We start from the raw sequence: 55,397 nt of genomic DNA, 5'->3' as shown, positions 1-55,397 counted from the left end.
TGGTGGTCCACGTGGGTAATAACGTGCGTCTTGATGCGTTCGGGCTGAAAGCCAGGCTGACGGGCGATCTGAAAGTGGCGCAGGATAAACAGGGGCTGGGCCTGAACGGGCAAATTAATATTCCGGAAGGGCGCTTCCACGCGTACGGTCAGGATTTGATTGTGCGTAAAGGTGAATTGCTGTTCTCTGGCCCGCCGGATCAGCCGCTACTGAATATCGAAGCCATTCGTAACCCCGAATCGACCGAGAACGACGTGATTGCCGGCGTTCGCGTCACCGGCACCGCAGACGAACCGAAAGCGGAAGTGTTCTCGGACCCGGCAATGTCGCAGCAGGAAGCGCTTTCCTATCTGCTTCGCGGTCAGGGGCTGGACAGCGAACAGAGCGACAGCGACGCAATGACCTCAATGTTAGTCGGTCTGGGGGTTGCACAAAGTGGGCAGGTTGTGGGTAAAATCGGGGAGACATTTGGCGTAAGCAATCTGGCGCTGGACACCCAGGGAGTCGGTGACTCCTCTCAGGTGGTGGTCAGCGGTTACGTGCTGCCGGGTCTACAGGTGAAATATGGTGTAGGTATTTTTGACTCGTTGGCGACTCTCACGTTACGCTATCGACTGATGCCTAAGCTATATCTTGAAGCGGTGTCTGGCATAGACCAGGCACTGGACCTGCTCTATCAGTTTGAGTTTTAGCAATGCGAATATTTGTCTACGGCAGTTTACGAAGTAAGCAAGGCAATAGCCACTGGATGACTAACGCTCAGTGGCTGGGCGATCACAGCATCGAAAATTACCAGTTGTATAGCCTGGGCCACTATCCAGGCGCAGTGCCCGGCGAAGGCACGGTACTTGGGGAAGTTTATCGAATCGATGCTGCAACCCTTGCTGAGCTTGATGCGCTACGCACTAAGGGCGGCGAGTACGCACGCCAGTTGATCCAGACCCCGTACGGGAGTGCATGGATGTATGTTTATCAGCGGCCTACGGAAGGCTTAACGCTGATAGATAGCGGTGACTGGTTAGACAGACACCAGGACTAAACCACACGCCACCTTCGGGTGGCGTTATTTTTATCCTTCCGCCTACCGACTCCACATTTTTTAACCAGACTTCAACCTGTTGCCCAAAATTCGGTATGATTGAGCGATGCTGGGGTGAAGGAACCTTTTATGAAACAAATCCGTTTACTGGCGCAGTACTACGTCGACCTGATGATGAAACTGGGGCTGGTACGTTTTTCTCTGCTACTGGCGCTGGCGCTGGTGGTACTGGCTATCGCCGTGCAGATGGCGGTGACTATGGTGCTGCGTGGGCATGTTGAGGAAATCGACATCATTCGTTCGATTTTTTTCGGCATTCTGATCACACCGTGGGCGGTCTATTTTTTATCGGTGGTCGTTGAACAACTGGAAGAATCGCGACAGCGATTGTCCCGGCTGGTCGAAAAGCTGGAGGTGATGCGCGAGCGCGATCTCAAACTGAATGTCCAGATGAAGGACAACATTGCTCAACTTAATCAGGAAATTGCCGATCGCGAAAAGGCAGAAGCCGAGCGCCAGGCGACCTTCGAGCAACTTAAAGTCGAGATGAAAGAGCGTGAAGAGACACAAATCCAACTTGAGCAGCAGTCTACCTTCCTGCGCTCCTTTCTGGATGCTTCTCCCGATCTGGTCTTCTATCGAAACGAAGATAAAGAATTTTCCGGCTGTAACCGGGCGATGGAGTTGCTCACCGGCAAAAGTGAAAAACAGCTAATCAACCTTAAGCCGCAGGATGTTTACACCGCTGAAACAGCAGAGAAAGTGATTGAGACTGACGAAAAAGTGTTTCGCCATAACGTCTCGCTGACCTACGAACAGTGGCTGGATTACCCCGACGGACGCAAAGCCTGCTTCGAAATCCGCAAAGTACCCTATTATGACCGGGTGGGTAAACGCCACGGGTTGATGGGCTTTGGTCGTGATATTACCGAACGTAAGCGTTATCAGGATGCGCTGGAGCGCGCCAGCCGCGATAAGACCACGTTTATCTCCACGATCAGCCATGAACTGCGCACGCCGCTTAACGGCATCGTAGGGCTAAGCCGCATCCTGCTGGATACCGAGCTGACGAATGAACAGGAAAAATACCTGAAAACTATCCATGTTTCGGCGGTCACGCTGGGTAATATTTTTAACGATATTATCGACATGGATAAAATTGAGCGGCGTAATGTGAAGCTTGATATTCAGCCGGTGGACTTTACCAGTTTCCTGGCCGATCTGGAGAACCTCTCGGGCCTGCAGGCGCATCAAAAAGGGCTGCGTTTTGTGATGGAGCCAACCCTGCCGCTGCCGCATAAAGTCATTACGGATGGCACACGTCTGCGTCAGATCCTGTGGAACCTGATCAGCAACGCCGTGAAGTTTACCCAGCAGGGCCAGGTGACGGTACGCGTTCGCTACGATGCGGGCAAGATGCTGCATTTTGAAGTGGAAGATTCCGGCATCGGTATTCCCCAGGATGAGCAGGACAAAATCTTCGCCATGTATTATCAGGTGAAAGACAGCAACGGCGGTAAGCCTGCTACCGGAACCGGCATCGGGCTGGCGGTCTCGCGGCGGCTGGCAAAAAACATGGGAGGTGATATCACCGTCACCAGCCAGGCCGGAAAAGGCTCCGTGTTTACCCTGACGGTAAACGCGCCAGCAGTGGCGGAAGAGGTGGAAGATGCGTTTGACGATGATGATATGCCGCTGCCCGCTCTGCACGTGCTGCTGGTGGAGGACATTGAACTGAATGTGATTGTGGCGCGTTCGGTACTGGAAAAACTGGGCAATAGCGTCGATGTCGCGATGACGGGCGCGGCGGCGCTGGAGATGTTTACCCCGGGTGAATACGATCTCGTCCTGCTGGATATTCAGTTGCCTGACATGACCGGGCTGGATATCTCCCGCCAGCTCACTCAGCGTTATCCACGTGAAGACCTGCCGCCGCTGGTGGCCTTAACGGCTAATGTCCTGAAAGATAAACAGGAATATTTTGACGCCGGGATGGATGACGTGCTGAGTAAGCCGCTGGCAGTTCCGGCATTAACTGCCATGATTAAGAAGTTCTGGGACACTGCTGACCACGAGGAGAAAAGAGTGACTTCTGCGGATAATGGTAAAACGCAAGACCTGCTGGATACCGCGATGCTGGAACAATACATCGAACTGGTTGGGCCGAAGCTCATCACCGATGGCCTCGCTGTTTTTGAAAAAATGATGCCGGGTTATCTGAGCGTACTGGAATCGAACCTGACCGCGCGCGATCAAAAAGGCATTGCCGAAGAGGGGCATAAAATTAAAGGTGCGGCTGGCTCTATTGGCCTGCGCCACTTGCAGCAACTGGGGCAGCAAATCCAGTCTTCCGATCTTCCGGCCTGGTGGGATAACGTAGGTGAATGGATAGAAGAGATGAAGCAGGACTGGCAGCATGACGTCGCCGTATTGAAACGCTGGGTCGCCGAGCGGCAATAAAAAATGACCCCGGCCTGGCCGGGGTGCGCTAATACTGCGCCAACACCAGGGAAATCATGGCTGCGCCTGTTTAATTAGCGTTCTAACAGCAGGCACAGCAGACAAACTTGGGCCGCACGTCCATTAAGATAGCAAATATTAAATTATTTGTTACATGAATCAGTTAAATATGTGAAGCACAGCGGTTAAATTATATTTTCTAATGAGAACTAATCGTTTGCGAAAAGGAATAGCACGATGAAAAAAATTGGCGTAGTCCTGAGCGGATGCGGCGTTTATGACGGAACTGAAATCCATGAAGCGGTAATTACCCTGCTGGCGATTGCCCGTAACGGCGCGCAGGCGGTGTGCTTTGCGCCGGATAAAATTCAGTCTGAGGTGATTAATCATCTTACCGGCGAAGCGATGGCGGAACGCCGCAACGTGCTGCTCGAAGCGGCACGCATCACCAGGGGCGAGGTTCGGCCGCTGGCACAGGCGCAGGCGGCGGAGCTGGATGCCCTGATCGTACCCGGTGGTTTTGGCGCGGCCAAAAACCTGAGCAATTTTGCTAATGAGGGCGCGGCTTGTGAGGTAGATGGCGACCTGAGTGCGCTGGCGCTGGCGATGCATCAGGCCGGCAAACCGCTGGGCTTTATCTGTATTGCGCCCGCCATGCTGCCAAAGATTTTTGCCATCCCTTTGCGTATCACAATTGGCACTGATATCGACACGGCTGAAATACTCGAAGAAATGGGGGCAGAGCATGTGCCGTGTCCGGTGGATGACATTGTGGTTGATGAAGAAAATAAGGTGGTGACAACACCCGCGTATATGCTGGCGCAGAATATTGCTGAGGCGGCGGCGGGGATTGAAAAGCTGGTATCGCGCGTGCTGGTTCTGACCGAATGAGGAAAGGACGCTCCTCACTGTGGATTTCGCTGCGTCGCATACTGGTCCGCATGATACTGGCGCTCGTCATTTTCTGGGGAGGAGGGATTGCCCTGTTCAGCATCGTACCGGTGCCGTTTTCTGCCGTGATGGTTGAGCGCCAGATGAGTGCCTGGTTAACTGGCGATTTCGGCTATGTGCCGCACTCCGACTGGGTGGATATGGATGACATCTCGCCTTATATGGGGCTGGCGGTCATTGCGGCGGAAGACCAGAAATTCCCCCAGCACTGGGGTTTTGATGTTGCCGCGATTGAAAAAGCGCTAACCCACAATCAGCGCCATGAAACGCGAATTCGCGGTGCATCCACGCTCTCGCAGCAGACGGCGAAAAACCTGTTTCTGTGGGACGGCCGAAGCTGGCTGCGTAAGGGACTGGAAGCCGGGCTGACGGTGGGCATTGAGACGGTGTGGAGTAAGAAGAGAATACTCACGGTATATCTCAACATTGCTGAATTCGGCGACGGTGTCTTCGGCGTTGAAGCGGCGGCACAGCGCTATTTTCATAAGCCTGCCAGCAAATTGACCATGTCCGAGGCAGCGCTGCTGGCGGCGGTATTACCAAATCCGATCCGCTTTAAAGCTGGTACGCCCTCCGGCTACGTGCGTAACCGTCAGGCGTGGATCGTGCGCCAGATGCACCAGTTGGGTGGCGAAACGTTTATGGCGCAGAACGCGCTACACTAAACCTTGTGTGACGTCAGCGTCATTGAGGGACTGCCTTTCTGGCTGCCTTCACTCATTCCCAGTGCAGCGACCAGCGCGGGTTGCTGCATAAAACGTGCCCACAACCGGGCCTGTTTACGGCGGCATAACCAGACTGACCAACTGGCCAGCGGAATCAACGTGCTTTCGCCAATATTGTCGCATACCACAGGCACGACTTCTGATTCGCTAATCCGACGACAGAGAATATTTTGCGGTTTCAGAGTCATGGTCACAATATGATTATCGTGCAGATAGCGTCTGAGCGTTTTTAAGGCCTCGCGTAGCATAGCCACATCCTGCTCATAGCGGCACTGGTCAGCAAATTCTTTCAACGTGACGGAAGGCTTGCCGTCAAAATCTGTAATGATGTCATAAACATAACCGGTACCCAGATCGGTTTCTACCGTTCCGTAATATTGAGGAATACCGCTCCAGTCTTTAAGATAACGCGCAAGATGCGCGTAATAGCGCAGCTCGCGTTTGATTTCTTTGAGTCCGCTCTCATCAGCGTTATAGATAATTTTTATGCAGCGTTGAGCGTTTTCCGGATGGGTATAACACTGGCGATGCCGTCCGGTTCCCAGTGGAGTTTGGTTAGATAAGTGAATCATAAAGCCGTCCTGAAAATATTTGCTCACACGTCATTAGTATGGATGAGGGACTTAAATGAAACCTCAACGGGTTAGTTAAGGTTTTCTTAAGGTTCACCCTACAGGCGAAAAGAGCACGGAATGTACAAATCATGGTTAACATGGCTCAATGAGCGGTTAACAATGATTGGCGTTCATATCGTCGATCAAACCTGAAAAGTGTCTCATCAGATTCCGGAAGTCCTTTTCCGCAGGGGATTGTGCTAATTTCCGGTAAACCGGAGACTTCGCTTGCAACGCTTCCGGATAAGCGTCGCTGCGGGAGAAATAGTGCTTTTCGTCATCTTTCATGCTTTTCACCATGCGACGAGATGACGCGACAAACATGGCAATATTCATGGTACATGTATTACTACGTACCGTTTTAACGTTGTCGTATTTTTTCATTAACCCGGCGAGGGTAGCCGTATTCGTGTCAATTTTTGCAAGTGTTGCGCTGTCAAATTTATTCAGTTGATTTTCAAAGTCGTAAATAATTATTTTTTCATAGTAAATAATGCCATTGCGAAAATACTCAACGGTATCTTTTGGCGCGGATTTAAATTGTTCTTTCACCAGTTCATTATCGTGTTGCGTCATCTTATCTTCAAATTCATTTTGCGCTTTAATTACCGCCTCTAATTGTGAAATAAGTTGTGGTCCTTTGCTTTTGAAAAATTCACCTTTGTCTTCGAGATATTCTTTAGAACTGGCATATAACGATAATTCATTATTCAATGATTGCAGCGTTTTTAAATGCTGTAAGTACTTCGCCGCAGTGTCATCAAGGTCGGGCAGGCTGGCATTCACAGCGAGGGCCTTTCCCAGACGCTCTATTTTTCCTGAGATAGGGGATTCACGAAGGTTATAATAGTTATCTAAAGGTTCTTTATTTTTGCTAAGGTCAGCCATAAATTGTTTTTGCTTAGCTAATTCATCCTCAATATCTTCACCGATCGGCAGTCTGGCGTAAGGCTGAAAATTAGTAACATCTACATAAGCATTATACTTCAGGATTTCCTGAGCCTTTTTATTTTGTTCTGTCAGATTAGCCGACGTTTCGGCGCTGGTCTCGCGGCTGCTTTTTTTATCGTCACAGCCTGCTATCAATGTCAGACCTGACAGAATAGCAAAAAAGAAAAGCTTTTTATAATTCATCTGTATACATCCCTGTATATTAATACAATTAATTAATAAGTTAATCTTATTATGGTAAGGGAATTACCTGGGAATATCTACTGGCGCAGGAATGAAACAGGATAAGTCAGGAGTAAAAGTCCGGAAAAAGAATATGAATAATAAACTATTATCTATAATGCCAGGAAATAATTTACCCGTCCCGAACGGGACAGGCAATTATTCTTCATCAAACCCCGAATGAAATAACGCTATCACCGCCGCCAGCGCTTCCACTTCCTGTGGACCGGTGGCTTCAATCTCAATCTGGCGGCCTTTCGCGGAATCAAGCATTAATAGCGCAATGACGCTATTGGCTTCCGCTTCAGCGCCTTCATCGTTGCGCAGCAGAACTTCTGCATCAAAACCCTGCATCAATTCAAACAGCTTCATCGCCGGGCGGGCATGCATGCCCAGCTTGTTGGTTACTTCAACAGTTTGCCTGACCGTCATTTGCGTTTTTCCAGGGTACGATGACGGGACTGGACGTTCTTGCCGCGCGAACGAAAATAGTCAGCCAACTGCTCGGCAATGTATACGGAACGATGCTTACCGCCGGTACAGCCAATCGCCACCGTCAGATAGCTACGGTTATTGGTTTCCAGCATCGGTAGCCACAGCTCGAGGTAGCTTCGCGTCTGGTAGATAAAGTTATGCACTTCGGTGTGTCGGTCGAGGAACGCCGCGACGGGTTTATCAAGCCCGGTCATCGGGCGCAGTTTCGGGTCCCAGTGCGGGTTTGGCAGAAAGCGCACGTCAAACACGTAGTCTGCATCTATCGGGATACCGTGCTTAAAGCCGAAAGACTCAAACACCATCGTCAGTTCACGCTCGCGCTTGCCGAGCAGCCTGGTACGTAGCATTTCAGCCAGTTCATGCACGGACATTTCGGAAGTATCGACGATAAGATCCGCGCGCGCGCGCAGCGGCTCCAGCAGGTCGCTCTCCTGGTCAATAGCGCTTTCCAGCGACAGATTTTTGCTGGAAAGCGGGTGCAGACGACGGGTGTCGCTGTAGCGGCGGATCAGCGTATTGCGGTCGGCATCAAGGAACAGAAGCTGCGGCGAGAACGCATCCGGCAGATTCTGCATCGCCTGCTCAAAAATTTCCGGCGATTCCGGCATATTACGCACGTCGATGCTGACCGCGGCAGACGTTTGACGGTCTACCAGACTTTTCGCCAGTTCAGGCAACAGCACTACGGGCAAATTATCAACGCAGTAAAAGCCCATATCTTCCAGCGCCCGCAGGGCAACGGATTTTCCCGAGCCGGAACGGCCGCTGACGATCATCAGTACCATGTACCGTTTCTCCTCAGTACAGCGAAGGGTAAAGCATTATCCCTGCTACGCATCATCACTGTGTTCAGTTTCAGTGATGATTTGATACAGCTCTTCATCACTTTGCGCCGCGCGCAGGCGACGACAAATAGTTTTATCCGCCAGCCGTTTTGCCACCAGCGAAAGGGTATGTAAATGCGTTTTTGTCTGATCGGCAGGGACCAGCAGGGCAAACAGCAAATCCACTGGTTGGTTATCGATGGCGTCAAACGCAATCGGCGTTTCCAGTTGTACAAAGACACCGACTGCGCGTAGCGTGTCCTCTTCCAGTTTGCCATGAGGAATGGCGAGACCGTTACCAATACCGGTACTTCCCATCTTCTCACGAGTGAGGATCGCCTCGAAGACCACCTGTGGTGGCAAACTAAGCTGCTTTGCCGCCAGCTCACTGATAATTTCCAGCGCGCGTTTTTTGCTCTGGCAGTGAACGTTACTGCGGGTACATTCCTGGTTAAGGACCGTGCTCAGTTGTAGAGCTGCATCATTATTTATCATAATTTCACCTAAGCTTCGCCTGACATTACAGATAACGTCAGGCGAACGCCCGGACAATCAGTGTTGTTTCAGTTTATCTTTATGTTTGGTTAGCTGTCGCGCAAGTTTATCAATTAAACCGTCGATAGCCGCGTACATATCTTGCCCTTCCGCGCTGGCATGAATTTCGCCCCCGTTAACGTGCAGGGTAGCATCCGAAATATGAGTCACTTTCTCCACTTTTAACACAACGTAGACCTGATTGATCCGGTCAAAATACTGCTCCAGCTTAGCAAATTTTGTGCTGACAAAATCGCGGAGTGCGTCAGTAATCTCGACATTGTGTCCAGTGATGTTGAGCTGCATAGTGTCTTCCTTATCGGTTGGGTCACACCAGCTGTTTACGCTGGTTAGACGGCGGAATGGATAAAGACTCTCGATACTTCGCAACGGTGCGGCGTGCCACCATAATCCCCTGGTCGGACAGCATTGAGGTTAATTTGCTGTCGCTTAGCGGCTTGGCAGGATTTTCCGCAGCGATTAACTTTTTCACCAGCGCACGGATGGCGGTGGAGGAGGCTTCGCCTCCGCCTTCGGTATTCACATGGCTGGAGAAAAAATATTTCAGTTCAAAAATGCCTCGCGGACTGTGCAGATACTTCTGGGTGGTCACGCGGGAAATGGTGGATTCGTGCATCTCGACGGCCTGGGCAATGTCCGCCAGCACCATCGGTCTCATATACTCTTCACCCTGCTCAAAAAACGCCTGCTGTTGTTCAACGATACAGCGGCTGACGCGCAGCAGGGTGTCGTTACGGCTCTCCAGGCTCTTAATCAACCATTTTGCTTCCTGAAGATTGCTACGGATGTACTGGTTATCCGCATCGTTACGAGTGCTACCACCCATGGCGGCATAGTGCTGATTGATTTGCAGCCGCGGGATACTGTCGGAATTTAGCTCAACCGTCCAGTGACCGCTGATTTTGCGTACCAGCACGTCAGGGATAACATATTCCGGTTCGCCCGTCTGGATCGACTGCCCCGGGCGTGGATCGAGCGACTGAATCAGGTTTACCGCCTCTTTCAATACCTCTTCTTTCAGGCGCGTCACACGCATCAGGGTACGGAAATCGTGGTTAGCAAGAAGATCAAGATGGTTGCTGATGATGAGCTGGGCTTCGGCAAGCCAGGGCGTCGTTTTCGCAAACTGTGAGAGCTGGATCAGCAGGCAGTCGCGTAAATCTCTGGCCGCAACACCTACCGGATCGAAACGCTGTACGCGCTTCAGGACCGCTTCTATCTCATCAAGCCCGATATCCTCGTTACCCATACTTTCAAGAATATCTTCCACCGGAATAGTCAGATAGCCGGTCTCGTCTACAGCATCCACAATCGAAGTCGCAATTGCGCGATCGGTATCGGAGAAGGGGGTCAGTTCGACCTGCCACATCAGATAGTCCTGGAGTGACTGGGTGGTTTCGCCCTGGTAAACAGGCAGTTCGTCATCCTGATAATCCACACCGTTACCGGAAGGAGTGCCTGCGGTATAGATCTCGTCCCAGCTGGCATCCAGCGGCAGCTCCTCCGGCATATCTTTTTGTTCAAGCGCATCAACGCTATCCAGAGATTCATTGTCCGGGGATTCTTTCGTGTCTATCTCATCGTGAAGATCGGTTTGCTCAAGCAGTGGATTACTTTCCAGTGCCTGTTGGAGTTCCTGCTGTAATTCCAGCGTCGACAGTTGCAGCAGGCGGATGGCCTGTTGCAGTTGCGGCGTCATGGCAAGCTGTTGACTAAACCTTAATTGCAAACCTTGCTTCATATTCAGAGCGATTCTCTCCCGAGTTTACATCACTGACTTCGTACACTTGTGCATTCAGGCGGGCCCTTTGCAGACCGTGCCACTAATGAGTCTGTGGATACACCCTATCAGAGTCTGAAGTCTTCCCCAAGATACACGCGCTTAACTTGTTCGTCTTTAAGGATTTCGTCTGGCGTACCGTGGGCAATGAGGTGTCCCTGGCTGACGATATAGGCGCGCTCACAGACGGCCAGTGTTTCACGCACGTTATGATCGGTGATCAGAACGCCAAGGCCACTGTCGCGCAGATGTTCAATAATACGTTTGATATCAATAACGGAAATCGGATCGACGCCGGCAAAGGGTTCATCTAACAGGATAAATTTGGGGTTAGCTGCCAGCGCTCGGGCAATTTCCACCCGGCGGCGTTCGCCACCCGACAGCGCCTGGCCAAGGCTGTCGCGCAGATGCTCAATATGGAACTCTTCCATCAGCTCGTTGGCACGGTCTTCACGCTGCTCAGAGGTCAGATCGTCGCGGATCTGCAGGACGGCCATCAGGTTATCAAAAACACTGAGACGGCGGAAAATAGAGGCTTCCTGCGGCAGGTAGCCAATGCCCCGGCGCGCCCGCGCGTGTAGCGGCAGCAGGCTGATGTCTTCATCATCAATGATAATGTTACCCGCATCGCGCGATACGATGCCCACGACCATATAAAACGTGGTGGTTTTACCCGCACCGTTCGGGCCAAGTAGCCCAACAATCTCACCGGATTTTACGGTCAGACTTACGTCTTCCACCACCCGGCGGCCTTTATAGGCTTTCGCAAGGTTCTTTGCAGTTAATGTTGCCATATTGAATTAGTTACTCTTTTTCTGAGCCGGGGCCTGGTTGTTGCTTTTATCCTGCAACTGCGACGGAACCAGAACGGTGGTCACGCGTTTGCCTTTTTCACTGAACGCCTGCATTTTCTGCTCTTTCACCAGATAGGTGATTTTGTCGCCCTGGATATTGCTGTCTACCTGTTCCAGGAACGCGTTGCCGGTGAGCACGACAAAATCATTTTGCAGCTCGTAATGCATCTGTGACGCATGGCCTTTAACCGGTTTGCCGTTATCCTGCATCTGGTAGAAGGTAGCCGGTTTACCGTAGCCGTCGATCACCTCTTTGCCTTCTTCACCACCTAGACGAGTGACAACGACTTTATCAGCATTAATTTTGATCGTGCCCTGAGTCACGACGACATTACCAGAAAAGGTCACGACGTTGCCCTGCATATCCAGCGACTGCTGATCGGACTCAATATGAATAGGCTGATCGGTATCGCCCGTTTTCGCCAGCGCGGGCAGGCTGGCAGCCAGAAGCGTACTGGCCAGTACCAGCTTAAGGCTGAGTTTGTTTGTTTTGAATTTCATATGAGGTTCTAACCTTTTCAATCAGCTCGGCGGTTTTATTGCGTAGGTTTCCGCGCATTTTCAGGCCGCTGGAATTAAATGTCGTACCGTATAACGTTACCAGATCGTCAGAGGTGACATCCTGCGTGATCAGGTTGATTTTGGCGTTATCCGTTGTAATTTTGCGCAGTTGGGCGTCCGCTGTCAGCGCGTTAACCTCAACATGGCCGTAAAGATACAGCATCCGGTCATTAGTTAGCTTTGCTTTATCCGCTTTAATTGACCAGGTTTCGGTTTTGGTCGTGTCATACGTCGTCAGTAAAGGCTGCGTAAACCAGGTAATGGCCTGGTCCGAAAAATATTCTACGTGCTGTGCCACCAAATGATAATTAAGCGCACCTTCCGGGCTGTATACAACGGTATCCGTATGCTCGCTGCGGTAGGTTGGGTCACTTGAGGACACGACACTTGTTCCGGTGTCGTCTTTACTCACCAGGTTTATGCCGATCAAAACCAGTGCGACCAGCGACAGCAAAATGATAACCCAACGTCTGGTTTTACTCATATTGATTGCCCTTTGGCCTCATCAAGCTTGCCCTGCGCCAGTAGTAACAAATCGCAGACTTCACGGACCGCGCCGCGTCCGCCATTAATGCGGGTGACGTAATCCGCCCGCGGGATCAGCAGCGGATGGGCGTCCGCTACCGCGACGCTCAGCCCGACGTTCGCCATTACCGGCCAGTCGATCAAATCGTCACCCACGTAGGCAACCTGTTCCGGTGATAGCGCCAGCTTTTCCAGTAATTGGCGATAGGCCTGGAGTTTATCCGACTGGCCCTGATAAAGATGCGTGATGCCAAGTGTGGCGCAACGGTCTTCAGTTAGTTTAGCTTTTCGTCCGGTAATGATAGCGACTTCAATCCCGGAGGTGAGGGCACAGCGGATGCCATAGCCATCACGAACGTTAAATGCCTTTAACTCTTCGCCATTATTGCCCATATAGATGAGACCGTCGGAAAGCACGCCATCAACATCCAGGATTAGCAGACGGATTTTTTCTGCCTGCTCCAGCATCTGCGAACTCACTGGCCCATAGCAGGTTGCCACAGAGGCACCAGCATTACTCATTCTTTTATCCTTTCTTACACTACGCCTGCGCGCAGTAAATCATGCATATGTATCACACCCAGCAACTGGTCGCCATCGGCAACCATGACGCAGGTGATGTGGCGGGACTGCATCAGGTTCAGCGCATCGACTGCCAGCGTACCGGGGCGAATGCGAATGCCGCCTGGCGTCATCACGTCGGCAATATTCAGGCTGCGTAAATCCGCTCCATTATCAAAAATGCGGCGCAGGTCGCCATCGGTAAAGATACCTTCGATTTTCATATCATCGCCACAAATCACCGTCATGCCGAGATTTTTGCGCGTAATCTCCAGCAGCGCGTCACGCAGAGAGGCGTTTTTCGCCACTTTCGGGATCTCACTGCCGGTGTGCATAATATCGTTCACTCGCAGCAGCAATTTGCGACCCAGCGCGCCGCCCGGGTGAGAAAGCGCAAAATCTTCGGCGGTAAAACCGCGTGCTTTCAGTAACGCAACGGCCAGCGCATCGCCCATGACTAACGCGGCGGTAGTGCTACTCGTCGGCGCAAGCCCCAGCGGGCAGGCTTCGCGCGGCACTTTGACGCACAAATGGATATCGGCGGCACGCCCCATGCTGCTTTCCGGACGGCTGGTCATGCAGATTAACGGCACGCGCAGGCGTTTAAGCACCGGAATAAGCGCCAGAATTTCGTTAGACTCGCCGGAGTTCGACAGGGCAATCACGATATCCTGCGGCGTTACCATCCCCAGGTCACCGTGAGCGGCTTCCCCTGGATGAACAAAGAACGATGAGGTGCCAGTGCTGGCGAAGGTTGCTGCCATCTTCCTGCCGATATGGCCGGATTTGCCCATGCCCATCACGACAACTTTGCCCGCACAGTGAAAAATGCGCTCACAGGCCTGACTGAAATCCTGATTGATGAAACGATCAAGTTCAGTCAATCCTTCGCGTTCAATCTCCAGCACCTCTTTACCGGCCTGCTGAAAGTCAAAATCCGGCGATAACTCTAATTGCGACATAGTACGTGTCCGTTTTAATCCATAAAAATCGGTGGCAGCCGTACAGCACACCTGCCATGCAGAAAAATACGCCCGTTAAAAGGCTTGTTTGTCTGCCATTTTCCCCGGCAGACCAGCGATTTTAACAATGAATAGCCGGGTACAGCCAGCCCCGACATGAAAATGCCGTCTATTCTGAAGGGATTGGTATCGTCGTTTGCCAGCTTTGTCTGCGAACATACTATTAACAGTAGCGGCAATTTGCGTCGCAGGATATCAGAATGCGCGGTAAATAGGTGCAGTAAAGCCCCCGCTATCGGGATGGTTAATGCCTGAGGCTAAACTGATTATTAACAGAGACGACGCGAAAAGCATCATAACGCTTTTCTTCAGGTATAATCCCCGGCTTGCTGCCTTAAATCGAAGCGGCATGAAAGAAACGAAGCGGTTTAACCGTTTTGACGTTATGTGCTGTAAACGTAAAACGCGTGCCTGTTTTCACTCACTTAGCAGGTAAGATTCTGTAAAAATGCTGGGATTGCGGCGTTTTTAAGCTTCATGCTTCCTCTTAAGAGGTCTAATGAAAGGAATTATCGATGAGTCAGACTATGGCGAATCTGGTCGATATTAAGGGCGTTAGCTTTTCGCGCGGCAACCGCCTGATTTTCGACAATATCTCGCTGTCGGTGCCTCGCGGGAAGATCACTGCGATCATGGGACCGTCAGGGATCGGGAAGACGACACTGCTGCGCTTGATCGGCGGTCAGATCCCACCTGATGCCGGACAGATCCTTTTTGATGGCGAAAATGTGCCTGATATGTCACGTTCGCGTCTTTACACCGTGCGAAAACGCATGAGCATGCTGTTTCAGTCTGGCGCACTGTTTACTGACATGAACGTCTTCGATAATGTCGCCTATCCATTGCGTGAACACACGCACTTACCTGCCTCATTGCTGAAAAGTACAGTAATGATGAAGCTTGAAGCCGTCGGTTTACGCGGCGCGGCAAAATTGATGCCGTCAGAGCTTTCAGGAGGGATGGCGCGGCGTGCGGCGCTGGCGCGTGCCATTGCGCTGGAGCCCGATTTAATCATGTTCGACGAGCCATTTGTCGGCCAGGACCCTATCACAATGGGCGTGCTGGTGAAATTAATTTCAGAACTGAATAGTGCGCTTGGCATTACCTGTATTGTGGTCTCACACGACGTACCGGAAGTGTTGAGCATCGCTGACGATGCCTGGATTGTGGCGGACAAAAAAATTGTCGCCCATGGCAGTCCGCAGGCGCTACAGGATAACGCTGACCCCAGAGTACGACAATTTCTGGACGGTATTGCCGACGGCCCGGTGCCGTTTCGCTATCCCGCAGGCGATTATCACCACGATTTATTCGGCACAGGGAGTTAAGCGCTCATGCTGTTAAATACACTGGCAGCGCTCGGACATCGCGGTATCAAGACGATATCCACCTTCGGGCGCGCAGGGTTAATGTTATTCAACGCCCTGGTTGGCAAGCCAGAATTCCGCAAACATGCACCGCTGCTGGTACGTCAGCTTTATAACGTTGGCGTGTTATCCATGGTTATCATTATAGTCTCCGGCGTTTTCATCGGTATGGTGCTGGGACTACAAGGGTACCTGGTGCTTACCACCTATGGTGCTGAGACCAGCCTTGGGATGCTGGTGGCGCTGTCGCTGCTGCGTGAGCTGGGGCCGGTGGTGGCTGCACTGTTGTTTGCCGGGCGAGCAGGTTCCGCGTTAACGGCGGAAATTGGCCTGATGCGTGCCACCGAGCAGCTCTCCAGTCTTGAAATGATGGCGGTGGACCCGCTACGTCGGGTTATCTCACCGCGCTTCTGGGCCGGGGTGATCTCACTGCCGCTGTTGACGATCATTTTTGTCGCTGTTGGCATCTGGGGAGGATCGCTTGTCGGTGTGAGCTGGAAAGGCATTGATGCGGGCTTCTTCTGGTCTGCAATGCACGATGCCGTCGACCTGCGTCTCGATCTAATCAACTGTCTTATTAAAAGCGTAGTGTTCGCCATTACGGTTACTTGGATTGCGTTATTCAACGGTTATGACGCAATCCCTACTTCCGCCGGAATAAGCCGGGCAACAACGCGTACGGTTGTTCACGCTTCGCTGGCTGTCCTTGGTCTGGATTTTGTGCTGACTGCACTGATGTTTGGGAATTGAGTTCATGCAAACGAAAAAAAGTGAAATCTGGGTGGGTATCTTTTTGCTGGTTGCGCTGCTGGCGGGATTGTTTATTTGCCTGAAGGCGGCGAATGTCACCTCGCTGCGTACCGAGCCCACTTATCGCGTCTACGCTACCTTCGATAACATCGGTGGGCTAAAAGCCAGTTCACCGGTGCGCATTGGCGGCGTGGTGATTGGGCGCGTGGCAGACATCAGCCTCGATCCGAAAACCTATTTGCCGCGCGTAGCGCTGGATATTGAAGATCGTTATAGCCAGATCCCGGATACCAGTTCGCTGGCAATCCGTACCTCTGGCCTGCTGGGAGAACAGTATCTGGCGTTGAACGTGGGTTTTGAAGACCCGGAGCTGGGAACGTCTATGCTTAAAGAAGGAAGCACGATTCAGGATACGAAGTCCGCGATGGTGCTGGAAGATCTGATCGGACAATTCCTTTACAACAGCAAAGGTGGCGATAATCAGAACTCAACGGATGCACCGTCAGCGGCTGACGGCCATACTGATACCGCCACTCCCGCAGGTACGACGAATTAATTTCAGGAGAAACAAGATATGTTCAAACGTTTACTTATGGTCGCAATGCTGGTTATTGCACCGCTGACGGCAGCCACCGCCGCCGATCAGTCTAATCCCTACAAGCTGATGGACCAGGCTGCGAAGAAAACTTTTGACCGCCTGAAAAACGAGCAGCCTAAAATCCGCTCGAATCCGGACTACCTGCGCGATGTCGTCGATCAGGAACTGCTGCCTTACGTACAAATTAAATACGCCGGTGCGCTGGTGCTGGGGCGTTACTACAAAGACGCCACGCCTGCCCAGCGTGAGGCCTATTTCGCCGCCTTCCGCGAATATCTGAAGCAGGCTTATGGTCAGGCGCTGGCCATGTATCACGGCCAGTCTTACCAAATCGCGCCTGAACAGCCGCTGGGCGATGCGACGATCGTGCCTATCCGCGTGACGATTGTCGATCCGAATGGCCGTCCGCCGGTACGTCTGGATTTCCAGTGGCGTAAAAACTCCCAGACCGGTAACTGGCAGGCGTATGACATGATTGCCGAAGGCGTCAGTATGATCACCACTAAACAGAACGAGTGGAGCGATTTGCTGCGCACCAAAGGTATCGACGGCCTGACCGCTCAGTTGCAGTCGATTTCACGGCAGAAAATTACCCTGGACGAGAAGAAATAATGACCCAGGTACTCAGCTGGACACGGGAAGGCGACAGGCTGGTGTTAACAGGAGAACTGGACCAGGACGTGCTTACCCCGTTGTGGGAGGCGCGTGACAAAGTAATGCAAGGCGTTACTTGTATCGACCTGAGCCAGATTTCCCGCGTTGACACCGGAGGCCTGGCGCTGCTGGTCCATCTGGTTGCTCTGTCCAGGCGTCAGGGCAATGGGGTTTCACTCGACGGCGTTAACGAGAAGGTCTATGCCCTGGCGCAGCTGTATAATCTGCCGGACGATGTCCTTCCTCGTTAATATTATCAATCCGTTAAATCCGCCAGCCTCGCCTGTTTTACTCGCGAGGCTTTTTGCTTATTTAAGACAGCGCCACTTTGCTCTAAGATGTTGGGCTGTTTTACTACCAGATGATACTAGAGCCCATGGAAAATCATGAAATTCAGACCGTGCTGATGAATGCACTCTCTCTTACGGAAGTCCACGTTTCCGGCGATGGCAGCCACTTTCAGGTGATTGCCGTGGGTGAGCTTTTTGACGGCATGAGCCGGGTTAAGAAGCAGCAAACCATTTACGCGCCGCTGATGGAATACATCGCGGACAACCGCATTCATGCGCTGTCGATCAAAGCCTATACCCCGCAGGAGTGGGCGCGCGATCGCAAACTTAACGGTTTCTGAACCGCAGGCGAACGCCAGCAGTGACGCCAATTGCTGACAACGCCTGGGCGCATGCGTATCGGGCTTACACTGTTTGTTGTGGTGTAGGCCGGCTAAGCGCAGCACCACCCGTAAAAAGGGCATCGCGTTGTTATCAGCCTTATAAACGACTTAAAAGAGACACGATCAATGGATAAATTTCGAGTTCAGGGGCCAACCCGGCTTCAGGGCGAGGTCACCATTTCCGGTGCTAAAAATGCGGCGTTGCCGATCCTTTTCGCTGCGTTGCTGGCGGAAGATCCGGTTGAGATACAGAACGTACCTAAGCTTAAAGACGTCGATACCTCCATGAAACTGCTCAGCCAGCTGGGCGCAAAGGTAGAGCGTAACGGCTCTGTTCATATTGATGCAAGCGACGTAAATGTATTCTGCGCACCTTACGATCTGGTGAAAACCATGCGTGCCTCTATCTGGGCGCTGGGGCCGCTGGTGGCGCGCTTTGGGCAGGGCCAGGTCTCGCTTCCGGGCGGCTGCACCATCGGTGCGCGTCCGGTGGATCTGCACATTACCGGCCTGGAGCAGCTCGGTGCGACCATCAAGCTGGAAGAAGGGTACGTAAAAGCGTCCGTTGATGGCCGTCTGAAAGGCGCGCACATCGTGATGGATAAGGTCAGTGTCGGTGCGACGGTAACCATCATGTCAGCCGCTACGCTGGCTGAAGGCACCACGATTATCGAGAACGCAGCGCGCGAGCCGGAAATTGTCGATACCGCCAATTTCCTGAATACGCTGGGCGCAAAAATCAGCGGCCAGGGTAGCGATCGCATTACCATCGAAGGCGTTGCCCGTCTTGGCGGCGGCGTATATCGCGTTCTGCCAGACCGTATTGAAACCGGGACTTTCCTGGTGGCGGCGGCGATTTCCGGTGGCAAAATCGTTTGCCGTGGCGCGCAGCCTGCAACGCTTGACGCGGTGCTGGCCAAGCTGCGTGAAGCGGGCGCGGATATCGAAACCGGTGAAGACTGGATTAGCCTGGACATGCACGGTCAGCGTCCAAAAGGCGTTAATGTGCGTACCGCGCCGCATCCGGGCTTCCCGACCGATATGCAGGCTCAGTTTACCCTGCTGAACCTGGTGGCCGAAGGCACCGGTGTGATCACTGAAACCGTCTTCGAAAACCGCTTTATGCACATCCCGGAATTGATCCGTATGGGTGCCCGGGCAGAAATCGAAAGTAATACGGCAATCTGTCATGGTGTGGCACAGCTTTCCGGGGCGCAGGTTATGGCGACCGATCTACGTGCTTCCGCAAGTCTGGTCCTGGCAGGTTGTATTGCTGAAGGAACGACGGTAGTCGATCGCATTTATCATATCGATCGTGGCTACGAGTGTATTGAAGACAAACTGCGCGCGCTGGGCGCAAAGATTGAACGGGTGAAAGGCGAGTAACACACCCTGCGCCGCCCCGCGGGGCTGCGCCAAGGATTATTTTTTCGCTCGTGGCTGACGCATTAGGGTACTTCTGTCAATAAACTCATGCGTGACAGGATCATGATAGCGGGAAGGCCATATTGCCCAGGGTTCAGTGCCCAGCGCCTTAGCGATGATCAATTCCCCTTTTGGCCATGGTCTGGCTAACGTGTTGGCAAGCGTCGAAGAACTCAGTCCGTTCTCACGCGATACCGCTGCCATCGATGTCCCTTTTTTATGCAGTCCGGCGATGATATCGGCCGGATGCCAGTCAATGAACTTTTCCATAATATCTCCCTGTATATGTCGGCTGAATATTAACGTCATCAGCGACAGCGTTACTATAACGTCAGGTAAGGCTTAGTTCTAAAAAGTTCGAGTAAATGGAATTAAATTCAGAATATATTTAGATTACGGGCTATTAATCAGCGATCTTAGGATTTTATTGGAATTTTCCCGCGCTTTTTAGCGCGAGAAATAAGATTAATGGTCACGTTGTACGGCGATGTGCGCCAGGGCAATCAGCGCTTCGCGCCAGGGATTAGCGGGGAGAACTTGTAGGGCAGTAATGGCTTTGTCCGCTTCTTCTTCCGCGCGCTGGCGCGTCCACGCCAGCGAACCACAGGCGGCCATTGTTTCCAGCACCGGTTCAAGCAGGTGCCGGCCGTTACCCTGTTCAATGGCGGAGCGGATCATCGCGGCCTGCTCAGCGTTACCATGTTGCATGGCGTGCAGCAGCGGTAGCGTCGGTTTACCTTCGTTAAGGTCATCACCAACGTTTTTACCCAGCGTTTCACCATCTGCGCTGTAATCCAGGAGATCGTCAATCAGCTGGAAAGCGGTGCCGAGATAGCGGCCATAATCCTGCAACGCACGTTCTTCTTGCGGCGTGCAACCGGCGAGGATGCCGGAACACTGCGATGCGGCTTCAAATAAACGCGCGGTTTTGCTGTAGATAACGCGCATATAATTTTCTTCAGTGATATCTGGATCGTTCACGTTCATCAGTTGCAGAACTTCACCTTCCGCAATAACGTTGACCGCTTCAGACATGATATCCAGCACTTTCAGCGATCCGAGACGGGTCATCATCTGAAAGGCGCGAGTATAGATAAAATCGCCAACCAGCACGCTGGCAGCGTTGCCGAAGGCGGCGTTAGCGGTCGCTTTACCGCGGCGCATGTCGGATTCGTCCACAACATCGTCATGAAGCAGGGTCGCCGTGTGGATAAATTCGATCAATGCCGCTACGGTAATGTGCGCATTGCCTTCATAACCCACCGCGCGTGCAGCCAGTACAGCAATCATCGGACGGATGCGTTTTCCGCCGCCGCTGACAATGTAATGCCCTAACTGGTTAATCAGCAGTACGTCCGACGTGAGCTGTTCAAGAATGACTGCATTGACACCCGCCATATCCTGCGCGGTTAACTCATTGATTTTATCTAAATTCATCGCAAAAGCCGGGCTTAATGTCCTGTTTACCACATCTCAAAATGGGATAACATAGGTTTAATGATGGAATAGTAGTGTGGATTGTACTGTAAAAATGCGCCAGATAAACGTTGTCGTGATTGTTGTGTTTTTTTTCTGCGTGGATTGATGATCGTACTTGTCAAAGGCTCGCGTTTTGCGTAATATTCGCGCCCTATTGTGAATATTTATAGCGCACTCTGTATCACACAAAGATGTGCGCGGAAGCGGAGTTTTTTATGTACGCGGTTTTCCAAAGTGGTGGTAAACAACACCGAGTAAGCGAAGGTCAGACCGTTCGCCTGGAAAAGCTGGACATCGCAACTGGCGAAGCTGTTGAGTTCGCTGAAGTTCTGATGATCGCAAACGGTGAAGATGTTAAAATCGGCGTTCCTTTCGTCGATGGCGGCGTAATCAAAGCTGAAGTGGTTGCTCACGGTCGTGGCGAGAAAGTTAAAATCGTTAAGTTTCGTCGTCGTAAACACTACCGTAAGCAGCAGGGCCATCGTCAGTGGTTCACTGACGTGAAAATTACTGGCATCAGCGCCTAAGACCTGAGGAGAGATTTAAATGGCACATAAAAAGGCTGGCGGCTCGACTCGTAACGGTCGCGATTCAGAAGCTAAACGTCTGGGCGTAAAACGCTTTGGCGGCGAAGCAGTTCTGGCAGGTAGCATCATCGTTCGTCAACGTGGTACTAAATTCCACGCTGGCACCAACGTAGGTTGCGGCCGTGACCACACTCTGTTTGCAAAAGCTGACGGTAAAGTGAAATTCGAAGTTAAAGGCCCGAAAAACCGTAAATATATCAGCATCGTTGCTGAGTAAGTTTTTCGTGGTCCGGTAACGGATTGAAGCCCCGCACCTGTTGCGGGGCTTTTTACATTCGACGACCGGTAAATATGCTTGTGAAGCCGTCATCAGCGGTTAACGAGCCATTGCAGGGAAAACGGGCATGAAGCAACAGGCTGGCATTGGTATTGTTCTGGCGCTCACCACGGCGATGTGCTGGGGAGCATTACCAATCGCCATGAAGCAGGTGCTGGAAGTGATGGAGCCGCCCACCGTGGTGTTCTATCGCTTTTTGATGGCGGCAATAGGGTTGGGTATCATTCTGGCCTGCAAAGGAAGGCTGCCCTCGCTGCGTTTGTTCCGCAAACCGCGCTGGCTGCTACTGCTGATCGTCGCAACCTGCGGGTTAGCAGGTAATTTCATCCTGTTCAGCTCATCCCTGCAATACTTAAGCCCGACAGCCTCACAGGTTATCGGCCAGCTTTCTCCCGTCGGCATGATGGTCGCCAGCGTCGTTATCCTCAAAGAGAAAATGCGTGGCACGCAGATTTTCGGCGCGGTAATGCTGCTCAGCGGTCTGGGGATGTTTTTTAATACCAGTCTGATCGAGATTTTCACCCGCCTGACGGATTACACCTGGGGCGTTATTTTCGGCGTGGGCGCGGCGTCGGTGTGGGTGAGTTATGGCGTTGCGCAGAAAGTATTATTGCGCCGCCTGGCGTCACCGCAGATCCTGCTTTTGTTGTACACTTTATGTACGATGGTATTATTGCCGCTGGCCAAGCCCGGCGTGATAACCCAATTAAACCACTGGCAACTGCTTTGTCTGCTGTTTTGCGGGCTAAATACGCTGGTTGGTTATGGCGCGCTTGCGGAGGCCATGGCGCGCTGGCAGGCGGCGCAGGTAAGCGCATTGATAACCCTGACACCGCTGTTTACGTTGTTATTTTCGGATTTATTATCACTGGCCTGGCCCGATTTCTTCGCCAGACCGATGTTAAACCTTTTAGGTTATCTCGGTGCGTTTGTCGTGGTTGCGGGCGCGATGTATTCCGCCATTGGTCATCGTCTCTGGGGGCGGTGGCGTAAGCGTGATTATCCCGCTCAGGCGAATGATTTACGGAGAGTAAAATGAAGTTTGTTGATGAAGCATCCATCCTGGTAGTAGCAGGTGACGGCGGCAATGGTTGCGTGAGCTTCCGTCGCGAAAAATATATTCCCAAAGGTGGCCCGGACGGCGGCGATGGCGGGGACGGCGGCGATGTCTGGCTGGAAGCAGATGAAAACCTGAATACGTTGATCGACTACCGCTTTGAAAAATCGTTCCGCGCCGAGCGTGGTGAGAACGGTCAGAGCCGTGACTGTACCGGTAAGCGTGGCAAGGACGTGTCGATTAAAGTTCCGGTGGGAACACGCGTTATCGATCAGGGCACCGGTGAGACCATGGGCGATATGACCAAACACGGTCAGCGTCTGATGGTCGCTAAAGGCGGCTGGCACGGTCTCGGTAATACCCGGTTTAAATCCTCGGTGAACCGTACTCCGCGTCAGAAAACGATGGGGACACCGGGCGACAAGCGTGATTTACAGCTGGAACTGATGCTGCTGGCCGATGTGGGCATGCTCGGTATGCCAAATGCCGGTAAATCCACCTTTATTCGCGCAGTATCGGCAGCGAAGCCAAAAGTAGCCGATTATCCGTTTACCACTCTGGTCCCGAGCCTTGGCGTGGTCCGCATGGACACCGAGAAGAGCTTTGTGGTGGCTGATATCCCCGGACTTATCGAAGGTGCGGCAGAAGGTGCCGGGCTGGGTATTCGCTTCCTGAAGCACCTTGAACGCTGCCGCGTGCTGTTACACCTCATTGATATCGATCCGATTGACGGTTCCGATCCGGTAGAAAACGCCCGCATTATTATCGGCGAGCTGGAAAAATACAGCGAAAGCCTGGCTTCAAAACCGCGCTGGCTGGTATTTAACAAGATTGACCTGATGGATAAAGCGGAAGCAGAAGAGAAAGCCAAAGCGATCGCCGATGCGCTGGGCTGGGAAGATCAATTCTACCTTATCTCTGCTGCCAGTCAGACCGGCGTGAAAGATCTCTGCTGGGATGTGATGACCTTTATCATCGACAACCCGGTTGTTCAGGCGCAGGAAGAGAAACAGCCGGAAAAAGTCGAGTTCATGTGGGATGACTACCACCGTCAGCAGCTTGAAGAAGCCGCCGTTGAAGACGATGACGAAGAGTGGGATGACGACTGGGACGAAGACGACGAAGAAGGCGTTGAGTTCATCTATAAACGCTAAGATCGCAATCCCCGGTGGCGCTTCGTTTCCCGGGGCTACGGTCTGATTCTGATGATGTATCATCCATGCCTGATGGCGCAGCGCCATCAGGCATGCGTCCATTCAGGCTTAATTATTCTGGTAAATATCCTTATACAGCCGGCTTTCAAACCGCACCAGCGGAATGCGACGATTGCGCTGATCCGCAGGCTCTACCGCATACCCCGAAAGATACTGTACGAAAGCCATCCGTTGCCCGCTGGCCGTGGTAATAAAGCCTGCCAGGTTATATACCCCCTGTAACGACCCCGTTTTTGCCGAGACCTTACCATCAACCCCCGCCTGATGCAGGCCGGCACGATATTGTAGCGAGCCGTCATAGCCTGCCAGAGGCAGCATTGAGATATAATTCAGTTCGCTATCATGCTGGGCGATATACTGCAGCACCTGAATCATGGTTGCCGGTGCAATCAGGTTATGACGCGACAGACCTGAACCGTCAGCAATGATGGTATTGCCAATATCGACGCCCACCTGCTGACGCAGGATCTGCCTTACCGCATCGGAACCCGCACGCCACGTGCCTGGCACATTAAAGCGTGAATGGCCTACCATACGGAACACGGTATCCGCGATCATGTTGTCGGACTTTTTCAGCATAATCTTAAGCAAATCGTGCAGTGGAGCCGACTGTTTACTGGCAATGACGGTACCCGGCTCATTAACCTGCGTCTGGCGAAGCAGATTCCCGCTGTAAGTGATCCCGGCCTGTTTAAGCTCATCTTTAAGGATCGCACCCGCATAACTTGCCCCATCCTGAATGGCGAACGCCAGCGGTAGTGGCTCGGCACGCTGAGGCAGACAACCGGTAAGCGTAAAGCGGTTAAGCTCGCCCGGCACCACATCCAGCTCACAATACTGTGCATCCGCAGAGCCGCGAGCCAGGGTACGCACCTGGCTGAACATGGTTACCGGATAGAATGAGGCCACACGGATAAAGGCCAGATCTCCCGCTTTTTGTCCGCTATACAGCGAGACGGAGAAACAGTTCCGGTCAACGATCGCCGCGGCGGGTGGCGCGCTAAAACACTGCGTCATATCGTTCCACGGCCAGCCAGGCGCTTTGTCGTGACTGGCAAAAATTGAGGTGTCGATGAGCACATTGCCGTCAATTTTCTGTATGCCCGCGTTTTTGAGAACGGCGACCATATTGCGGAGATCCTGGCGCTTTAAGGTGGGATCTGCGCCGAAACGGGCAATCAGGTCGCCTTTCAAAATACCGTTATCTACGCTACCCTTGCTCTCCAGCGTGGTAGTAAAGCGGAAGTCAGGGCCGAGTTGCAACAGGGCAGCCAGTGCGGTAATTACCTTCTGAGTACTGGCGGGTAGCGCCATCTGCTGGCCGTGATAATCAATCTCTGGCGTCGGCGCTCCTATTTTTTGTACCATAAGGGCCAGGTTGGCACCTGCCGGGAGCTGGTTTACATACTCCTCGACATTTGCCGCCTGAACGCAGAACGCTAAACTGGTAGTCAATCCGATGATAAATCTGGAAAATCGCATAATCTCGCGCTAACAACCTGGAAACAAGCCGTCATACTACGGCGCAACACCCTGCAAAGTAAACGATGACCCATGGTGAACTTCAGGGTAAAATGACTATCAAACTGAAAAATTGCTGCTGACCTGGGACTTTGCTTCCGGGTCAGTTTTCTTTTGCTTCTGTCCTGCTACAAGGTGGTGGGACAAGAGGAAGCCGCGATTTACGGCCTCCTGAAGGAACGTTAAAGAGGTATAACAATGCAAGCTATTCCGATGACCTTACGTGGCGCAGAAAAACTGCGCGAAGAACTGGATTTTCTGAAATCTGTACGTCGTCCTGAAATTATTGCCGCGATTGCCGAAGCGCGTGAGCACGGCGATTTGAAAGAGAACGCGGAATATCATGCTGCGCGTGAGCAGCAGGGCTTCTGCGAAGGGCGAATCAAAGATATCGAGGCAAAACTGTCTAATGCGCAGGTTATCGATATCAGCAAAATGCCTAACAATGGTCGCGTCATCTTTGGCTCTACCGTTACCGTACTTAATCTGGACAGCGATGAAGAACAGACGTATCGCATCGTGGGCGATGACGAAGCTGATTTTAAGCAAAATCTGATTTCCGTAAACTCGCCTATTGCCCGTGGCCTGGTTGGCAAAGAACAGGACGACGTTGTCGTCATTCGCACGCCCGGTGGTGAAGTCGAATATGAAATCCTGAAGGTCGAATATCTTTAAGTTCGGTCTGTTGATTGATTGTAAAGATAAGAAAAAGGCCGCTTAGCGGCCTTTTATCAACGTGAAGAGCATGGCATTTTGCTCGTCTACCCGTTAAAACCCTCGTTTTACACAGAAAATGTGCCTAATTCAGGATATTATTAACGTGGCAGCGAGATTTTACGCTCTGCGGTCGGGCGATAGAGTACCAGCGTTTTACCGATGACCTGTACATTACAGGCACGGGTTTCGCGCACGATGGCGTCCACGATCAGGTTTTTTGTTTCGCGATCTTCCGATGCGATCTTCACCTTAATCAATTCGTGGTGCTCTAACGCTTGTTCAATCTCGGCCAGTACCCCTTCGGTCAAACCATTGTTGCCAAGCTGGACGACCGGCTTGAGCGGATGCGCCAGACCTTTGAGGTGCTGTTTTTGTTTAGTACTCAGATTCATCGTATATTTTTACTTACGTTGGGATTGAAAACGGGTCATTCTACCGCCATCTCCCATATATCGCCAAATTGCAGCGTAGAAATTTACGCTTCAGGCTACGATGAGCTCTCCCAATGGGAATGTTAAATGACAGGTAAAAAGCGTTCTGCCAGTTCAAGCCGCTGGCTTCATGAACACTTTAGCGATAAATATGTTCAACAGGCACAGAAAAAGGGGTTACGTTCCCGTGCCTGGTTTAAACTTGATGAAATACAGCAAAGTGACAAACTTTTTAAGCCGGGAATGACGGTCGTCGATCTCGGTGCTGCTCCGGGAGGGTGGTCGCAGTATGTAGTGACCCAAATCGGGGGCAAAGGCCGCATCATTGCATGCGATCTTTTACCCATGGACCCTATCGTTGGAGTGGACTTCCTTCAGGGCGATTTTCGTGATGAACTCGTGATGAAGGCATTACTGGATCGTGTGGGTGACAGTAAGGTTCAGGTTGTCATGTCCGATATGGCACCAAATATGAGCGGGACGCCTGCGGTCGATATTCCGCGCTCAATGTATCTGGTGGAACTGGCGTTACAGATGTGTCGTGACGTTTTAGCGCCGGGCGGTGGTTTTGTAGTGAAAGTATTTCAGGGCGAAGGTTTCGATGAGTATCTTCGGGAAATTCGTTCTCTGTTTACGAAAGTGAAAGTTCGTAAGCCGGACTCTTCGCGAGCACGTTCACGCGAAGTGTACATTGTAGCGACCGGGCGAAAGTAATAGCTGGTAGATTTCAGGCGAGAGTTTGAAAGACACTGGATATAGAGTATCCTGACGCTGTTTTTAACACAGTTGTAATAAGAGGTTAATCCCTTGAGTGACATGGCGAAAAACCTAATTCTCTGGCTGGTCATTGCCGTCGTGCTGATGTCAGTATTCCAGAGCTTTGGGCCCAGCGAGTCTAACGGACATAAGGTGGATTACTCTACCTTCCTGCAAGAGGTCAACCAGGACCAGGTTCGCGAAGCTCGTATAAACGGACGTGAAATCAACGTTACCAAGAAAGATAGTAACCGTTATACGACCTACATTCCGGTTAACGATCCTAAACTGCTTGATAACCTGCTGACCAAAAATGTGAAAGTGGTTGGTGAGCCGCCGGAAGAGCCGAGCCTGCTGGCTTCCATCTTCATCTCCTGGTTCCCAATGCTTCTGCTGATTGGGGTCTGGATCTTCTTCATGCGTCAGATGCAGGGCGGCGGTGGCAAAGGTGCCATGTCGTTCGGTAAAAGTAAGGCGCGCATGTTGACGGAAGATCAGATCAAAACCACCTTTGCTGACGTTGCTGGCTGTGACGAAGCAAAAGAAGAGGTGGGTGAGCTGGTTGAATACCTGCGCGAGCCAAGCCGCTTCCAGAAACTGGGCGGCAAAATCCCGAAAGGCGTCCTGATGGTCGGTCCTCCGGGTACAGGTAAAACCCTGCTGGCGAAAGCGATTGCGGGTGAAGCGAAGGTGCCGTTCTTTACGATTTCCGGTTCTGACTTTGTGGAAATGTTCGTCGGTGTCGGTGCATCTCGTGTGCGTGACATGTTCGAACAGGCCAAGAAAGCGGCCCCGTGCATTATCTTCATCGATGAAATCGACGCCGTCGGCCGCCAGCGTGGCGCAGGTCTGGGTGGCGGTCACGATGAACGTGAGCAGACGCTGAACCAGATGCTGGTCGAGATGGATGGCTTTGAAGGTAACGAAGGTATTATTGTTATCGCGGCGACTAACCGTCCGGACGTTCTTGACCCGGCGCTGCTGCGTCCTGGCCGTTTCGACCGTCAGGTCGTGGTCGGTCTGCCAGACGTTCGTGGTCGTGAGCAAATCCTGAAAGTGCATATGCGTCGCGTACCGCTGGCACCCGATATCGACGCGGCAATCATTGCGCGTGGTACGCCGGGCTTCTCCGGTGCGGATCTCGCAAACCTGGTGAACGAAGCGGCACTGTTTGCGGCGCGTGGCAACAAACGTGTTGTATCGATGGTGGAATTTGAGAAAGCGAAAGACAAAATCATGATGGGTGCGGAACGTCGCTCCATGGTGATGACGGAAGCGCAGAAAGAATCTACCGCCTATCACGAAGCGGGTCATGCGATTATAGGTCGCCTCGTACCGGAGCACGATCCGGTGCATAAAGTGACGATTATCCCGCGTGGTCGTGCGCTGGGTGTGACCTTCTTCCTGCCTGAAGGCGATGCCATCAGTGCCAGCCGTCAGAAGCTGGAAAGTCAGATCTCCACCCTGTACGGCGGTCGTCTGGCGGAAGAGATTATTTACGGCGTAGAGCATGTCTCTACCGGTGCGTCGAACGATATCAAAGTTGCGACGAATCTGGCGCGTAACATGGTCACCCAGTGGGGCTTCTCCGAGAAGCTGGGGCCGTTGCTGTATGCAGAAGAAGAAGGCGAAGTGTTCCTCGGTCGTAGCGTCGCCAAAGCGAAGCATATGTCTGATGAAACCGCGCGTATTATCGATCAGGAAGTGAAATCACTGATTGAGCGTAACTACAATCGCGCCCGTCACCTTCTTGATGACAACATGGACATCCTGCACGCGATGAAAGATGCGCTCATGAAATATGAGACCATTGATGCACCGCAAATCGACGACCTGATGGCACGCCGCGACGTGCGTCCACCAGCCGGTTGGGAAGATGCAGGCAGTTCTGGTAATTCAGACAGCAATGGTACACCACGTGCGCCGCGTCCGGTGGATGAACCCCGTACGCCGAATCCTGGTAATACCATGTAAGAAAAGTTGGGCGACCATTACGTCTCCCACTGTAGTACTCTAAAGCCCCGGCGCATCGCTCCGGGGCTTTTTCTTTTCAGTACGCAGACAACAATAACAGGGGTTTTCATGAAACTCGTTGCGCAAGGTTCGACGCTCGATTTGGCTTATCCTCATGTGATGGGCATTCTTAACGTTACGCCCGATTCTTTCTCCGATGGCGGGGCGCATAACTCGCTGGTGGATGCGGTTAAACATGCCAATCTGATGATTAATGCCGGGGCCACGATTATTGATGTGGGCGGTGAGTCCACGCGGCCTGGCGCGGCAGACGTCAGCGTTGAAGAAGAACTGGCTCGCGTGATCCCGGTCGTGGAAGCCATCGCGCAGCGTTTTGAAGTCTGGATTTCGGTGGACACCTCAAAACCGGAGGTGATCCGCGAAGCCGCGAGAGTGGGCGCTCACATCATTAATGACATCCGCTCGTTGAGCGAGCCGGGAGCACTTGAGGCCGCGGCAGAAACTGGCCTGCCGGTTTGTTTAATGCACATGCAGGGACAACCGAAAACAATGCAGGATGCCCCGCATTACGCCGATGTGTTTGCGGAGGTGAATCGCTACTTTGTTGAGCATATCGCTCGCTGTGAAGCTGCCGGGATCGCAAAAGAGAAATTGTTGCTCGACCCGGGCTTCGGTTTCGGTAAAAATCTCTCCCACAATTACACTCTGCTCGCGCGTTTATCTGAACTGCATCATTTTGGCCTGCCGCTGTTAGTCGGTATGTCGCGTAAATCAATGGTTGGGCAACTACTGAATGCTGGCCCTTCTGAACGATTAAGCGGTAGCCTGGCCTGTGCGGTCATCGCTGCGATGCAGGGCGCACAAATTATCCGCGTACATGATGTAAAAGAAACCGTTGACGCGATGCGTGTGGTCGAGGCGACATTATCAGCTAAGGAAAACAGACGTTATGAGTGACCGTAAATATTTTGGTACCGATGGCATCCGTGGTCGCGTAGGCGACGCGCCAATTACCCCTGATTTCGTGCTTAAGCTGGGCTGGGCTGCGGGCAAGGTGCTGGCACGCCACGGCTCGCGTAAAATCATCATCGGTAAAGATACCCGTATTTCAGGCTACATGCTGGAGTCGGCGCTGGAAGCGGGTCTCGCTGCAGCCGGGCTATCGGCCTCATTCACCGGTCCTATGCCGACGCCTGCCGTCGCCTACCTGACACGCACTTTCCGTGCGGAAGCCGGGATTGTGATCTCTGCGTCACATAACCCGTATTACGACAACGGCATCAAATTTTTCTCCATCGACGGCACCAAACTGCCGGATGAAGTTGAAGAAGCGATTGAAGCAGAGATGGAGAAAGAGATCACCTGCGTGGACTCCGCGGAGCTGGGTAAAGCCAGCCGTATTGTAGACGCCGCCGGGCGCTATATTGAGTTCTGCAAAGGCACTTTCCCGAACGAGCTGAGCCTTAATGAATTAAAAATTGTCGTCGACTGCGCTAACGGCGCGACCTACCACATTGCGCCAAACGTATTCCGCGAGCTGGGCGCAAAAGTCATCACTATGGGCTGCGAGCCTGACGGCGTGAACATCAATGAAAAGGTGGGAGCCACCGATGTTCGCGCGTTGCAGGCACGCGTGCTGGCGGAAAAGGCCCATCTCGGTATTGCGTTTGACGGCGATGGCGATCGCGTGATTATGGTCGATCATGAAGGGACGCGCGTCGATGGCGATCAGATCATGTATATCATCGCCCGCGAAGCGCTGCGTCAGGGACAGTTGCGCGGCGGGGCTGTTGGTACACTGATGAGCAATATGGGGCTGGAGCTGGCGCTTAAGCAGCTGGGTATTCCGTTTACCCGCGCTAAAGTTGGCGACCGCTACGTGCTGGAAAAGATGCAGGAAAAAGGCTGGCGCATCGGTGCGGAAAACTCCGGCCATGTGATCCTGCTGGACAAAACCACTACCGGCGACGGCATTGTGGCGGGGCTTCAGGTCGTCGCGGCGATGGTACGTAATCATATGAGCCTGCACGATCTGTGCAGCGGCATGAAAATGTTCCCGCAAATTCTGGTTAACGTCCGCTTTACTGCCGGGGCCAGCGATCCGCTTGAGCATGAAACGGTAAAAGCTGCGCTGGCTGAGGTCGAGGCGGCGCTGGGAAACCGGGGGCGTGTACTGCTGCGTAAATCGGGTACTGAACCTCTTATTCGCGTGATGGTGGAAGGCGAGAATGAAGCGCAGGTCACCGAGTTTGCTCACCGGATTGCCGACGCGGTTAAAGCCGTCTGATAGCACGTTAAGTTCCTGAGAAGGCGGTGGTTGCCGTCTTTTTAGGCAAAGCAAATGACTTTTGCTGTTTTTTTCCGCATTCGATACAATGCGGTGAAATTGCCCTTGCGAAGGTCATTCGCTTTGGTTAGTATTCACACCCGCTTCAGTGGGAAAGCATAAAGCCTCCCGCGATATTGGTCGAAGCAATTGGTATGCGGCAACTCCGCAAGGAACAGGTTAATTATGTACGAAGCTCTTTTGGTAGTTTTCCTTCTTGTGGCAATCGGCCTTGTCGGTCTGGTTATGCTACAGCAGGGTAAAGGCGCTGATATGGGAGCCTCATTCGGAGCAGGCGCTTCCGGTACGCTGTTTGGTTCAAGTGGTTCTGGTAACTTCATGACCCGTATGACGGCAGTGCTGGCAACGTTGTTCTTCATCCTTAGCCTGGTGCTTGGCAATATCAACAGTAATAAGGCCAATAAAGGAAGCGAGTGGGAAAACCTGAATGCGCCGGCGAAAACCGAGCAAACTCAGCCAGCTGCTCCGGCTCAGCCGACCAGCGATATCCCACGCTAAGTATTCTGTACCGAGGTGGTGGAATTGGTAGACACGCTACCTTGAGGTGGTAGTGCCCTAACGGGCTTGTGGGTTCGAGTCCCATCCTCGGTACCAATATTCCGAAAAAAAGACGCTGAAAAGCGTCTTTTTTTTCGTCTGTCGTTTTCTCAATTATCTGGTCTCTTTCCGCGCAGCGTTTTAAATAGCTCAGTCAGGCGTCGCTATTGAACTGAAGCCAGGTTTTGATTTGGCATTGGTTAGTAAAGCGCTTTAGTGCCGGCGATACAGTGACCGTATTCTTCCTGATTTCCTGTACCTTAAACTCGATCCAACAGGGGAAACAGCATGCATCGCTGTGCTGACCTTGTTCTTCTTCGTATTCGCAGCGAATCACAACGCCATCTTCAAATAGCCAGGTGCTGACCTTCTGATAAATTAATACATCCTCTTCGCTATGGGTTGATTCATTATCCGATAATAGCTGGTAAGAGTGCTGTAAATCGTTGGCATGTAATGCACTGATATAAAATGAGAGCGGTTTGTGGGATATCATCGTGTGCCTTTGAATCATTCTGCGGTCTGCACAGGTGCTGGTTTACGCTTATTAAATAACAGCAGAAGTGCGATCTATTTGTCCATAAAAAAAGCCGCTTGCGCGGCCTTTTGGGTCTGAATTCTGTTACTTCCCTTTATTTTCCAGATTCTCAACCTGCGGCACGCCGGTCGTGGCAGAAGAGGAAAGCAGGCCGGTTTTCGCATAACCGAACAGTTTCTCACGGGTATCGGTGATGTCCAGGTTACGCATGGTCAACTGGCCAATACGGTCGTCAGGAGAGAACACCGACTCGCCTTTCTCCATCGTCAGACGTTCTGCTTTATAGGTCAGGTTGTCCGAAACCGTATTCAGAATGGAGTAGTCATTACCGCGACGCAGTTCCAGCGTGACTTCACCGGTGATCTGGCTGGCGACCCAGCGTTGCAGGGCATCACGCAGCATTAACGCTTGCGAGTCGAACCAGCGGCCCTGATACAGCAGGCGACCGAGCTGGCGACCATGCGCATGATACTGCTCAATGGTGTCTTCGTTATGGATACCAGTCAGCAGACGCTCGTAAGCGATATGCAGCAGCGCCATCCCCGGGGCTTCATAGATGCCACGGCTTTTCGCTTCGATGATACGGTTTTCAATCTGATCGCTCATACCCAGCCCATGACGGCCACCAATGCGGTTTGCTTCCATCATCAGTTCTACGTCATCAGTAAAGGTTTTGCCGTTCAGGGCTACCGGATGCCCGTGTTCAAAACGTACCGTTACTTCTTCCGCGGCAATTTTGACGTTCTCATCCCAGAACTTCACGCCCATGATCGGATTAACAATTTTCACGCTGGAGTTAAGGAATTCCAGATCCTTCGCTTCATGCGTCGCGCCCAGCATGTTGGAGTCGGTAGAGTAGGCTTTTTCGACCGACATTTTGTAATCAAAGCCGCAGGCAATCATAAATTCCGACATCTCCTGACGCCCGCCGAGCTCGTCAATAAAGTCGGTATCCAGCCATGGTTTGTAGATTTTCAGTTCAGCATTGGTCAGCAGGCCGTAACGATAGAAGCGTTCGATATCGTTACCTTTATAGGTGCTGCCATCGCCCCAGATATTGACGCCATCTTCTTTCATGGCGGCAACCAGCATCGTGCCGGTGACGGCACGGCCCAGCGGGGTAGTGTTGAAATAGGTCAGGCCGCCGGTGGTATTATGAAACGCGCCGCACTGAATAGCTGCGATGCCCTCGGCAACCAGTTGCTTACGGCAGTCGATGAGACGAGCATTTTCTGCGCCATATTCTTTTGCACGACGCGGGATTGCCTCATAGTCGTCCTCATCCGGCTGCCCCAGGTTCGCCGTATAAGCATAGGGGACAGCCCCTTTTTGTCGCATCCACAGCAGCGCTGCGCTGGTGTCCAGACCGCCAGAAAAAGCGATACCAATACGTTGACCTGCCGGAAGATGCTTGAGAATCGTCGTCATAAAATAAACCCTGCCTGGTAGACTATGGAGAAATCATCTCTGGTACTGAATGCATGTTTATGCAAAATAAATGAGTTTTCATTTAAACACCTTTTGCTGCATATCGAAAGTCATTCATGACAATTTCAGCAAAAAAACCGCTGTGCGTCTTTACTCGCTATGCACAGACTCCGCGTTTTTATGCCGGTTAAAAAGCCCCTGATACAGGCAGTGGACGCACCTTGACACAACACGCTTTTTTTCCTTATACTACAGGCCGATTTTACGTCCCGTCTTCGGTACCAAATCCCAGCATTATTTGCATTTTCTACTCAAAACGCGTAGAATTTGCCACGTTTCAGGCGCGGGGTGGAGCAGCCTGGTAGCTCGTCGGGCTCATAACCCGAAGGTCGTCGGTTCAAATCCGGCCCCCGCAACCACTTTCCCTTAGAGTTCTTTTTCAAATAGTCTGTGAAGACGTTGGCCTTCGTAGCTGAGTTTGAAAAAAATTCTTTCGGAAGGTTCTCCAGGCCGCCGTTGCGGCTATAGGGTTCAGTTATCTAAAGCCCCGATTTATCGGGGTTTTTTGTTATCTGACTACAGAATAACTGGGCTTTACGCCCTTTTTTTATGTCTTGGGGGTGGGCTTGTCCACATTAGAGCAAAAATTAACAGAGATGATTACAGCACCGGTTGAAGCATTGGGCTTTGAGCTGGTCGGCATCGAATTTATTCGCGGTCGCACATCGACACTGCGCATCTATATTGATAGTGAAGATGGCATCAATGTTGATGATTGTGCTGATGTGAGCCATCAGGTGAGCGCCGTAATGGACGTTGAAGACCCCATTACTGTTGCCTACAACCTGGAAGTCTCCTCACCTGGCCTCGATCGTCCTATGTTCACCGCTGAACACTATACGCGTTTCCTGGGTGAAGAGGTGGCGCTGGTCCTGCGCATGGCGGTTCAGAATCGTCGCAAATGGCAGGGCATTATTAAAGCGGTTGACGGTGAGATGATCACGGTTACGGTTGATGGCAAAGATGAAGTGTTCGCGCTGAGTAACATCCAGAAGGCGAACCTGGTTCCCCACTTTTAACAGTCTGGATTGAGGTGAAAGGCCCCGATGAATAAAGAAATTTTGGCTGTTGTTGAAGCCGTTTCCAACGAAAAATCGCTGCCACGCGAGAAAATTTTCGAAGCGCTGGAAAGCGCACTGGCAACGGCTACAAAGAAAAAATACGAACAAGAGATCGATGTTCGCGTAGAAATCGATCGTAAAAGCGGTGATTTCGATACGTTCCGCCGCTGGGTTATTGTTGAAGAAGTGACCCAGCCGACGAAAGAGATCACTCTCGAAGCGGCGCGTTTTGAAGACGAAAGCCTGAATGTCGGTGAATATGTTGAAGATCAGATTGAGTCCGTGACCTTCGACCGCATCACGACGCAGACCGCAAAACAAGTCATTGTCCAGAAAGTCCGTGAAGCTGAACGCGCAATGGTTGTCGATCAGTTCCGCGAACATGAAGGTGAAATCATCACCGGCGTGGTGAAGAAAGTAAACCGCGATAACATCTCCCTTGATCTGGGCAACAATGCTGAAGCGGTGATCCTGCGTGAAGATATGCTGCCGCGCGAAAACTTCCGTCCGGGCGACCGCATTCGTGGCGTATTGTACGCTGTACGCCCTGAAGCACGCGGAGCCCAGCTGTTCGTAACGCGTTCTAAGCCGGAAATGCTGGTTGAACTCTTCCGCATTGAAGTGCCAGAAATCGGCGAAGAAGTTATTGAGATCAAAGCAGCCGCTCGCGATCCAGGTTCACGCGCGAAAATCGCAGTGAAAACCAACGACAAGCGTATCGACCCGGTTGGTGCCTGCGTCGGTATGCGTGGTGCACGCGTTCAGGCGGTCTCTACTGAACTGGGTGGCGAACGTATTGATATCGTACTGTGGGACGATAACCCGGCGCAGTTCGTGATTAACGCTATGGCTCCGGCAGACGTAGCGTCCATCGTAGTGGATGAAGATAAACACACCATGGATATCGCGGTTGAAGCCGGTAACCTGGCGCAGGCGATTGGCCGTAACGGTCAGAACGTGCGTCTGGCTTCACAGCTCAGCGGTTGGGAACTCAACGTAATGACCGTTGATGACCTTCAGGCGAAGCATCAGGCTGAAACGCATGCCGCTATTGAAACCTTTACCAGACACCTCGACATTGACGAAGAGTTCGCCACTGTTCTGGTTGAAGAAGGCTTCTCATCGCTGGAAGAACTGGCCTACGTGCCAATGAAAGAACTGCTGGAAATTGACGGCCTTGATGAGTTGACCGTTGAAGCACTGCGTGAGCGTGCTAAAACCGCACTGGCCACTTTGACTCAGGCCCAGGAAGAGAGCCTTGGTGATAACCAACCGGCTGACGATCTGCTGAATCTTGAAGGGCTGGATCGCGCAATGGCATTCAAACTGGCTGCCCGTGGTGTTTGTACGCTGGAAGATCTCGCCGATCAGGGCATTGATGATCTGGCTGGTATCGACGGTCTGTCCGACGAGCAAGCCGGTGAGCTGATTATGGCTGCCCGTAATATTTGCTGGTTCGGTGACGAAGCGTAATAAACTGTAGCAGGAAGGAACAGCATGACAGATGTAACCGTAAAAGCGCTGGCCGCAGAGAAACAGATTTCCGTGGATCGCCTGGTACAGCAATTCGCTGATGCAGGTATCCGCAAGTCTGTTGATGACTCTGTGTCCGCACAAGAAAGACAAACCCTCCAGGCCCACCTGAATCGTGATCAGGGTGCAGGCCCGGATAAGTTGACATTACAGCGTAAAACGCGCAGTACTTTAAACATTCCAGGTACCGGTGGAAAAAGTAAATCGGTACAAATCGAAGTCCGCAAGAAACGCACCTTTGTGAAACGTGACCCGCAAGAGGCAGAACGTCTCGCGGCGGAAGAGCAGGCACAGCGTGAAGCGGAAGAGCAAGCCCGTCGTGAGGCTGAAGAGACAGCCAAGCGTGAGGCGCAATTAAAAGCTGAACGTGAGGCCGCAGAACAAGCTAAGCGTGAAGCCGCTGACAAAGCGAAACGTGAAGCTGCGGAAAAAGACAAAGTGAGCAACCAACAAGACGATATGACCAAAACTGCCCAGGCTGAGAAAGCCCGTCGTGAGAACGAAGCTGCGGAACTGAAGCGTAAAGCCGAAGAAGAAGCACGTCGTAAGCTGGAAGAAGAAGCGCGTCGGGTCGCTGAAGAAGCTCGTCGTATGGCGGAAGAAAACGAGAAAAATGGTGTGCAGGCAACCGAAACCACTGAAGACACCAGCGACTATCACGTGACCACCTCTCAGCATGCGCGTCAGGCTGAAGATGATAACGACCGTGAAGTTGAAGGCGGCCGTGGCCGTGGCCGTAATGCGAAAGCAGCGCGTCCGGCCAAAAAAGGGAATAAGCACTCCGAATCAAAAGCCGATCGTGAAGAAGCACGTGCAGCGGTTCGCGGTGGTAAAGGCGGCAAGCGTAAAGGTTCTTCTTTACAGCAGGGCTTCCAGAAACCCGCTCAGGCTGTTAACCGTGACGTCGTGATTGGCGAAACCATTACCGTTGGCGATCTGGCGAACAAAATGGCAGTCAAAGGTTCTCAGGTCATCAAAGCGATGATGAAACTGGGTGCAATGGCGACCATCAACCAGGTTATCGACCAGGAAACCGCACAACTGGTGGCTGAAGAACTGGGCCACAAAGTGATCCTGCGTCGTGAAAATGAGCTGGAAGAAGCGGTAATGAGCGACCGTGATACAGGTGCTGCGGCAGAACCGCGTGCACCGGTAGTGACCATCATGGGTCACGTTGACCACGGTAAAACCTCGCTGCTGGACTACATTCGTTCTACGAAAGTGGCTTCCGGTGAAGCGGGCGGCATTACCCAGCATATCGGTGCGTATCACGTTGAAACTGACAACGGGATGATCACCTTCCTGGATACCCCGGGCCACGCCGCGTTTACCTCCATGCGTGCTCGTGGTGCACAGGCAACGGATATCGTTGTTCTGGTCGTTGCTGCCGATGATGGTGTGATGCCGCAGACGATTGAAGCTATCCAGCACGCGAAAGCGGCGCAGGTGCCTTTAGTCGTTGCAGTGAACAAAATCGACAAGCCAGAAGCCGATCTGGATCGCGTTAAGAACGAACTGTCTCAATACGGCGTTATGCCGGAAGAGTGGGGCGGCGAAGCGCAGTTCATCCCGGTTTCTGCAAAAGCAGGTACCGGTATTGATGATCTGCTGAACGCTATTCTGCTCCAGGCTGAAGTTCTGGAACTGAAAGCTATTCGCAACGGCATGGCGAGCGGTGCGGTCATCGAATCCTTCCTTGATAAAGGTCGTGGTCCGGTTGCCACAGTTCTGGTTCGCGAAGGTACCCTGAACAAGGGCGACATCGTACTGTGCGGTTTCGAATACGGTCGCGTTCGTGCGATGCGTAACGAACTCGGTCAGGAAGTGCTGGAAGCGGGTCCGTCCATTCCGGTGGAAATCCTCGGCCTGTCCGGCGTTCCGGCTGCGGGTGATGAAGTGACCGTGGTACGTGACGAGAAGAAAGCGCGTGAAGTGGCACTGTATCGTCAGGGCAAATTCCGTGAAGTTAAACTGGCTCGTCAGCAGAAATCGAAACTTGAGAACATGTTCGCTAACATGACCGAAGGCGAAGTTCATGAAGTGAACATCGTGCTGAAGGCTGACGTTCAGGGTTCTGTGGAAGCAATTTCTGACTCCTTGCTGAAACTGTCTACCGACGAAGTTAAAGTCAGGATCATCGGTTCTGGCGTGGGTGGTATCACCGAAACCGACGCCACCCTGGCAGCGGCGTCCAACGCCATCCTGGTTGGCTTCAACGTTCGTGCCGATGCCTCTGCGCGTAAAGTGATTGAATCCGAAAGCCTGGATCTGCGTTACTACTCCGTCATCTATAATCTGATCGACGAAGTGAAAGCGGCGATGAGCGGTATGCTGTCTCCGGAACTGAAACAGCAGATCATCGGTCTGGCTGAAGTGCGTGACGTATTCAAATCACCGAAATTTGGTGCGATCGCGGGCTGTATGGTTACCGAAGGGACAATCAAACGTCACAACCCGATCCGCGTTCTGCGCGACAACGTGGTTATCTATGAAGGCGAGCTGGAATCCCTGCGCCGCTTCAAAGATGACGTTAACGAAGTCCGTAACGGCATGGAATGTGGTATCGGCGTGAAGAACTACAACGACGTTCGCGTTGGCGATATGATCGAAGTGTTCGAGATCATCGAAATCCAACGTACTATCGCATAATCTTCGTCATGCCCGGTGGCACTTCGTTTACCGGGCCTGCGTTAGGATTGTTAGCCGGGTTGTAGGCCTGATAGGTGTAGCGCCATCAGGCTTTAAAGCGCCACCCGGCAATTATTTCAAAAGGGGCTGATAGCCCCTTTTTTGTCTGGAGAATTTATTATGGCGAAAGAATTTGGTCGCCCGCAGCGCGTGGCTCAGGAGATGCAAAAAGAGATCGCAATCATCCTGCAGCGCGAAATCAAAGACCCGCGTCTGGGCATGATGACTACCGTTTCTGGCGTCGAAATGTCCCGCGATCTGGCCTATGCCAAAGTGTTTGTAACCTTCCTGAATGACAAAGATGAAGACGCGGTGAAAGCGGGCATCAAAGCGTTGCAGGAAGCATCCGGTTTTATCCGTTCGCTGCTGGGCAAAGCGATGCGCCTGCGCATCGTGCCGGAACTGACCTTCTTCTACGACAATTCGCTGGTTGAAGGGATGCGCATGTCCAACCTGGTCACCAGCGTGGTAAAACACGACGATGAGCGTCGTGTGAACCCGGACGACAGCAAGGAGGACTAATGAGTCGTCCTCGCCGTCGCGGTCGCGACATACATGGCGTTCTGCTACTGGATAAACCGCAGGGGATGTCCAGCAATGACGTATTACAGAAAGTAAAACGCATCTATAATGCCAACCGCGCCGGGCATACCGGCGCGTTAGATCCGCTGGCAACCGGTATGCTGCCGATCTGCCTGGGGGAAGCCACTAAGTTTTCCCAGTATTTGCTGGATTCCGATAAGCGCTATCGTGTGATTGCCCGTCTGGGCCAGCGTACAGATACCTCCGACGCTGACGGCCAGATAGTGCAGGAGCGTCCTGTTACCTTTAGTGCGTCAGACCTTGACGCCGCGCTGGACACGTTTCGGGGTGATATTCAGCAGGTGCCGTCAATGTATTCCGCGCTGAAATATCAGGGGCGGAAACTGTACGAATATGCGCGTGAAGGTATTGAAGTGCCGCGTGAAGCGCGCCCGGTCACCGTTTATGAGCTACGCTTCATTCGCCACGAAGGCGATGAGCTTGAACTGGAAGTTCACTGCTCGAAAGGCACCTATATTCGCACCATCATTGACGATCTTGGTGAAAAGCTGGGCTGTGGCGCGCATGTGATTTTCCTGCGTCGGCTGGCGGTGAGCAAATACCCGGTAGAGCGGATGGTGACGCTGGAGCATCTGCGTCAGCTGGTGGCGCAGGCTGAACAGCAAGCTATTCCGGCGGGCGATCTGCTTGATCCGCTACTGATGCCGATGGACAGTCCGGCTTCGGACTTTCCTCTGGTCAATATTCCGGCGGTTGTTGCGGGTTATTTTAAGCAGGGCCAACCCGTAAGGGCCTCTGGTGCGCCGTTAAATGGCCTGGTACGCGTGACCGAAGGTGATAGCGCCAGCTTTATCGGTATGGGCGAAATCGACGATGAAGGACGCATCGCCCCGCGTCGTCTGGTGGTTGAATATCCGGCATAATACCGCTCCGTCTTGCGATAACCAGGCGCTGCGAGTAGAATATTGCCGCTTAATGCCCGCTAAATTGTTTAACAAGCTGGCGGACATTAACTATGGGGTTGCTGAATTAGAGATTGGCACCCTTTCTTTCTTTTAAATCTGGAGTTCTAAAATGTCTCTAAGCGTTGAAGCTAAAGCTAAAATCGTTTCTGAGTTTGGTCGTGGTACTAACGACAGCGGTTCTACCGAAGTACAGGTTGCACTGCTGACCGCACAGATTAACCACCTGCAGGGTCACTTTGCAGAGCACAAAAAAGATCACCACAGCCGTCGTGGTCTGCTGCGTATGGTTTCTCAGCGTCGTAAACTGCTCGACTACCTGAAACGTAAAGATGTTGCACGCTACACCGCGCTGATCGAGCGTCTGGGCCTGCGTCGCTAAGTCTTGCGAGTTTCAGAAAAGGGGCCTTCAGGGCCCCTTTTTTCAACCGCACCGCAGCAATTCGCTGGAAACTAATGTATTGTTGCTATGAATGATCTTCCGTCGCAGAGGTTCGCGCGGCTAATGAGAGGCTTCACCCACAAAGTGGGTTAGGGTTGTCATTAGTCGCGAGGATGCGCAGAAGATCGGTTGTTAACGACAGTGTGCCGTGGGTGCACTGCCACTAATTAAGAAAGGATATTATTTTGCTTAATCCGATCGTTCGTAAATTCCAGTACGGTCAGCATACCGTTACGCTGGAAACCGGGATGATGGCGCGTCAGGCTACTGCTGCCGTTATGGTTAGCATGGATGACACCGCAGTATTTGTGACCGTTGTTGGTCAGAAAAAAGCCAAACCGGGTCAGGATTTCTTCCCGCTGACCGTTAACTATCAGGAGCGTACCTACGCTGCTGGCCGTATCCCGGGCAGCTTCTTCCGTCGTGAAGGCCGTCCGAGCGAAGGCGAAACGCTGATCGCGCGTCTGATTGACCGCCCGGTACGTCCGCTGTTCCCGGAAGGCTTCGTCAACGAAGTTCAGGTTATTGCTACCGTTGTTTCTGTTAACCCGCAGGTTAACCCGGATATCGTGGCGATGATCGGCGCTTCTGCTGCATTGTCCCTGTCTGGTATTCCGTTCAACGGCCCGATCGGTGCTGCACGTGTGGGTTACATCAATGACCAGTACGTACTGAACCCGACGCAGGATGAGCTGAAAGAAAGTAAACTGGACCTGGTGGTTGCGGGTACTGAAGCGGCTGTTCTGATGGTGGAATCCGAAGCTGAACTGCTGAGCGAAGATCAGATGCTGGGCGCAGTGGTCTTTGGCCACGATCAGCAGCAGGTGGTTATCCAGGCGATCAACGACCTGGTGAAAGAAGCGGGTAAACCGCGCTGGGACTGGCAGCCAGAAGCCGTTAACGATGCGCTGAACGCGCGCGTGGCTGCGCTGGCTGAGTCTCGCCTGAGCGACGCATATCGTATCACCGACAAACAAGAACGTTATGCTCAGGTTGATGCCATCAAATCTGAAGCGATTGCCAGCCTGGTGGCTGAAGACGAAACCCTGGACGCTAACGAACTGGGTGAAATCCTGCACGCAATCGAGAAAAACGTGGTTCGTAGCCGCGTACTGGCAGGCGAGCCGCGCATTGACGGTCGTGAAAAAGACATGATTCGTGGTCTGGACGTACGCACCGGCGTACTGCCGCGTACTCACGGCTCCGCGCTGTTTACCCGTGGCGAAACGCAGGCGCTGGTGACAGCCACCCTGGGTACCGCACGTGACGCGCAGACGCTGGATGAGTTGATGGGTGAACGTACGGACACTTTCCTGTTCCACTACAACTTCCCTCCGTACTCTGTGGGTGAAACCGGTATGGTAGGCTCGCCGAAACGTCGTGAAATTGGTCACGGTCGCCTGGCGAAGCGCGGCGTGCTGGCAGTGATGCCGGAAGCCGACAAATTCCCGTACACCGTACGTGTGGTGTCTGAAATCACCGAATCTAACGGTTCTTCCTCTATGGCTTCCGTCTGTGGCGCTTCCCTGGCGCTGATGGACGCAGGCGTGCCGATCAAAGCGGCCGTTGCGGGCATCGCAATGGGCCTGGTGAAAGAAGGCGACAACTTTGTTGTGCTGTCTGACATCCTCGGCGACGAAGACCACCTGGGCGATATGGACTTCAAAGTGGCGGGTTCCCGTGACGGTATCTCTGCGCTGCAGATGGATATCAAAATTGAAGGTATCACCAAAGAGATTATGCAGGTTGCGCTGAACCAGGCTAAAGGTGCGCGTCTGCACATCCTGGGCGTAATGGAACAGGCAATTAATGCGCCGCGCGGCGATATCTCTGAGTTTGCACCGCGCATCCATACCATCAAGATTAACGCGGATAAAATCAAGGACGTTATCGGTAAAGGCGGTTCGGTTATCCGTGCGCTGACCGAAGAAACCGGTACTACCATCGAAATCGAAGATGACGGTACGGTGAAAATCGCGGCTACCGACGGTGAGAAAGCGAAACATGCTATCCGTCGTATCGAAGAGATCACTGCAGAAATCGAAGTGGGTCGTATCTACAACGGTAAAGTGACCCGTATCGTTGACTTTGGCGCGTTTGTTGCCATCGGCGGCGGTAAAGAAGGTCTGGTCCACATTTCTCAGATTGCCGACAAGCGCGTTGAGAAAGTGACCGACTATCTGCAAATGAATCAGGAAGTACCGGTGAAAGTTCTGGAAGTTGATCGCCAGGGCCGTATCCGTCTGAGCATCAAAGAAGCAACCGAGCAGTCTCAGCCTGCGAATGCACCGGAAGCACCGGCTGCTGAACAAGGCGAGTAAGGTTGCCATTGCCCTCCGCGCAGGCGGAGGGCTAATTAGCTGGCTGGACGCCTTGTTTGCAACTGGGGAACGGGACGTTCATCCTTTTGTTGTCTTCGGGAGTGGGAAATGAAGCCTTTTTTGCGCTGGTGTTTCGTGGCAACAGCTCTTACGCTTGCAGGATGCAACAGCTCCAGCTGGCGTAAAAGTGAAGTCCTCGCAGTACCATTGCAACCGACTTTACAGCAGGAAGTGATTCTGGCACGCATGGAACAAATTCTTGCCAGTCGGGCTTTAACCGATGACGAACGCGCACAGCTTTTATATGAGCGCGGAGTGTTGTATGATAGTCTCGGTCTGAGGGCCTTAGCGCGAAATGATTTTTCACAAGCGCTGGCAATAAGACCGGATATGCCTGAAGTATTCAATTACTTAGGCATATATTTAACGCAGGCAGGCAGTTATGATGCCGCCTATGAAGCGTTTGATTCTGTACTTGAGCTTGATCCAACTTACAATTACGCGTACTTGAATCGCGGTATCGCCCTGTATTACGGCGGTCGCGACAAGTTAGCGCAAGATGATCTGCTGGCGTTTTATCAAGACGATCCCAATGATCCTTTCCGCAGCCTGTGGCTTTATCTCGTTGAGCAGAAGCTTGATGAGAAGCGGGCAAAAGAAGCGTTAAAACAGCGCTTCGAGAAATCGGATAAGGAACAGTGGGGATGGAACATTGTCGAGTTCTACCTGGGCGACATTAACGAATCCGCGTTAATGGGACGACTCAAGGCGGACGCAACGGATAACACCTCGCTCGCTGAGCATCTCAGTGAAACCAACTTCTATTTAGGTAAGTATTACCTAAGTCTTGGGGACAAGGACAGCGCTACGGCACTGTTCAAACTGGCGGTGGCTAACAACGTTCATAACTTTGTTGAGCACCGATACGCATTGTTGGAATTATCGCTCCTGGGCCAGGAGCAAGATGACCTGGCAGAATCGGACCAGCAATAGCTGACGAACAGACATTAGCCCGAATTTTTTGATTGCCATCACCTTCGCGGGTGAGGGCGTTGTTGTTCGTTAATACACCTACTTTGAGCCGGTTCACACTTTTCAATGAAAATTGCAGATCAATTTCATGATGAGTTATGTAGACTGGCCGCCATTAATATCGAGGCACTTGTACTACATGGCTGAATTCGAAACCACTTTTGCAGATCTGGGCCTGAAGGCTCCTATCCTTGAAGCCCTTAACGATCTGGGTTACGAAAAACCATCTCCGATCCAGGCAGAGTGTATCCCTCACCTGCTGGGCGGCCGTGACGTTCTGGGTATGGCCCAGACCGGTAGCGGTAAAACCGCAGCGTTTTCTTTACCGCTGCTCAACAATCTTGATGCCGATCTGAAAGCACCTCAGATCCTGGTACTGGCACCGACCCGCGAGCTGGCGGTTCAGGTTGCTGAAGCAATGACCGATTTCTCTAAACATATGCATGGCGTGAACGTGGTAGCCCTTTACGGCGGCCAGCGTTATGACGTGCAGTTACGCGCCCTGCGTCAGGGACCACAGATCGTCGTCGGTACGCCGGGTCGTCTGCTGGATCACCTGAAACGCGGTACGCTGAACCTGTCCAGCCTGAGTGGTCTGGTACTGGACGAAGCCGATGAAATGCTGCGTATGGGCTTCATCGAAGACGTTGAAACCATCATGGCGCAGATCCCGGCTGACCATCAGACCGCGCTGTTCTCTGCGACCATGCCGGAAGCGATTCGTCGCATTACCCGTCGCTTTATGAACGAGCCGCAGGAAGTGCGCATTCAGTCCAGCGTTACCACCCGCCCGGACATCAGCCAGAGCTACTGGACGGTGTACGGTATGCGTAAAAACGAAGCGCTGGTGCGTTTCCTGGAAGCGGAAGATTTTGATGCGGCGATTATCTTCGTGCGTACCAAAAACGCGACCCTGGAAGTGGCTGAAGCGCTGGAGCGTAGCGGTTACAACAGCGCCGCGCTGAACGGTGACATGAACCAGGCGCTGCGTGAGCAGACACTGGAACGCCTGAAAGATGGTCGTCTGGACATCCTGATCGCCACCGACGTTGCGGCCCGTGGCCTGGACGTTGAGCGTATCAGCCTGGTGGTTAACTACGACATCCCGATGGACTCCGAGTCTTATGTTCACCGTATCGGTCGTACCGGTCGTGCGGGTCGTGCTGGCCGCGCGCTGCTGTTCGTTGAGAACCGCGAGCGTCGTCTGCTGCGCAACATTGAACGCACCATGAAACTGACTATTCCGGAAGTGGAACTGCCGAACGCAGAACTGCTGGGCAAACGCCGTCTGGAAAAATTTGCCGCTAAAGTACAGCAGCAGCTGGAAAGCAGCGATCTGGATCTCTACCGTGGTCTGCTGGCGCAAATCCAGCCGACGGCTGAAGGTGAAGAGCTGGATATCGAAACGCTGGCCGCCGCACTGCTGAAAATGGCGCAGGGCGAACGTTCTCTGATCGTACCGCCGGATGCACCGATGCGTCCGCGTCGCGAATTCCGTGACCGTGATGACCGTGCGCCGCGCGATCGTAACGACCGTGGCCCGCGTGGCGACCGTCCGGAACGCGGTGGTGAAGACCGTCCGCGTCGCGAACGTCGTGACGTTGGTGATATGCAGCTGTACCGCATTGAAGTGGGCCGTGATGATGGCGTTGAAGTTCGTCATATCGTTGGCGCGATTGCTAACGAAGGCGATATCAGCAGCCGTTACATCGGTAACATCAAGCTGTTTGCGTCTCACTCCACTATCGAACTGCCGAAAGGCATGCCGGGTGAAGTGCTGCAACACTTTACGCGTACCCGCATTCTGAACAAGCCGATGAACATGCAGTTGCTGGGCGATGCACAGCCGCACACCGGCGGTGAACGCCGTGGCGGTGGCCGCAGCTTCGGTGGCGAACGTCGCGAAGGCGGTCGTGGCGAAGGCCGTGGTTTTGGCGGTGAGCGTCGTGAAGGCGGTCGTAGTGAAGGTCGTCGTTTCAGCGGCGAGCGTCGTGAAGGCCGTGCGCCGCGTCGTGATGATGCAGCTCCACGTCGTGACGACTCCTCCAGCCGTCGTCGTTTCGGTGGCGATGCGTAATTTACGCTAGTATCGTAAAGTAATCTGTACAGCCCCGGTCTTAACAACCGGGGCTTTTTTTATTTCATTTGTACTCGTGTACTGGTACAGTGTGGCACGCTTCACCAGGAGAAGTGCTTTGTAACGGAGAAAAAACCAGATGGCTACCCTCACCACCACACAAACCTCGCCCTCACTGCTCAGTGGCGTGGTCATTATCGGCGGCACTATCATTGGTGCTGGCATGTTCTCTTTGCCGGTCGTGATGTCCGGAGCGTGGTTCTTCTGGTCGCTGGCGGCGCTGGTCTTCACCTGGTTTTGTATGCTCCATTCCGGGCTGATGATCCTTGAAGCCAACCTGAACTATCGTATTGGTTCCAGCTTCGACACCATCACTAAAGATCTGCTGGGCCAGGGCTGGAATGTGGTGAACGGCGTTTCTATCGCCTTTGTGCTCTACATCCTGACCTATGCCTATATTTCTGCCAGCGGATCGATTCTGCATCATACCTTTGCGGAAATGTCGCTGAACGTACCGGCCCGGGTGGCTGGTTTTTGCTTTGCGCTGCTGGTAGCGTTTGTGGTGTGGCTGAGTACCAAAGCGGTCAGCCGGATGACGGCGATCGTGCTGGGTGCGAAAGTCATTACCTTCTTTCTGACCTTCGGTAGCCTGTTGGGGCACGTTACGCCAGTGACGTTGTTTAACGTGGCTGAAAGCCATGCTTCCTACACACCCTATCTGCTGATGACGCTGCCGTTCTGCCTGGCGTCTTTTGGCTACCATGGCAACGTGCCGAGCCTGATGAAATACTACGGTAAGGACCCGCGCACTATCGTGAAGTGCCTGGTGTATGGCACCCTGCTGGCGTTGGGACTTTATATCGTCTGGCTGCTGGGAACGATGGGCAATATTCCACGTCCGCAGTTTATCGATATTGCGCAAAAGGGCGGTAATATTGACGTGCTGGTACAGTCACTGAGCGGTGTCCTGAACAGCCGTAGTCTGGATTTGTTGCTGGTGATCTTTTCTAACTTCGCGGTCGCCAGCTCGTTCCTCGGCGTTACGCTGGGGCTGTTTGACTACCTGGCCGATCTCTGTGGTTTTGATGATTCTGCCAGCGGGCGCTTCAAAACCGCGCTGTTAACCTTTACGCCTCCGGTGGTTGGCGGCCTCCTGTGGCCGAATGGTTTCCTTTATGCGATTGGCTACGCCGGACTGGCGGCAACCATCTGGGCGGCAATTGTGCCGGCGCTGCTGGCGCGTAAATCCCGCAAGCGTTTCGGCAGCCCGACATTCCGTGTCTGGGGCGGCAAGCCGATGATTGCGTTGATCCTGGTCTTTGGTGTGGGTAATGCGCTGGTGCATATTCTGTCGAGCTTTAATCTGTTACCGGTGTACCAGTAACGCGGCATGCCGGGTGAGAAGCTCTCACCCGGCTATCCCGATTAATGTCATCAAATATAACCCTGTTTGTTGTACAGCTCCTCTGCCAGCGCGTCACCATGTTCATCAAAGAAGGCATTCGCGATAGTCAAATTTTCCACCTGTGGGTTTGCTATTATCTTGCTCTTGCCGTCGTCGAATTCGATACCGATACTGACGTCTTTCTCTGCTCCCCACCAGTAGGAATAAATCAGCAGAAAGTTATTTTGCGTGGCTGGCGTAATGAATTTTTCCATCCCCCGCAGACAGACGACCAGAGGCAAAAAATCATCAAAACTTTCCGACAGGAAGATGTGGTCCATGGTGACGATCTGCGTCTGCGCATCGAACGTGATATGTTCGGCACAGATATTGTCTTTGCTGGTGCCAGCGTTACAACCGGCAAGATCGCGTAGCATCTTTGCCGGATCGCCGTATATCCGTTGCTCCGCACTGAACCAGTCCAGCCAGTCGCTATAGTCTTCCATATTTTTCGCAGGAGAACGTAAAAATGCCTGCAGATTATCCCGGGTGATGTGGGCGTGGAGAAAAAATGATGCTGGTTCACTCATCATGCTGATCCTCTGATAACGTTTTATCCGTCATTATAAAGGTGCTCCTGACTCATTTAAGTCCAGAAATGGACTATTTGCCGGAGCGTTTCAAAAGGACAGCCTGAGGCGGAAAACGTATAGTAATGACCGGCTGATAAGCGAGGCGGAGAGCGAGTAATGGGACGTGCGGGGTTATTCTATCTGATACTCTGTGCCGCAATAATCGCAGTCGGTATTCGTTTTTTCTGGCCCGTCCCGCAAGAGGAAATCCCTTTTCTGCCTGAGGAGAAAACCGCGCCTCCCGCACCCTTACCGCCGAAAGAAATCCACCCCGGTGACCGTGTGTTTATCCGTATTCTGAAAGCTGAAGACAAGCTTGAGTTGTGGTCCAGCGCCGGAAATAAACCTTATGAACTGTATAAAACCTGGACTATTTGTGCCTGGTCGGGTGGTTTAGGGCCAAAACACAAACAGGGCGATGGCAAAAGCCCGGAAGGATTCTATGCCACCACAAAAGGGCTGCTGAACCCGAAGAGTCATTACCATCGGGCATTTAATATTGGTTACCCCAACGCTTACGATCGGGCAAACGGCTACACCGGGGATTTTATTATGGTGCACGGTAGCTGCGTTTCTGCGGGCTGCTACGCGATGACCGATGACGGCATAGACGAGATATACCAGCTGGTGGCGCAGGCGCTCAATAGCGGGCAACAACGTGTGCCGGTGCATATTTTCCCTTTTTCCATGACGGCGGCGAATATGCAGCGCGCGACGAAATGGCCCGACTACGCTTTCTGGCAGTCATTAAAACCAGGTTATGACTACTTCGAAAAAAATCACCGGCTTCCGACTGTGACGGTCGAAAACCGGCGCTATAAAATTAACTAAACAGCTCTTCTTTAACGTCCATCGCCAGATCAAACGAATGCAGACGCGCCTGATGATCGAAAATCTGACCGTTAACCATAATCTCATCGGCATCCGTTTCGCGCAAAATCGATTGCAGACCATGGCGAACCTTCGCTTTATCGCCTACCAGCGACATGCTCAGCGCCTGCTGTACGCCGTACTGCTCGGACGGCGACCAGAAAGTGTCCATATTCTCTATCGGTGGCGGAAGCTGGCCGGTTTCACCGCGGCGCAGTTTGACGAACGCCTGTTGCATAGAGGTAAACAGGAATTCGGCATCGCGATTGCTGTCGGCGGTGACAATATTAATGCATACCATCGCGTACGGTTTTTCCAGCCGCGCGGAGGGCTTGAAGTTAGTGCGATAGAGATGCAGCGCCTGGAACAGCATATCCGGCGCGAAGTGTGAGGCAAAGGCAAATGGCAGACCGAGCTGGGCGGCAAGTTGCGCGCTGTAGAGACTTGAGCCTAACAGCCACACCGGGATCTTCTCGCCGTAGCCGGGCACCGGACGCACCTGCGGATGAGGATCGCGGGCGTCAAACCACTCCACCAGCTCATTAACATCGCGCGGGAAATTATCAATATCGCCGCTCATATGACGACGCAGGGCGCGCATGGTCGGCTGGTCGCTACCCGGCGCGCGACCCAGCCCCAGATCAATACGTCCCGGATAAAGCGTATTCAGCGTACCGAACTGCTCGGCAATCACCAGTGGTGAGTGATTTGGCAGCATCACGCCGCCGGAACCGAGGTGCAATGTCGTGGTGTTGGCGGCGAGATAGCCAATCAGCACCGACGTCGCCGCGCTGGCAATGCCGGTCATATTATGGTGTTCCGCCAGCCAGTAGCGATGATAGCCACGCTTTTCCGCCAGCTGTGCCAGCGCCAGGGAATGCGAGAAGGCTTCTCTGGCTGAGGAGCCTTGCGGGATCGGCGCGAGATCCAGCACCGAAAAGGGGATCGATTTATCAGTCATAACGGCTCACTTTGTTACCGGTTAATCTTTTAATACTGCATTAAGATTTCATTATAGTTGTTAACAAAGTGAGCTTTTTTACGCCTGCAGTTCCAGCCCGGCCAGTCGCTTCCAGTAGCCGTTACAATCGCTATGTGGCGCAAGGGCCAGTGGAGCAGCCCCCGTTTCGTTAGCGCGGAAGGCATCGAGCATGGCGAAGGTTTCCGTGCCTAATGGCGACAAGCGCACCATATCGACAATGCCTTTCATCGACGTGAGTTCATTACCGAGGTTATATACGTAGCCGCTCATGGTCTGAATACCATTAAGCACAAACACCTGCTGATTTTCCTGCGACAGTACGTTGCGCCCGTTAGGATACTTAATGCAGCAGGTTTCGCACTCATCTTTTGGCCGGTCTTCCGAGCGGGCGGTGAAGCAGCGTGCAGAGTAGGCCAGCGGCAAATGCCCGTAACTGAGGACTTCGACTTCAAACTGCTGGCGAATGCCCAGTTCGTCGCACTGATTAAGCAGGTTGATCAGCCAGTCGCGGGACAGTTCCACCGGCATACACCAACGAACCATACCTTGTTTCAGTAAAAGGCGCAGCGTGACCGCGTTGTAACAGTTAAGCGCATGTCCGGCGACAAACGGTAGCTTACGTTCGGCGCACATATTGACGACACCTATGTCGCTGGCTTCCAGCAGAAATTCGCCGTTATCAATAAAGCGTTTCAGCTCGCCCAGCTCAGATGACGCCTGTACCAGCGCCAGCGTGGAAAGCACCACCTGCTTGCCGCTGTTTGCCAGCGATTTTGCCATCTCCAGCCAGTCACCGACTTTGGTCGCCCGGCGCTTGCTGCATACCGCTTCGCCAAGATAAATCGTGTCGGCGCTGCTGGTGGCGGCCTGCTGGTAAAAATCCTCCAGCGTCTCTTTTGACCAGTAATAAAGCACTGGTCCGAGTGAGTATTTCATGTGATTCCCTACTGCCATTTACGGTGATACGCACCGAGTGTGGTTTGTGTACCTTCAGACATCGCGCCGAGCGCATCCATCCATGCGCGTTGCGGGACGTATTCCTGCGGCGAAGCCATACAGCGGTCAATTGCCTGCCGCCACACTTTCGCGACCTGGCTGACGTAGGCCGGGCTGCGCTGACGGCCTTCGATTTTCACCGAAGCTATTCCGGCGGCCAGTAATTCTGGCAGCAGCTCCAGCGTGTTGAGGCTGGTCGGCTCTTCCAGCGCGTGATAACGTTCACCATCCACCAGATAGCGGCCTTTGCACAGCGTTGGGTAGCCTGCGTTTTCCCCGTCCTGATAGCGATCGATCAGCACCTCATTAAGGCGCGACTCCAGCCCCTGTGGCGTTTGTTGCCAGCGTACAAAACGTGCCGGAGAACAGGCTCCTACGGTATTTGGCGACTCGCCCGTTAAATAAGAAGAGAGATAGCAGCGACCTTCCGCCATGATGCACAGGCTACCAAAAGCGAACACCTCCAGCGGTACTGGTGTTACGCGGGCAAGCTGTTTGACCTGATGAATAGAAAGGACGCGTGGCAGCACCACGCGTGCGACGTCAAAATGACGGTGATAGAAACGGATCGCCTCTTCATTGGTGGCTGATGCCTGGACTGAGACATGACGCTCAATATGCGGGTAGCGAACGGCGGCATACTCAAGCATCGCGAGATCGGCAAGGATGAGCGCATCTGCTCCTAACTGAGCGGCCATATCCACTGCACGTTGCCAGCGGGCATAGCCGTCCGGATGGGCGAAAGTATTAATGGCGATGTGCAGTTTGCGGCGGTGCTGATGCACGAAGCTCACAGCTTCCTGTAATTTTTTCTCGGTAAAGTTAAGCCCGGCAAAATGGCGGGCGTTGGTGTCATCTTTCAGCCCGATATAGACGGCGTCAGCGCCATTTTCGATGGCCGCCTTAAGCGCCGGAAGGTTGCCAGCAGGACAGAGGAGCTCCATAAAATTTCCTGAACGTTGCACCCCTTGCGGGCCGCAAATTGTTAACGAACTGGAATTTTAGTTAACCTGACTGCGACAATTTTTGATTTGAGGCAGTTAAACGCGTATTGATGGTGCCAATAATAACGTCTTCATAACGTAATTGTTGATTTACGCCGCCATGTCGTTTATCTGATATGGCAGAATGATGGAATTATTGAATTGAGGGAGTAAAGCTCGTGCTGGATAAACTGCGTTCACGCCTGGTTCACCTTGGTCCGTCGCTGATGAGTGTGCCGGTGAAGCTGACGCCCTTTGCCCTTAAGCGTCAGGTGCTGGAACAGATGCTACGCTGGCAATTTCGCCAGGCTCTGGCAGACGGGGAGCTGGAGTTTCTTGACGGCCGCTGGTTGAGTATTGAGGTGCGTGATATCGGCCTTAAATGGTACACCTCCGTTGAGAACGCGTGTCTGATCGTCAGTGAAACGGCTGAGGCTGACGTGAGCTTTAGCGCTGATGCCAGCGATCTGTTAATGATCGCTGCGCGCCGTCAGGACCCCGATACGCTTTTCTTCCAGCGCCGCCTGGTGATTGAAGGCGATACCGAACTGGGTCTGTACGTGAAGAACCTGATGGACGCCATCGAACTGGAGCAGATGCCAAAAGCGTTACGCATGATGCTGCTGCAACTGGCGGACTTTGTTGAGGCGGGGCTGAAAACACCGCCGGAAACCACAAACAGATCGGTAGGTGAACCATGCTGATTCGCGTTGAAATTCCCATTGATGCGCCGGGTATTGATGCCCTGTTGCGTCGTTCTTTCCAGAGCGATGCCGAAGCAAAACTGATCCACGATTTACGCGAGGATGGCCTGCTCACGTTGGGCCTGGTCGCGACCGATGACGAAGGGCAGGTCATTGGCTACGTCGCTTTCAGCCCGGTAGACGTCGAAGGTGAAGACTTGCAGTGGGTGGGGCTGGCACCGCTGGCCGTAGATGAAAACTATCGGGGGCAAGGGCTGGCGCGCCAGTTGGTGTATGAAGGCCTCGATTCCCTGAATGAATTTGGCTACGCCGCCGTAGTCACGCTGGGCGATCCGGCTTTTTACAGCCGCCTCGGGTTTGAATCAGCCTCCCGTTACGATTTACGCTGCCGCTGGCCGGGTAGCGAAAGTGCGTTTCAGGTACATCGTCTGGCTGACGACGCACTGGTCAACGTACATGGGCAGGTGGAGTACCACGACCACTTTAATCGTCTGTAATCAGACTTTTTAGCAAAATCTCTCCGGCGACGAGGCGCTCTTTCTGGCGCTTCGTGAGCTGTTTTATTCGGTATTCCAGACGTAATGCCAGCGAGCGTTCTCCGACTTGCTCGAAAAAGGCCAGCGTCAACTCTCCTTTCCCGCGCAGGGCTTTTGCGCCTTTACCTGTCTGATGTTGCCCAAAGCGACGCGCAACATCGGTGGTGATCCCGGTGTAGAGGGCATTGTTTTCCGTTCGGATTAAATAAAGATACCAGCACACGGTTGATAGCCACTATGTTAAGGTGAGCGCACCATAACATAAGGGAGAGGCTGGATGGAAACGCTTGCCGCAATAAGCCGCTGGATTGCTAAGCAGCACGTGATCACCTGGTGCGTGGCCCGTGAGGGTGAACTCTGGTGTGCGAATGCATTCTACGTTTACGATCCGCAAAACGTCGCTTTCTATGTGCTGAGCGAGGATAACACCCGCCATGCGCAGATGACCGGACTGCATGCGCCGGTGGCTGGCACTATTAACGGACAACCGAAAACCGTGGCGCTGATCCGTGGCGTGCAGTTCAAAGGTGAAATTCGACGTCTGGAAGGAAAGGAAAGCGAGATGATGCGTGCCCGCTACAACCATCGCTTTCCGGTTGCCAGAGTGGTATCTGCGCCCGTCTGGGAGATTCGCCCCGACGAACTGAAGTTTACCGATAACACCCTGGGCTTTGGTAAAAAGCTTTACTGGTTACGCAACTCAGGCTCCGAGCAGGCGTAACGCTTCGCGGTTAAAGGCGGGTAAATCATCCGGCGTGCGGCTGGTAACCAGTTGATCCTTATCTACCACGACTTCCTGGTCGAAGAATTCGGCCCCGGCGTTCTTGACGTCAATCACGATAGGCTTCACCGCGGTCAGCTTGCGTCCGCGCACCACCTCGGCGCTGATCAACAATTGCGGACCGTGGCAGATGGCGAATACGGGCTTGCCGCTGTTAACGAAATCGCGGGTAAAGGTAACAAAACGATCGTCGCCACGCAGTGAGTCTGGCGAATGGCCGCCGGGTAGCAGCAGCGCATCAAACTCTGCCGGGCTGACCTCATCAATGCTCTTATCGATCTTCACACTGGCGTCGCCCTGTTTCCCCTTCACCGTCTTACCGGCTTCTTTCTCAATGGTGA

At 52.8% G+C, this 55,397-nt stretch carries 61 protein-coding genes and 2 tRNA genes (2 of these 63 only partly in view); 39 read left to right on the top strand and 24 right to left on the bottom strand.

Features of this window, described 5'->3' with window-relative positions:
• The 5 genes from tamB to mtgA form a co-directional block, all read left to right on the top strand.
• A protein-coding gene (gene tamB, locus CHU32_RS19990; protein ID WP_103676748.1) for an autotransporter assembly complex protein TamB crosses the window boundary here: on the top strand, positions 1–692 show its end. Its footprint begins 3,085 nt before the window's first position; the window shows 692 of its 3,777 coding nt (coding positions 3,086–3,777); its start codon lies beyond the left edge, outside the window; it ends in the stop codon at positions 690–692.
• 2 nt (positions 693–694) lie between these two features.
• A complete protein-coding gene (locus CHU32_RS19985; RefSeq protein WP_103676747.1) occupies positions 695–1,039 on the top strand; it encodes a gamma-glutamylcyclotransferase family protein in 345 nt (114 codons plus the stop codon).
• 129 nt (positions 1,040–1,168) lie between these two features.
• Positions 1,169–3,499, top strand: coding sequence for an aerobic respiration two-component sensor histidine kinase ArcB (gene arcB, locus CHU32_RS19980; RefSeq protein ID WP_103676746.1), 2,331 nt, complete (start codon positions 1,169–1,171; stop codon positions 3,497–3,499).
• 237 nt (positions 3,500–3,736) lie between these two features.
• Positions 3,737–4,390 carry an isoprenoid biosynthesis glyoxalase ElbB gene (gene elbB, locus CHU32_RS19975; RefSeq protein WP_103676745.1) on the top strand — a complete coding sequence of 218 codons (654 nt, stop codon included), beginning with the start codon at positions 3,737–3,739 and terminating at the stop codon, positions 4,388–4,390.
• A complete protein-coding gene (gene mtgA, locus CHU32_RS19970) occupies positions 4,387–5,115 on the top strand; it encodes a monofunctional biosynthetic peptidoglycan transglycosylase (protein WP_103676744.1) in 729 nt (242 codons plus the stop codon). Before elbB ends, mtgA begins: the two co-directional genes overlap by 4 nt.
• On the opposite strand, the gene yrbL is transcribed toward mtgA, so the two are convergent.
• The 12 genes from yrbL to kdsD all read right to left on the bottom strand — a co-directional run bounded on the left by yrbL (position 5,112) and on the right by kdsD (position 14,079).
• Complete coding sequence (gene yrbL / locus CHU32_RS19965; protein ID WP_103676743.1) at positions 5,112–5,747, bottom strand: PhoP regulatory network protein YrbL; 636 nt, start codon at positions 5,745–5,747, stop codon at positions 5,112–5,114. The genes mtgA and yrbL overlap by 4 nt on opposite strands.
• Positions 5,748–5,903: 156 nt before the next feature.
• On the bottom strand, positions 5,904–6,923 hold the full coding sequence (locus CHU32_RS19960; RefSeq protein WP_103676742.1) for a DUF3829 domain-containing protein: 1,020 nt from the start codon (positions 6,921–6,923) through the stop codon (positions 5,904–5,906).
• 198 nt (positions 6,924–7,121) lie between these two features.
• The gene (gene npr, locus CHU32_RS19955; RefSeq protein WP_103676741.1) at positions 7,122–7,394 is read right to left on the bottom strand and encodes a PTS phosphocarrier protein NPr; all 273 of its coding nucleotides are present in this window, start codon (positions 7,392–7,394) and stop codon (positions 7,122–7,124) included.
• Positions 7,391–8,242, bottom strand: a complete 852-nt coding sequence (rapZ, locus tag CHU32_RS19950; RefSeq protein ID WP_103750919.1) for an RNase adapter RapZ — start codon at positions 8,240–8,242, stop codon at positions 7,391–7,393. Before rapZ ends, npr begins: the two co-directional genes overlap by 4 nt.
• Before the next feature lie 45 nt (positions 8,243–8,287).
• Positions 8,288–8,776: a PTS IIA-like nitrogen regulatory protein PtsN gene (ptsN, locus tag CHU32_RS19945; protein WP_103676739.1), complete on the bottom strand. Its 489-nt coding sequence runs from the start codon at positions 8,774–8,776 to the stop codon at positions 8,288–8,290.
• A gap of 57 nt (positions 8,777–8,833) precedes the next feature.
• Entirely contained in the window at positions 8,834–9,121 is a 288-nt protein-coding gene (gene hpf / locus CHU32_RS19940) for a ribosome hibernation promoting factor (protein ID WP_103676738.1), read from the bottom strand.
• A gap of 22 nt (positions 9,122–9,143) precedes the next feature.
• A complete protein-coding gene (gene rpoN, locus CHU32_RS19935; RefSeq protein ID WP_103750918.1) occupies positions 9,144–10,577 on the bottom strand; it encodes an RNA polymerase factor sigma-54 in 1,434 nt (477 codons plus the stop codon).
• 107 nt (positions 10,578–10,684) lie between these two features.
• Entirely contained in the window at positions 10,685–11,410 is a 726-nt protein-coding gene (lptB, locus tag CHU32_RS19930) for an LPS export ABC transporter ATP-binding protein (RefSeq protein ID WP_103676736.1), read from the bottom strand.
• A 6-nt stretch (positions 11,411–11,416) separates the two neighbouring features.
• Positions 11,417–11,971: a lipopolysaccharide ABC transporter substrate-binding protein LptA gene (gene lptA / locus CHU32_RS19925; RefSeq protein WP_103676735.1), complete on the bottom strand. Its 555-nt coding sequence runs from the start codon at positions 11,969–11,971 to the stop codon at positions 11,417–11,419.
• Positions 11,940–12,515, bottom strand: a complete 576-nt coding sequence (gene lptC / locus CHU32_RS19920; RefSeq protein ID WP_103676734.1) for an LPS export ABC transporter periplasmic protein LptC — start codon at positions 12,513–12,515, stop codon at positions 11,940–11,942. Before lptC ends, lptA begins: the two co-directional genes overlap by 32 nt.
• Complete coding sequence (gene kdsC, locus CHU32_RS19915) at positions 12,512–13,078, bottom strand: 3-deoxy-manno-octulosonate-8-phosphatase KdsC (protein ID WP_103676733.1); 567 nt, start codon at positions 13,076–13,078, stop codon at positions 12,512–12,514. Before kdsC ends, lptC begins: the two co-directional genes overlap by 4 nt.
• A 14-nt stretch (positions 13,079–13,092) precedes the next feature.
• Positions 13,093–14,079 (bottom strand): arabinose-5-phosphate isomerase KdsD, encoded by a 987-nt coding sequence (gene kdsD / locus CHU32_RS19910; protein ID WP_103676732.1) that lies wholly within the window; start codon positions 14,077–14,079, stop codon positions 13,093–13,095.
• 575 nt (positions 14,080–14,654) lie between these two features.
• Between kdsD and mlaF the strand changes: the two genes are divergently transcribed.
• The 7 genes from mlaF (at position 14,655) to murA (ending at position 19,567) form a co-directional block, all read left to right on the top strand.
• Positions 14,655–15,467, top strand: a complete 813-nt coding sequence (mlaF, locus tag CHU32_RS19905) for a phospholipid ABC transporter ATP-binding protein MlaF (RefSeq protein ID WP_103676731.1) — start codon at positions 14,655–14,657, stop codon at positions 15,465–15,467.
• A gap of 6 nt (positions 15,468–15,473) precedes the next feature.
• Entirely contained in the window at positions 15,474–16,256 is a 783-nt protein-coding gene (gene mlaE, locus CHU32_RS19900) for a lipid asymmetry maintenance ABC transporter permease subunit MlaE (RefSeq protein WP_103676730.1), read from the top strand.
• Positions 16,257–16,260: 4 nt separating this feature from the next.
• Entirely contained in the window at positions 16,261–16,812 is a 552-nt protein-coding gene (gene mlaD, locus CHU32_RS19895; protein WP_103676729.1) for an outer membrane lipid asymmetry maintenance protein MlaD, read from the top strand.
• A gap of 18 nt (positions 16,813–16,830) precedes the next feature.
• The gene (gene mlaC / locus CHU32_RS19890; RefSeq protein WP_103676728.1) at positions 16,831–17,466 is read left to right on the top strand and encodes a phospholipid-binding protein MlaC; all 636 of its coding nucleotides are present in this window, start codon (positions 16,831–16,833) and stop codon (positions 17,464–17,466) included.
• Positions 17,466–17,759, top strand: a complete 294-nt coding sequence (gene mlaB / locus CHU32_RS19885) for a lipid asymmetry maintenance protein MlaB (RefSeq protein ID WP_103676727.1) — start codon at positions 17,466–17,468, stop codon at positions 17,757–17,759. The genes mlaC and mlaB overlap by 1 nt, the downstream gene beginning before the upstream one ends.
• 125 nt (positions 17,760–17,884) lie before the next feature.
• Positions 17,885–18,139 (top strand): BolA family iron metabolism protein IbaG, encoded by a 255-nt coding sequence (ibaG, locus tag CHU32_RS19880; protein ID WP_103676726.1) that lies wholly within the window; start codon positions 17,885–17,887, stop codon positions 18,137–18,139.
• 168 nt (positions 18,140–18,307) lie between these two features.
• A complete protein-coding gene (gene murA, locus CHU32_RS19875) occupies positions 18,308–19,567 on the top strand; it encodes a UDP-N-acetylglucosamine 1-carboxyvinyltransferase (protein ID WP_103676725.1) in 1,260 nt (419 codons plus the stop codon).
• Between the two features lie 36 nt (positions 19,568–19,603).
• Here the strand turns inward: murA and sfsB are convergent, their stop codons facing one another.
• Both sfsB and ispB read right to left on the bottom strand, forming a co-directional pair.
• Positions 19,604–19,879, bottom strand: coding sequence for a DNA-binding transcriptional regulator SfsB (gene sfsB / locus CHU32_RS19870; protein WP_133159258.1), 276 nt, complete (start codon positions 19,877–19,879; stop codon positions 19,604–19,606).
• Positions 19,880–20,071: 192 nt separating this feature from the next.
• Positions 20,072–21,043, bottom strand: coding sequence for an octaprenyl diphosphate synthase (gene ispB, locus CHU32_RS19865; RefSeq protein WP_103676723.1), 972 nt, complete (start codon positions 21,041–21,043; stop codon positions 20,072–20,074).
• 257 nt (positions 21,044–21,300) lie between these two features.
• Between ispB and rplU the strand changes: the two genes are divergently transcribed.
• From rplU to cgtA, 4 genes are all read left to right on the top strand, one after another.
• Positions 21,301–21,612, top strand: a complete 312-nt coding sequence (rplU, locus tag CHU32_RS19860) for a 50S ribosomal protein L21 (RefSeq protein WP_002434221.1) — start codon at positions 21,301–21,303, stop codon at positions 21,610–21,612.
• A gap of 19 nt (positions 21,613–21,631) precedes the next feature.
• Entirely contained in the window at positions 21,632–21,889 is a 258-nt protein-coding gene (rpmA, locus tag CHU32_RS19855) for a 50S ribosomal protein L27 (RefSeq protein WP_000940593.1), read from the top strand.
• Between the two features lie 127 nt (positions 21,890–22,016).
• Positions 22,017–22,988, top strand: a complete 972-nt coding sequence (locus CHU32_RS19850) for a DMT family transporter (protein ID WP_103676722.1) — start codon at positions 22,017–22,019, stop codon at positions 22,986–22,988.
• Entirely contained in the window at positions 22,985–24,160 is a 1,176-nt protein-coding gene (gene cgtA / locus CHU32_RS19845) for an Obg family GTPase CgtA (protein ID WP_103676721.1), read from the top strand. The genes CHU32_RS19850 and cgtA overlap by 4 nt, the downstream gene beginning before the upstream one ends.
• A 108-nt stretch (positions 24,161–24,268) precedes the next feature.
• On the opposite strand, the gene dacB is transcribed toward cgtA, so the two are convergent.
• Entirely contained in the window at positions 24,269–25,702 is a 1,434-nt protein-coding gene (gene dacB / locus CHU32_RS19840) for a serine-type D-Ala-D-Ala carboxypeptidase (protein WP_103676720.1), read from the bottom strand.
• Positions 25,703–25,939: 237 nt separating this feature from the next.
• Here dacB and greA point away from each other — a divergent pair, with 237 nt between their 5' ends.
• Positions 25,940–26,416: a transcription elongation factor GreA gene (gene greA, locus CHU32_RS19835; RefSeq protein WP_103676719.1), complete on the top strand. Its 477-nt coding sequence runs from the start codon at positions 25,940–25,942 to the stop codon at positions 26,414–26,416.
• A gap of 140 nt (positions 26,417–26,556) precedes the next feature.
• Here the strand turns inward: greA and yhbY are convergent, their stop codons facing one another.
• A complete protein-coding gene (gene yhbY, locus CHU32_RS19830; protein ID WP_103676718.1) occupies positions 26,557–26,850 on the bottom strand; it encodes a ribosome assembly RNA-binding protein YhbY in 294 nt (97 codons plus the stop codon).
• Between the two features lie 126 nt (positions 26,851–26,976).
• Between yhbY and rlmE the strand changes: the two genes are divergently transcribed.
• The 6 genes from rlmE to CHU32_RS19800 all read left to right on the top strand — a co-directional run bounded on the left by rlmE (position 26,977) and on the right by CHU32_RS19800 (position 32,560).
• Positions 26,977–27,603, top strand: a complete 627-nt coding sequence (gene rlmE, locus CHU32_RS19825; RefSeq protein ID WP_103676717.1) for a 23S rRNA (uridine(2552)-2'-O)-methyltransferase RlmE — start codon at positions 26,977–26,979, stop codon at positions 27,601–27,603.
• A 102-nt stretch (positions 27,604–27,705) separates the two neighbouring features.
• On the top strand, positions 27,706–29,619 hold the full coding sequence (gene ftsH, locus CHU32_RS19820) for an ATP-dependent zinc metalloprotease FtsH (RefSeq protein ID WP_103676716.1): 1,914 nt from the start codon (positions 27,706–27,708) through the stop codon (positions 29,617–29,619).
• A 108-nt stretch (positions 29,620–29,727) separates the two neighbouring features.
• Positions 29,728–30,576, top strand: coding sequence for a dihydropteroate synthase (gene folP, locus CHU32_RS19815; protein ID WP_103676715.1), 849 nt, complete (start codon positions 29,728–29,730; stop codon positions 30,574–30,576).
• Positions 30,569–31,906, top strand: coding sequence for a phosphoglucosamine mutase (gene glmM, locus CHU32_RS19810; RefSeq protein ID WP_103676714.1), 1,338 nt, complete (start codon positions 30,569–30,571; stop codon positions 31,904–31,906). The genes folP and glmM overlap by 8 nt, the downstream gene beginning before the upstream one ends.
• Positions 31,907–32,131: 225 nt before the next feature.
• Positions 32,132–32,464, top strand: coding sequence for a preprotein translocase subunit SecG (secG, locus tag CHU32_RS19805; protein ID WP_103676713.1), 333 nt, complete (start codon positions 32,132–32,134; stop codon positions 32,462–32,464).
• A 9-nt stretch (positions 32,465–32,473) separates the two neighbouring features.
• Positions 32,474–32,560: transfer RNA gene (locus CHU32_RS19800), tRNA-Leu, on the top strand.
• A gap of 97 nt (positions 32,561–32,657) precedes the next feature.
• Here the strand turns inward: CHU32_RS19800 and CHU32_RS19795 are convergent.
• Both CHU32_RS19795 and argG read right to left on the bottom strand, forming a co-directional pair.
• Positions 32,658–32,999, bottom strand: a complete 342-nt coding sequence (locus CHU32_RS19795; protein WP_103676712.1) for a hypothetical protein — start codon at positions 32,997–32,999, stop codon at positions 32,658–32,660.
• Positions 33,000–33,125: 126 nt separating this feature from the next.
• Positions 33,126–34,469 carry an argininosuccinate synthase gene (argG, locus tag CHU32_RS19790; protein WP_103676711.1) on the bottom strand — a complete coding sequence of 448 codons (1,344 nt, stop codon included), beginning with the start codon at positions 34,467–34,469 and terminating at the stop codon, positions 33,126–33,128.
• Between the two features lie 342 nt (positions 34,470–34,811).
• On the opposite strand from argG, the gene CHU32_RS19785 reads away from it, so the two are divergent.
• From CHU32_RS19785 to mtr, 12 genes are all read left to right on the top strand, one after another.
• Positions 34,812–34,888 (top strand) — tRNA-Met (locus tag CHU32_RS19785).
• Between the two features lie 207 nt (positions 34,889–35,095).
• Positions 35,096–35,548 carry a ribosome maturation factor RimP gene (rimP, locus tag CHU32_RS19780; RefSeq protein ID WP_139156239.1) on the top strand — a complete coding sequence of 151 codons (453 nt, stop codon included), beginning with the start codon at positions 35,096–35,098 and terminating at the stop codon, positions 35,546–35,548.
• A gap of 27 nt (positions 35,549–35,575) precedes the next feature.
• A complete protein-coding gene (gene nusA, locus CHU32_RS19775; RefSeq protein ID WP_103676709.1) occupies positions 35,576–37,063 on the top strand; it encodes a transcription termination factor NusA in 1,488 nt (495 codons plus the stop codon).
• A 24-nt stretch (positions 37,064–37,087) separates the two neighbouring features.
• Positions 37,088–39,772 carry a translation initiation factor IF-2 gene (infB, locus tag CHU32_RS19770; RefSeq protein ID WP_103750917.1) on the top strand — a complete coding sequence of 895 codons (2,685 nt, stop codon included), beginning with the start codon at positions 37,088–37,090 and terminating at the stop codon, positions 39,770–39,772.
• Positions 39,773–39,931: 159 nt separating this feature from the next.
• Entirely contained in the window at positions 39,932–40,333 is a 402-nt protein-coding gene (gene rbfA, locus CHU32_RS19765) for a 30S ribosome-binding factor RbfA (RefSeq protein WP_049838896.1), read from the top strand.
• Positions 40,333–41,277, top strand: a complete 945-nt coding sequence (gene truB / locus CHU32_RS19760; protein WP_103676707.1) for a tRNA pseudouridine(55) synthase TruB — start codon at positions 40,333–40,335, stop codon at positions 41,275–41,277. The genes rbfA and truB overlap by 1 nt, the downstream gene beginning before the upstream one ends.
• 151 nt (positions 41,278–41,428) lie before the next feature.
• Positions 41,429–41,698 carry a 30S ribosomal protein S15 gene (rpsO, locus tag CHU32_RS19755; protein WP_003861789.1) on the top strand — a complete coding sequence of 90 codons (270 nt, stop codon included), beginning with the start codon at positions 41,429–41,431 and terminating at the stop codon, positions 41,696–41,698.
• 245 nt (positions 41,699–41,943) lie between these two features.
• Positions 41,944–44,079, top strand: coding sequence for a polyribonucleotide nucleotidyltransferase (gene pnp, locus CHU32_RS19750; protein ID WP_103676706.1), 2,136 nt, complete (start codon positions 41,944–41,946; stop codon positions 44,077–44,079).
• 108 nt (positions 44,080–44,187) lie between these two features.
• The gene (nlpI, locus tag CHU32_RS19745; protein ID WP_103676705.1) at positions 44,188–45,072 is read left to right on the top strand and encodes a lipoprotein NlpI; all 885 of its coding nucleotides are present in this window, start codon (positions 44,188–44,190) and stop codon (positions 45,070–45,072) included.
• 105 nt (positions 45,073–45,177) lie between these two features.
• Positions 45,178–45,258 (top strand): protein YrbN, encoded by an 81-nt coding sequence (gene yrbN / locus CHU32_RS28065; RefSeq protein ID WP_100249910.1) that lies wholly within the window; start codon positions 45,178–45,180, stop codon positions 45,256–45,258.
• Positions 45,251–47,188, top strand: coding sequence for a DEAD/DEAH family ATP-dependent RNA helicase (locus CHU32_RS19740; RefSeq protein ID WP_133159257.1), 1,938 nt, complete (start codon positions 45,251–45,253; stop codon positions 47,186–47,188). Before yrbN ends, CHU32_RS19740 begins: the two co-directional genes overlap by 8 nt.
• Before the next feature lie 139 nt (positions 47,189–47,327).
• Positions 47,328–48,572 (top strand): tryptophan permease, encoded by a 1,245-nt coding sequence (mtr, locus tag CHU32_RS19735; protein WP_103676703.1) that lies wholly within the window; start codon positions 47,328–47,330, stop codon positions 48,570–48,572.
• A gap of 50 nt (positions 48,573–48,622) precedes the next feature.
• Here the strand turns inward: mtr and CHU32_RS19730 are convergent, their stop codons facing one another.
• The gene (locus CHU32_RS19730) at positions 48,623–49,162 is read right to left on the bottom strand and encodes a cytoplasmic protein (RefSeq protein WP_103676702.1); all 540 of its coding nucleotides are present in this window, start codon (positions 49,160–49,162) and stop codon (positions 48,623–48,625) included.
• A gap of 159 nt (positions 49,163–49,321) precedes the next feature.
• On the opposite strand from CHU32_RS19730, the gene CHU32_RS19725 reads away from it, so the two are divergent.
• Complete coding sequence (locus CHU32_RS19725; RefSeq protein WP_103676701.1) at positions 49,322–50,035, top strand: L,D-transpeptidase family protein; 714 nt, start codon at positions 49,322–49,324, stop codon at positions 50,033–50,035.
• On the opposite strand, the gene CHU32_RS19720 is transcribed toward CHU32_RS19725, so the two are convergent.
• The 3 genes from CHU32_RS19720 to ubiU all read right to left on the bottom strand — a co-directional run bounded on the left by CHU32_RS19720 (position 50,028) and on the right by ubiU (position 52,996).
• Positions 50,028–51,035 (bottom strand): luciferase-like monooxygenase, encoded by a 1,008-nt coding sequence (locus CHU32_RS19720; RefSeq protein ID WP_103676700.1) that lies wholly within the window; start codon positions 51,033–51,035, stop codon positions 50,028–50,030. The two genes, CHU32_RS19725 and CHU32_RS19720, sit on opposite strands and share 8 nt — an antisense overlap.
• 78 nt (positions 51,036–51,113) lie before the next feature.
• Positions 51,114–51,992 (bottom strand): U32 family peptidase, encoded by an 879-nt coding sequence (locus CHU32_RS19715; protein WP_103676699.1) that lies wholly within the window; start codon positions 51,990–51,992, stop codon positions 51,114–51,116.
• A gap of 8 nt (positions 51,993–52,000) precedes the next feature.
• Positions 52,001–52,996: a ubiquinone anaerobic biosynthesis protein UbiU gene (gene ubiU / locus CHU32_RS19710; protein WP_103676698.1), complete on the bottom strand. Its 996-nt coding sequence runs from the start codon at positions 52,994–52,996 to the stop codon at positions 52,001–52,003.
• A gap of 218 nt (positions 52,997–53,214) precedes the next feature.
• On the opposite strand from ubiU, the gene ubiT reads away from it, so the two are divergent.
• Together ubiT and CHU32_RS19700 are read left to right on the top strand one after the other, a co-directional pair.
• A complete protein-coding gene (gene ubiT / locus CHU32_RS19705) occupies positions 53,215–53,739 on the top strand; it encodes a ubiquinone anaerobic biosynthesis accessory factor UbiT (RefSeq protein ID WP_103676697.1) in 525 nt (174 codons plus the stop codon).
• A complete protein-coding gene (locus CHU32_RS19700; protein WP_103676696.1) occupies positions 53,733–54,236 on the top strand; it encodes a GNAT family N-acetyltransferase in 504 nt (167 codons plus the stop codon). The genes ubiT and CHU32_RS19700 overlap by 7 nt, the downstream gene beginning before the upstream one ends.
• Here the strand turns inward: CHU32_RS19700 and CHU32_RS19695 are convergent.
• Positions 54,223–54,498, bottom strand: coding sequence for a GIY-YIG nuclease family protein (locus CHU32_RS19695; RefSeq protein WP_103676695.1), 276 nt, complete (start codon positions 54,496–54,498; stop codon positions 54,223–54,225). The two genes, CHU32_RS19700 and CHU32_RS19695, sit on opposite strands and share 14 nt — an antisense overlap.
• 54 nt (positions 54,499–54,552) lie before the next feature.
• On the opposite strand from CHU32_RS19695, the gene CHU32_RS19690 reads away from it, so the two are divergent.
• Positions 54,553–54,996 carry a YhbP family protein gene (locus CHU32_RS19690; RefSeq protein ID WP_103676694.1) on the top strand — a complete coding sequence of 148 codons (444 nt, stop codon included), beginning with the start codon at positions 54,553–54,555 and terminating at the stop codon, positions 54,994–54,996.
• On the opposite strand, the gene CHU32_RS19685 is transcribed toward CHU32_RS19690, so the two are convergent.
• Positions 54,976–55,397, bottom strand: partial view of a type 1 glutamine amidotransferase domain-containing protein gene (locus tag CHU32_RS19685; RefSeq protein WP_103676693.1) — the 3' portion only. Its footprint extends 97 nt past the window's final position; only the last 422 of its 519 coding nucleotides appear in the window; the start codon falls outside the window, past its right edge — the gene reads right to left on this strand; its stop codon occupies positions 54,976–54,978. The genes CHU32_RS19690 and CHU32_RS19685 overlap by 21 nt on opposite strands.

Origin of the sequence: Superficieibacter electus, from assembly GCF_002915575.1 — a bacterium.
In the GTDB taxonomy this organism is placed as follows: domain Bacteria; phylum Pseudomonadota; class Gammaproteobacteria; order Enterobacterales; family Enterobacteriaceae; genus Superficieibacter; species Superficieibacter electus.
The sequence above is the reverse complement of the archived record's forward strand: the minus strand, read 5'-3'. Positions and strand labels throughout refer to the sequence as shown.

Excerpts from the sequence above, each read along its gene's own strand:
- nlpI (WP_103676705.1), top strand. The coding sequence starts at position 44,188 with ATGAAGCCTTTTTTGCGCTGGTGTTTCGTGGCAACAGCTCTTACGCTT.
- hpf (WP_103676738.1), bottom strand. The coding sequence starts at position 9,121 with ATGCAGCTCAACATCACTGGACACAATGTCGAGATTACTGACGCACTC.
- dacB (WP_103676720.1), bottom strand. The coding sequence starts at position 25,702 with ATGCGATTTTCCAGATTTATCATCGGATTGACTACCAGTTTAGCGTTC.
- rpsO (WP_003861789.1), top strand. The coding sequence starts at position 41,429 with ATGTCTCTAAGCGTTGAAGCTAAAGCTAAAATCGTTTCTGAGTTTGGT.
- elbB (WP_103676745.1), top strand. The coding sequence starts at position 3,737 with ATGAAAAAAATTGGCGTAGTCCTGAGCGGATGCGGCGTTTATGACGGA.
- npr (WP_103676741.1), bottom strand. The coding sequence starts at position 7,394 with ATGACGGTCAGGCAAACTGTTGAAGTAACCAACAAGCTGGGCATGCAT.
- mlaD (WP_103676729.1), top strand. The coding sequence starts at position 16,261 with ATGCAAACGAAAAAAAGTGAAATCTGGGTGGGTATCTTTTTGCTGGTT.
- ibaG (WP_103676726.1), top strand. The coding sequence starts at position 17,885 with ATGGAAAATCATGAAATTCAGACCGTGCTGATGAATGCACTCTCTCTT.
- CHU32_RS19960 (WP_103676742.1), bottom strand. The coding sequence starts at position 6,923 with ATGAATTATAAAAAGCTTTTCTTTTTTGCTATTCTGTCAGGTCTGACA.
- secG (WP_103676713.1), top strand. The coding sequence starts at position 32,132 with ATGTACGAAGCTCTTTTGGTAGTTTTCCTTCTTGTGGCAATCGGCCTT.
- yrbN (WP_100249910.1), top strand. The coding sequence starts at position 45,178 with ATGAAAATTGCAGATCAATTTCATGATGAGTTATGTAGACTGGCCGCC.
- CHU32_RS19725 (WP_103676701.1), top strand. The coding sequence starts at position 49,322 with ATGGGACGTGCGGGGTTATTCTATCTGATACTCTGTGCCGCAATAATC.
- rplU (WP_002434221.1), top strand. The coding sequence starts at position 21,301 with ATGTACGCGGTTTTCCAAAGTGGTGGTAAACAACACCGAGTAAGCGAA.
- greA (WP_103676719.1), top strand. The coding sequence starts at position 25,940 with ATGCAAGCTATTCCGATGACCTTACGTGGCGCAGAAAAACTGCGCGAA.
- cgtA (WP_103676721.1), top strand. The coding sequence starts at position 22,985 with ATGAAGTTTGTTGATGAAGCATCCATCCTGGTAGTAGCAGGTGACGGC.
- lptA (WP_103676735.1), bottom strand. The coding sequence starts at position 11,971 with ATGAAATTCAAAACAAACAAACTCAGCCTTAAGCTGGTACTGGCCAGT.
- argG (WP_103676711.1), bottom strand. The coding sequence starts at position 34,469 with ATGACGACGATTCTCAAGCATCTTCCGGCAGGTCAACGTATTGGTATC.
- CHU32_RS19690 (WP_103676694.1), top strand. The coding sequence starts at position 54,553 with ATGGAAACGCTTGCCGCAATAAGCCGCTGGATTGCTAAGCAGCACGTG.
- lptB (WP_103676736.1), bottom strand. The coding sequence starts at position 11,410 with ATGGCAACATTAACTGCAAAGAACCTTGCGAAAGCCTATAAAGGCCGC.
- lptC (WP_103676734.1), bottom strand. The coding sequence starts at position 12,515 with ATGAGTAAAACCAGACGTTGGGTTATCATTTTGCTGTCGCTGGTCGCA.
- ubiU (WP_103676698.1), bottom strand. The coding sequence starts at position 52,996 with ATGGAGCTCCTCTGTCCTGCTGGCAACCTTCCGGCGCTTAAGGCGGCC.
- CHU32_RS19850 (WP_103676722.1), top strand. The coding sequence starts at position 22,017 with ATGAAGCAACAGGCTGGCATTGGTATTGTTCTGGCGCTCACCACGGCG.
- mlaB (WP_103676727.1), top strand. The coding sequence starts at position 17,466 with ATGACCCAGGTACTCAGCTGGACACGGGAAGGCGACAGGCTGGTGTTA.
- CHU32_RS19720 (WP_103676700.1), bottom strand. The coding sequence starts at position 51,035 with ATGACTGATAAATCGATCCCCTTTTCGGTGCTGGATCTCGCGCCGATC.
- CHU32_RS19740 (WP_133159257.1), top strand. The coding sequence starts at position 45,251 with ATGGCTGAATTCGAAACCACTTTTGCAGATCTGGGCCTGAAGGCTCCT.
- CHU32_RS19730 (WP_103676702.1), bottom strand. The coding sequence starts at position 49,162 with ATGAGTGAACCAGCATCATTTTTTCTCCACGCCCACATCACCCGGGAT.
- rlmE (WP_103676717.1), top strand. The coding sequence starts at position 26,977 with ATGACAGGTAAAAAGCGTTCTGCCAGTTCAAGCCGCTGGCTTCATGAA.
- kdsD (WP_103676732.1), bottom strand. The coding sequence starts at position 14,079 with ATGTCGCAATTAGAGTTATCGCCGGATTTTGACTTTCAGCAGGCCGGT.
- mtgA (WP_103676744.1), top strand. The coding sequence starts at position 4,387 with ATGAGGAAAGGACGCTCCTCACTGTGGATTTCGCTGCGTCGCATACTG.
- infB (WP_103750917.1), top strand. The coding sequence starts at position 37,088 with ATGACAGATGTAACCGTAAAAGCGCTGGCCGCAGAGAAACAGATTTCC.
- mlaC (WP_103676728.1), top strand. The coding sequence starts at position 16,831 with ATGTTCAAACGTTTACTTATGGTCGCAATGCTGGTTATTGCACCGCTG.
- rbfA (WP_049838896.1), top strand. The coding sequence starts at position 39,932 with ATGGCGAAAGAATTTGGTCGCCCGCAGCGCGTGGCTCAGGAGATGCAA.
- rapZ (WP_103750919.1), bottom strand. The coding sequence starts at position 8,242 with ATGGTACTGATGATCGTCAGCGGCCGTTCCGGCTCGGGAAAATCCGTT.
- yhbY (WP_103676718.1), bottom strand. The coding sequence starts at position 26,850 with ATGAATCTGAGTACTAAACAAAAACAGCACCTCAAAGGTCTGGCGCAT.
- ftsH (WP_103676716.1), top strand. The coding sequence starts at position 27,706 with ATGGCGAAAAACCTAATTCTCTGGCTGGTCATTGCCGTCGTGCTGATG.
- folP (WP_103676715.1), top strand. The coding sequence starts at position 29,728 with ATGAAACTCGTTGCGCAAGGTTCGACGCTCGATTTGGCTTATCCTCAT.
- mlaF (WP_103676731.1), top strand. The coding sequence starts at position 14,655 with ATGAGTCAGACTATGGCGAATCTGGTCGATATTAAGGGCGTTAGCTTT.
- kdsC (WP_103676733.1), bottom strand. The coding sequence starts at position 13,078 with ATGAGTAATGCTGGTGCCTCTGTGGCAACCTGCTATGGGCCAGTGAGT.
- mlaE (WP_103676730.1), top strand. The coding sequence starts at position 15,474 with ATGCTGTTAAATACACTGGCAGCGCTCGGACATCGCGGTATCAAGACG.
- rpoN (WP_103750918.1), bottom strand. The coding sequence starts at position 10,577 with ATGAAGCAAGGTTTGCAATTAAGGTTTAGTCAACAGCTTGCCATGACG.
- CHU32_RS19985 (WP_103676747.1), top strand. The coding sequence starts at position 695 with ATGCGAATATTTGTCTACGGCAGTTTACGAAGTAAGCAAGGCAATAGC.
- arcB (WP_103676746.1), top strand. The coding sequence starts at position 1,169 with ATGAAACAAATCCGTTTACTGGCGCAGTACTACGTCGACCTGATGATG.
- mtr (WP_103676703.1), top strand. The coding sequence starts at position 47,328 with ATGGCTACCCTCACCACCACACAAACCTCGCCCTCACTGCTCAGTGGC.
- truB (WP_103676707.1), top strand. The coding sequence starts at position 40,333 with ATGAGTCGTCCTCGCCGTCGCGGTCGCGACATACATGGCGTTCTGCTA.
- nusA (WP_103676709.1), top strand. The coding sequence starts at position 35,576 with ATGAATAAAGAAATTTTGGCTGTTGTTGAAGCCGTTTCCAACGAAAAA.
- yrbL (WP_103676743.1), bottom strand. The coding sequence starts at position 5,747 with ATGATTCACTTATCTAACCAAACTCCACTGGGAACCGGACGGCATCGC.
- glmM (WP_103676714.1), top strand. The coding sequence starts at position 30,569 with ATGAGTGACCGTAAATATTTTGGTACCGATGGCATCCGTGGTCGCGTA.
- murA (WP_103676725.1), top strand. The coding sequence starts at position 18,308 with ATGGATAAATTTCGAGTTCAGGGGCCAACCCGGCTTCAGGGCGAGGTC.
- CHU32_RS19700 (WP_103676696.1), top strand. The coding sequence starts at position 53,733 with ATGCTGATTCGCGTTGAAATTCCCATTGATGCGCCGGGTATTGATGCC.
- ptsN (WP_103676739.1), bottom strand. The coding sequence starts at position 8,776 with ATGATAAATAATGATGCAGCTCTACAACTGAGCACGGTCCTTAACCAG.
- CHU32_RS19715 (WP_103676699.1), bottom strand. The coding sequence starts at position 51,992 with ATGAAATACTCACTCGGACCAGTGCTTTATTACTGGTCAAAAGAGACG.
- ispB (WP_103676723.1), bottom strand. The coding sequence starts at position 21,043 with ATGAATTTAGATAAAATCAATGAGTTAACCGCGCAGGATATGGCGGGT.
- CHU32_RS19795 (WP_103676712.1), bottom strand. The coding sequence starts at position 32,999 with ATGATATCCCACAAACCGCTCTCATTTTATATCAGTGCATTACATGCC.
- rpmA (WP_000940593.1), top strand. The coding sequence starts at position 21,632 with ATGGCACATAAAAAGGCTGGCGGCTCGACTCGTAACGGTCGCGATTCA.